A 56247-nucleotide genomic window follows, 5' to 3' on the forward strand; every position below is an offset into this window, starting at 1 on the left:
ACGCGCTCGAGGAAGCGGCGGTCGTGCGAGATGACGATCAGCGCCGACGAGGTGCGGATGAGTTCTTCTTCCAGCCATTCGATCACCGAGAGGTCGAGATGGTTGGTCGGCTCATCGAGCAGGAGGATGTCGGGTTCGGGCGCCATGACACGGGCAAGGGCCGCGCGCCTCGCCTCGCCGCCGGACAGATCGTTCGGCCGCTCCTCGCCCGAGAGGCCGAGATGCTCCATCAGATAGCTGGCGCGGTAGGGATCGTCGGCGGGGCCTAGTCCGGCCTCGACATAGGCGCGGACACTGGCAAAACCCTCCATGTCGGGCATCTGCGGCAGATAGCGGACGGTCGCCGAAGGCTGGCGGAACACCTCGCCGTCCTGCGGCTCGATCAGGCCGGCGGCGATCTTCAGCAGCGTCGACTTGCCCGACCCATTGCGGCCGACCAGCGCGATCTTGTCGCCGGCGGAAGCCGTCAAGGCGGCGCCATCGAGCAGCGGCGTGCCGCCGAAGGTCAGTTTTATCCCGTCGAGGTTGAGAAGAGGCGGCGCCATGTCAGCTTTCAGGTAAGGGATAGGGATGAGCGAGCAGCATCGCGCGGCCGTGGCCGAGCTCGATTTCGAGGCGACCCTTGACCTCGTTGGAAATGGTCAGCGACGAGCCGAACGCCACCTTGACGCGGTTCAGCGGCCATTTGGCGCCAGTTACGGTCAAGCCGGCGAGCTCGGAAAAACCGAGCACCGAAAACAGCGTGCCGTCGGCGTAGTCGAAGCCAGCCTTGCCGTGGAGCAGGGGAACGCCCTCCTGCGCGCCGCTGGTCAAAAGCACATCAGTGCCGGCCTCGGCCAGCCGCAGGGCAAGCGCCAGATGCAGGAAAGCGTGGTCGGCGCGCTTGCCGCCGAAGGCGCCGGCGAGCACCAGGCTGGTCGCGCCGAGTTCCAGTGCGGCGGCGATGGCCAGTTCGCCATCAGTCTGGTCCTTTTCCGCCGGAAAGGTCCGGCGCGGCACGGCAGCGAGATCGTCCGGCAGATTGGCCGGCACCGAATCGAAATCACCCACCCACAGTTCCGGGACAAGGCTGAGCAGCCGCGCATGGCCGATGCCGGCGTCGGCGGCGATGACGCGGGAGCCCTCGACCTGGCGGTCGAGCCGTGGCGTGCGGATGAGATCGCCGCCAAGCAGGATGGTGAATGTGCTCATATCGTGTGGCCCTTACCAGCCCGGCACGGGAAACGGAAGGCGGCAAACTCCCACTTGCGTGGGGGATCGGCCGGGCCTATGTGTCGAAACGCTCTAACGGGGTGCCGGACGCGATCTTCGCGGACGGCTGAGAGGCAGTCTCGCCAACCCGCTGAACCTGATCCGGTTTGTACCGGCGGAGGGATTAGACGTTTCGGACAGTCCGACGCCTCAATTCCTTTCAATTCGAACAAAGGAGGCGCCGATGCGCACGCTTTTATACGCTCTTGTCTCAGCCATGACCGTGGTCTTGTCCGGGCCGGTCTTGGCCAAGGACAAGCTCACCGTCTACACCTATGAAAGCTTCACCGCCGACTGGGGTCCGGGTCCCGTGGTGAAGAAGGAATTCGAGGCCGAATGCGGCTGCGATGTCGAGTTCGTCTCGGTCGCCGATGGCGTCGCGCTGCTCAACCGCGTCAAGCTGGAAGGCGCATCGACCAAGGCCGATATCGTGCTCGGCCTCGACACCAATCTCACCGCGGATGCCAAGGCGTCAGGCCTGTTCGCACCGCATGGCGCGGTGACGGATGTCACTGTGCCGGGCGGCTGGAGCGACGACACTTTCGTGCCGTTCGACTATGGTTATTTCGCTGTCGTCTACGACACCGAGAAGCTGAAGACGCCGCCGAAGAGCCTGAAAGAACTGGTCGAAGGCAGCGCCGACGACAAGATCGTCATCCAGGATCCGCGCACCTCGACGCCGGGCCTCGGCCTGCTGTTGTGGGTGAAGTCGGTCTATGGCGACAAGGCGCCGGAAGCCTGGGCCAAGCTCAAGGCCAAGGTGCTGACCGTGACGCCGGGCTGGAGTGAGGCCTACGGCCTGTTCACCAAGGGCGAGGCGCCGATGGTGCTCTCCTACACGACGTCGCCGGCCTACCACATGGTTGCGGAGAAGACAGAGCGCTATCAGGCGGCGTCCTTTGAGGAGGGCGAGTATCTGCAGATCGAGGTCGCCGGCATAACCACGACTGGGGCGAAAAACCCGCTGGCGGAGAAGTTCATGGCCTTCATGACCGGACCGAAGTTCCAGGATGCCATCCCCGAGACCAACTGGATGTTCCCAGCCGGGAAGACCGACAAGCCGCTCAACCCGGCCTTCGACAAACTGGTCAAGCCGACCAAGACCTTGCTGTTCAGCCCCGAGGAAGTCGCCGCCAACCGCAAGGCCTGGGTGGATGAATGGCTGGCGGTGATGAGCAAGTAATTTGGTCCAATGATCGAAAGATGAGTGCTCTACGGCGCCCCCCTCTGTCCTGCCGGACATCTCCCCCACAAGGAGGGGGGCGCGAAGGAACGCGGCCTTCGCTAAGAACCTCAAGTCAGGTGGTCCACCGTGCAACGCGCGTCTGACCCCCGCATCACCGCTGGCACCCTCGCGCTCGCTGCAATAGCCCTGCTGATCGGCGGCGCGTTTGCCGGCCTGCTTTTCGAAGGCGCCCACGATCTTTCGGGCGCCTGGGCAGCCTTCGATCCCTATCTGCTTCGCGTCATTCGCTTCACGCTCTGGCAGGCGGTGCTGTCGACGCTGCTTTCGGTCGGGCCGGCGCTGCTCGTGGCGCGGGCGCTGTCGCGGCATCCGCGCTTCTTCGGCCGCAGCTTCATCCTGCAGCTGTTCGCCGTCCCGCTAGCGCTGCCGGCCATCGTCGCGGCCCTCGGCATCCTGGCGCTTTATGGCCGCGCCGGCTATTTCGCCGACGTGCTCACGGTGATCGGCGGCGGAAGCTGGCCGGGCATCTATGGCCTATCCGGCATTCTCGTCGCCCATGTGTTCTTCAACCTGCCGCTGGCGACGAGGCTGTTCCTCGAGGCGCTGCAGACCATTCCATCCGACCAATGGCGTCTGGCGAGCCAACTCGGCATGGCGGCACGGCCGGCGTTCCGGCTGATCGAATGGCCAACGCTGCGTGCGGCATTGCCGGGTGTCGCCGGGCTTGTCTTCATGCTCTGCATCACATCCTTCACGATCGTGCTGACGCTCGGCGGCGGGCCGGCCGCGACGACACTGGAGGTCGGCATCTACCAGGCGCTGCGTTTCGATTTCGATCCCGCGCGGGCGGTGACGCTGACGCTGCTGCAGATCGCCTTGACCTTTATCATGGTGCTGGCACTGACGCGGCTGGGCGCCAATGTGGTCGGCGACACCAACCTGCCGATCGCGCAGCGCCGCTATCTCTCGGTCAACGGAAGCGAGACCTGGCTGAACGCCATGCTCATCGTCCTGGCGCTGCTGTTCGTCGTCGGGCCGATGGCGGCGACGGTGACGGCCGGGTTGGGTGCCGATCTCGGCCGGCTGGCCGGTGAGGCCACTGTCCGACAGGCGACGCTGACCAGTGCGGTGCTCGCCTTCCTGTCTGCACTGCTCTCGGTGGTACTGTCGCTGGCGCTGACCGTGGCGCGCCGGGCGCTGGCGCTGAACCGCCGGGCCGGGCCTCGGACAATGCTCGAACATGCCACGGATACAGGCGCCGGCTTTGTCCTCGTCGTGCCGCCGATCGTCGTCGGCGCCGGCTGGTTCCTGTTGCTGCGCCATGTCGGCGATGTCTTCGCCATCGCCCCGGTCATGGTCGTCACCGTCAATGCGGTGATGGCGATGCCGTTCGCCCTGCGCGCCGTCCGTCCCGCCTACGATGCGGCCAGCGAGCGTCACGAACGGCTCTGCGCACAGCTCGGCATTGCGGGCTGGAACCGGTTGATGCTGGTCGACTGGCCGTCGCTGCGGCGGCCGCTCGCCACGGCCTTCGCTTTCGCCATGGCGCTGTCGCTCGGCGATCTCGGTGTCATTGCCTTGTTCGGCAGTGATTCCGTGCAGACATTGCCCTACCTTCTCCTGGCGCGGATGGGCAGCTACCGCACCCAGGACGCCGCCGGCCTGGCACTACTGCTAGGCCTCGTCTGCCTCGCTCTGATCGTGACGGCGCACTGGTTGGGAAGGGAGAAGGTCCGTGATGCGTGACGGGGCGGCCAGCAAGCTTGAGAAGGGCGCGCCGGTGCGGCTGGACAAGGTGTCGTTCAGCTACGGCGAGGCGCCGCTCGTCTTCGACGTCGAGTTTGCCACGGCGAAAATCACCGCCATCATGGGCCCGAGCGGTTCGGGCAAGTCGACGCTGCTCAATCTGGTCGCCGGCTTCGAGACGCCACAGTCGGGCCGCGTGCTGATCGGCGGCGTCGACGTCAGCGCCGAGCCGGCCTCGGTGCGGCCGGTGTCGATGGTGTTCCAGGAGAACAATCTCTTCGCGCATCTCTCCGTCGAGCAGAATGTCGGGCTCGGCCGCTCGCCATCCTTGCGGCTGACCGAGGCGGACCGCGCCGCGATCGCCGAGGCGCTTGCGCGCACCGGTCTTGGGGGCAAGGAAAAGCGCCTGCCGCGAGAACTTTCCGGCGGGGAACGCCAGCGCGTCGCCCTGGCCCGCGTTCTGGTGCGCGATCGGCCAGTGCTGCTGCTCGACGAACCCTTCGCGTCGCTCGGCCCCGCTCTGCGCGACGACATGCTGGATATGGTCGCCGCCGTTCATGCCGAGCGGGGCATGACGGTGCTGTTCGTCACCCACCAGCCGGAAGACGCCCGCCGTATCGGCGAGCACATGGTGTTTCTCGACGATGGGTTGGTCGCCGCAACGGGCAAGGCGGATGATTTCTTCACCGGGACTGGTCCGGAAGCATTCCGGCGCTATATCGGCGCGAGTGCCGGGGGTGCCGTATCACGAGATGTTGCCCGGAAGCGGACATAATTTACGGTCAAACCGGCTCCAGGCGATGCGGCGTTTGCTTGCCATGGCTGGAGGAGTGTGGCTAGGTCCGCCCTACTGGTCCGGCACAGGCCGTGATTTGCCTGCAGTATCCGCCGCCTGCCCCGAGGGACATGCAACGGATACTGCAGCAGTTTGAGATATAGCGCATGACACATTTCGAAGATCGCCCCCGATTTTCGTGATCATGCGCCGGGACCCGAAAGGAAGCCGTTCTGACGATCGGCGCTAACACATTACGAATGAAACCGCTGGCGCGCTTTCTTGCGCTGGCCGGCTTTGCCGTGGCGCTGGCGAGTTGCCAGATGTTCACGCCGCCGGCGGTTCAGGAATCCGGCTTCCAGCCTTCCGACAAGCCGATCACGGTCGACAATGTCGGCGCCAACAACAAACTCGCCGAACTGGCCAAGGCGCAGCATCCGCGCATCCTGGCGACCTATGGCGGCGAATATTCCGATCCCAAGCTCGAGCGCATGGTTGCCAAGGTGGTCGGCAATCTGACGGTGGTGTCCGCCAACCCGACGCAGACCTATCGCATCACCATCCTGAATTCGCCCAACGTCAACGCCTTCGCGCTGCCGGGCGGCTATCTCTACATCACCCGCGGCCTGCTGGCGCTGGCCAATGATTCGGCAGAGCTTGCCGCTGTCATCGCCCATGAAATGGGCCACGTCACCGCCAATCACGGCCTGCAGCGCCAGCAGCTGGAGGCCGAGGAGGGTTTGGCGACGAAGGTGGTTTCCGATGTGCTGGGCGACAGCCCGACCGCCAAGGCGGCGCTGATCCGCGGCAAGCTGAGGCTGGCGCAATTCTCGCGCAACCAAGAGCTGGAAGCGGATGCCATCGGCATCAAATCGATCGGCGAAGCCGGCTACGATCCTTTCGCCGCCGGCCGTTTCCTGCAGTCGATGTCGGCCTACACGGATTTTCGCTCGATCAGCGGCGCCACCGACGCCAGTCTCGACTTCCTGGCCACGCACCCCAATACGCCGCAGCGCATCGATCTGGCGCAGCGCCATGCCCGCCAGTTCGGCGCGCCGGGCGTCGGCACGCGCGACCGCGATTCCTTCCTCGCCGGCGTAGACGGCCTGCTCTATGGCGACACGCCCGAGGAAGGCTATGTGCGCGGCGAAACCTTCCTGCATCCGGGCCTCGGCCTCTCCTTCTCGGTGCCACAGGGCTTCATCATCGACAATTCGGCGGCCGCGGTGACGGCAACCGGCCCCGGTGACATGGCGATCCGCTTCGACGGCGTCTCGATCGACAAGAACCGCGCGCTGACTGACTATATCCGTAGCGGCTGGGTGGCCGGTCTCGACGACAGCAGCGTCAAGCAGGAGACGATCAACGGCAACGAGGCGGCGACCGCGCATGCCGGCGCCGAAGGCTGGCAGTTCGACATTGCCGTGATCCGTGCCGGTGGCCAGGTCTACAGGCTGCTGACCGCGGCACCTTCGGCCAGCACTACGCTGGACGCGGTCGCGCGTTCGGTCAGCGGATCGTTCCGTATTTTGAGTGCTGCCGAAAAGGCGGCTCTGAAGCCGCTGCATATCCGCGTCGTCACCGTCCAGCCGGGGCAAACGATGGGTTCGCTTTCTGCTCAGATGGTTGGCGTCGACCGTAAGCTCGACCTGTTCCGCGTGCTCAACGCGCTGTCGCCGGGTGCCGCGGTTTCGGCCGGCGACAAGGTCAAGATCGTCACCGACAAATAAGAGCCTGCCGCGAAGTCATTCGCCGGATGTCTGTGGCGGGTCAGGCGGCGGTCGCCATGAACTCCGGGTTCTGCTTTACCAACGCGACCTTGAGCTTTTCCATGGCGCGGGCCTCGATCTGGCGGACACGTTCCTTGGAAATGCCGAGCGTCTCGCCGAGCGCTTCGAGCGTCGCGCCCTCGTCGTTTAGCCGGCGTTCCTCGATGATCCGCAGTTCCCGTGCGTTGAGCGCGCGAAGCGCCTCTCTCAGCCAGAGAGAGCGGCGGGCGACATCGATCTTGTCGCCGACGATCTCGTCGGGCAATGGATCATCCGAGACTAGGAAATCCATGCGCTCGGTCGAACCCGCATCGTCGGCTACCGGCATGTTGAGTGAGGAGTCAGGTGCCGACAGCCGCGAATCCATCATCGCCACATCGGCTTCGGAGACGCCGAGTGCCTCCGACACTTGGCGATAGAGCGTTGCGTTGGACAGCGGCTCGGCGCCATTCGCCAGCCGCGCGCGCAGGCGTCGCAGGTTGAAAAACAGAGCCTTCTGCGCCGAACTGGTGCCGCCGCGCACGATCGACCAGTTGCGCAGTATGTAGTCCTGCATCGAGGCGCGGATCCACCACGTCGCATAGGTCGAAAACCGCACCTCGCGCTCCGGCTCGAAACGAGCAGCGGCTTCAAGCAGGCCGACATGGCCCTCCTGGACCAGATCGCCGAGCGGCAGGCCGTAGTGGCGGAATTTGGAGGCCATGGAAATGACCAGCCGCATATGGGCGACGGTGATGCTGTGCAATGCGTTCTGGTCATTGTCCTCTTTCCAGAGCAATGCCAGCCGATGTTCCTCGTCACGTTCGAGGTAGGGAGCCCTCATTGCCGCGCGGACCATGACCCGTCCTGCCGTGTCTTCCATCATGAGGCGCTCCCTGGCTCAGGCGATGCGGATGACCTTGCAAACTTGGCTGGCGCCCAGGTTGAAATGGCGGCGTCGTGCCCTAGAACAGCCAGAACGTGCGGTGTGCGGGAATGGTTCCCTGGTTGCTGCCAGGCGAATCGTATGGCTTGAACGATGTCTGCACGGACCGGTAACGGCCTCGAGTGCCGCCAAGAAATGCCATTTAGAGAATCTGATTTCAGAAACGCGCTATTTTTGAAATCACGTTCCTTATTTTTTCCGGTTGTATCTGCCAGTTTCCAGCGCTCACAACACGCCGGGATATCCGGCCAAGGACGGGATCACAGAAAAATGAAATGGCTCAAGTCGCTCATTATCGCCGGAACGCTGCAGGCTCTGGCCGTCACCGCGGGCCATGCCGGTGCCAATCTCGACCAGATCAAGCATGCCGGGGTGATCAAGGTGGGTACGGAAGGCACCTATGCGCCATTCACTTATCACGACACTTCCGGCGCGCTGGTCGGCTTCGATGTCGAGATCGCCAAGGCGATCGGCGACAAGCTCGGTGTCGAGGTGGAGTTCCTCGAAGGCAAGTGGGATGGGTTGATCGCCGGTCTCGACGCCAATCGGTATGACGCCGTCATAAACGAAGTCGGTATCACCGACGCCCGCAAGGCAAAGTACGATTTCTCCGATCCCTACATCGCCTCCAAGGCGGTTCTGATCGTGCGCGGCGACAACACCGACATCAAAACCTTCGCCGATCTCAAGGGCAAGAAGGCGGCACAGTCACTGACCTCGAATTTCGGCAAGCTGGCCGAGACGAACGGCGCCGAACTTGTCGGCACCGATGGCTTCGACCAGTCGATCCAGCTGCTTTTGACCGGCCGTGCCGACGCCACCATCAATGACAGCCTGTCATTCCTTGACTTCAAGAAGCACAAGCCCGACGCCAATGTGAAGATCGCCGCGCAAGAGGAAAACGCCGACTATTCCGGCGTCATCGTGCGTAAGGGCGATCCGGAACTGGTTGCGGCCATCAACAAGGCGCTGGCCGACATCAAGGCCGACGGCACCTATCAGAAGATCGCCGACACCTATTTCGGCCAGGACGTTTCGAAGTAATCTTGTGAGGTGGGTCGATCTCCGGCCCATGAGACATATCAAGCGGCGAGCCGTCTTTGACGGCCCGCCGCTTTTGTCGTGATATGCCGACTGCGTTCGCGCCTTGATGAAGCCGCCTCGACCATTGGAGAGCTTACGTGCCGCACTGGCTGCAACTGATGCTGGAGTCACTGCCTTCGCTGTTGTGGGCGGCTCTGATCTTCACGGTGCCGCTGACGCTGTTGTCCTTCGTCCTCGGATTGACCGTCGGCCTTGGTGCAGCACTTGGCCGACTATTCGGGCCGAAACCGCTGGTCGCGCTTGTGCGCTTTTATGTCTGGATATTTCGCGGCACGCCGCTCCTGGTTCAGCTGTTCCTGATCTTTTACGGCCTGCCGTCGGTCGGCATCCTGCTCGATGCCTTCACGGCTGCGTTGATCGGCTTCACGCTCAACATCGGCGCCTACACGTCGGAAATCATCCGCGCGGCGATAGGCTCGGTGCCGAAGGGCCAGTGGGAGGCCGCCTATTCGATCGGCATGACCTGGAGCCAGGCGATGCGGCGCACGATTCTCCCACAAGCCGGCCGGGTCGCGGTGCCGCCGCTCTCCAACACCTTCATCTCGCTGGTCAAGGACACGTCGCTGGCGGCCGCGATCACCGTGCCGGAAATGTTCCAGGCGGCGCAGCGCATCGTCGCCACCACCTATGAGCCGCTGATCCTGTATGTCGAGGCGGCGATGCTCTATCTGGCGATGAGTTCGGTGCTCTCGGCCTTGCAGACCCGGCTGGAAATCCGGCTCAACCGCTATGGTGGCTTCCTGGAGGCGCGCTCATGATCGGCCTCACCAACATCGAGAAACGCTTCGGCGACAATCTTGTGCTGAAGGGCGTGACGGTCACCATCGCCGAAGGCAGCGTCACGGCGCTGGTCGGCCCTTCGGGCGGCGGAAAAAGCACTCTTCTGCGCTGTATCAACCTCTTGGAGATCCCGACCTCGGGCACGGTGCGCATCGGCGACGAGACGCTCGAATTCCACCCCGGCGGCAGGGTTCCTGCCAGGGATATCCAGCGCCTGCGGCTGCAGACCGGCATGGTGTTCCAGAACTTCCAGCTGTTTCCGCACCGCACCGCGATCGAGAATGTCATGGAAGGGCTGGTGACGGTGCTGAAATGGCCGCCGGAGAGGGCACGCGAGCGAGCGCTCGCCCTGCTGGAGAAGGTCGGCATGGTGCACAAGGCCGATGCCTGGCCGGCGACGCTGTCGGGTGGCCAGCAGCAGCGCGTGGCGATCGCCCGGGCGCTGGCGCCGTCGCCGAAAGTGCTGCTCTGCGACGAGCCGACGTCGGCGCTTGACCCCGAACTGGCGCAAGAGGTGGTCGACGTGCTCGGCAAGCTCGCCAGCGAAGGCACGACCATGGTGATGGCGACGCATGATCTGCGCCTCGCCTCCAAGATAGCTCAGGAAGTGGTGTTCCTCGATGCCGGCGTCATCGTCGAGAAGGGGCCGGCCGCAGTGCTGTTCGGCAATCCGGAGCACCAGCGGACCAGGCGGTTCATTGCGACGCTGAAGCAGGAGGCGGCGAAGGAAGCTGGCGGCGAAGGATCGCTGTAGTTTCACCATCCCAAAAGCAAAAAACCCGGCGCAAGGCCGGGTTTTTCATGAATTCAAAGGCGGAAAGCTCAGGCGGCTTCTTCCTGCTCGGCTTCCTCATTGTCGGCCTTGGCGCCACGCTTAGGGCCCTTGTTGAGGTTGACCTCGATCAGGCGCACGGCCTCGGTTTCCGACATGCGGTTGACGGCCGCGATCTCGCGAGCCATGCGGTCGAGTGCCGCCTCGTAGAGCTGGCGTTCGGAATAGGACTGCTCCGGCTGGTTGTCGGCGCGATAGAGGTCGCGCACAACTTCCGAGATCGAGATCAGGTCGCCGGAATTGATCTTCGCATCATATTCCTGGGCGCGGCGCGACCACATGGTGCGCTTGACGCGGGCGCGGCCCTGCACGACCTTCAGCGCGCGCTCGACATAATCTTCTTCCGACAGCTTGCGCATGCCGATGGAGGTCGCCTTGGCGACCGGCACCTTCAGGCGCATCTTGTCCTTCGAGAAGTCGATGACGAACAGTTCCAGCTTGTGTCCAGCGACTTCCTGCTCGTCGATCGAGACGATCTGGCCGACGCCGTGTGCCGGATAGACGATGTACTCGCCGGTCTTGAAACCGTGACGCGCAGCGGTGGACTTCTTCTGCGGGGTGATCGTAGCCATTACGCCCTGAACTCCTTGTTGTGGTGCCGGCGTCCTGCCGGTCCGAACTCGCGCGATCGGGAAAGCCGATCGTTAGCCGCACAACAGATGAACCCGTCGGAAAAGCCGGACCGGCAAACCGCAACATTGCGACCGCCTGGCCCAGATCGCTCTGGTCCGAATGGGATTTTCACCTTTCAGTGATTTGGGGCGTCTGCGCCATAAATCGACGTTGTGTCACCGGCATGTTTTGTTGATGTAACACAAAAAGTCGGAAGAATCAAGGTTTTGCTGCATAAGCGAAGGCCGCAGGCCAGCGCCGCCTGTCAAGGCGGTTAATGTGACGTGCCTCTTACCCCATGTAATACCGGCCTTTGCGGCCGTGTTGTCAATCGCCTTCGCCGGGCTCGGCCGAGAAGTATTTCTCGAACTTGCCGGCCTCGCCGTCGAAAGATTTGGCGTCTGCCGGAGGCTCCTTCTTGGCGGTGATGTTGGGCCATTTATCGGCGTATTCGGTGTTGATCTGCAGCCATTTGTCGAGGCCGGGCTCGGTGTCGGGCTTGATCGCATCGGCCGGGCATTCCGGCTCGCAGACGCCGCAGTCGATGCACTCGTCGGGATGGATGACGAGCATGTTTTCGCCTTCGTAGAAACAGTCAACCGGACAGACCTCGATGCAGTCCATGTATTTGCATTTGATGCAATTGTCGGTCACGACATAGGTCATCGGTCGGCTCCGGGACGTCCCATTTTTGTTGGGCTTTTTCCGTCAGGTAACGCCTTTATCGGCTGCTTGCAAGGGTAGCCATTGCGAGCGGTGCCGGTGTTTCCGGAATGGAATTCCAGACGGCAGGCCCGGCGGAAGTCGGTCATGCCCTGCCGAGTGTCTTGTTTGCCGGGGTCGGGTTTTGTTTTGCGTGTGTCGTTGCCTCAAAACCGCTGCGTGTTTATGGACGCCACGCATCAATCTTCGCCGAGCAAGTGGTCGGTCTGGCGGCGTTCCTTCTTGGTCGGGCGGCCGCTGCCGGCCTCGCGCAGCCCCGGAAGCGCATCGGCAGGGGCTTCGCCCTTCGGCGCGGGTGGTGGCGACATATCCTCGTACAGCGTGCGGGCCTCCTCGGCCGGGCCACGCCGCACCCCGGTGCCGAGCACCTTCCAGACGAAGATGCGCCGCTCGAGCGTGATGGTCAGCACGTCGCCGGGCTTGATCAGATCGGAGGCCTGCGCTGCTTTGTCGCGATTGATGCGAACCCGACCGGCGACCACCAGTTTCGCCGCCAGCGAGCGTGATTTCACAGCGCGCGAGAAGAACAGCCATTTGTCGATACGCTGGCGGCCCTCGACGACCATCGAAGCGAGCCGGGTCTACTTCTTCAGCTGGTCGCGCAAAGCGGCGAGCTTGGCAAAGGGCGAGTCCGGATCGAAGCGCACTGGGCGCTCCTCGCGCGGCTTCGGCTGGAAAGCCGGCTTGCCGCCTTGCGCACCACCCTTGCCATCCGGCCTGCCGCCCTTCCAGTCGGGCCGGCCTTCGCGGCGGTCGGGACGCTCGCCTTGCGGCCGGCCGTCACGCCGCTGTTCGCCTTCGGCCTGCGGCTTGGGCTTGAACTTCGAGCGGTCGAAGCGCGGTTTGCCGGCACCGTCGCGTCGGCCCTCATGGGCCGGACGTTCTCCGGGAGCAGCCGCGGCCGGTGCGCCGGCGGCATCCGCAGGCGCATCGCTTCGGCCGCGCGCTTGTCCGTTGCGTGGGCGATTGTTCCTGCGGTTGTCGTCGCGGTTGCGCGGGCGCTGTTCGAAACGACCCTGACGCCACAACAGGATGGGTTTTGGCGCTTCGGCTTCCGGGGCGGGTTCGCTGCTGGCGGCTGCTTCAGCCGCCGCTGCAGGTTCGTTCGGCGCGGCGTCCGTTGCGGGCGCGGCACCTGGCGTCAGCTCGGCCGGTGCGGTTTCAATCTCGGCAGCTTCAGCCTCCGCCTGCGGTTCAACCGGCGCAGGTTCGGCGGCCTCTGCGACAATCTCGGCTACCGGCGCTTCGTCCTGCGCGGTTTCGACCGGAGTGTCCGCCTGTTCTGCCACATCGGGTACAGCAGGTTCTGCCGCGGCGTCCGCGATGATTTCGGCAGGACTTTCGGCCGGCGTTTCCGAAACGGCCACTGCGTCCGATGCCGGCTCCGAACCTTCGACCGCTGCCTCCGCGGCTGCGTCGGTTGCCGCGGCTTCTGCCGCTTTGGCCTGTTCGGCACGTGCCGCCTCTTCCGCCGCCAGCTTGGCAGCGGCAGCTTCGCGCGCGGCATTGTCCTGTGCTTCGAGCCGCGCCTTCACTTCGGCCGGCGGCTTCGGCTCGGCGCGGTAGCCCAAGCCTTTCAGGATTTCTTCCATGTCGTCCGCGGTGGCGCCGAGGATCGACATCATCGGCGGCGTCACCATGAAGGACTGGCCGTCATAGGCGCCGTCAGGGCGCTGGCCGAGGCCGGGCTTCCAGTTGGTCGCCGGGCGGATCAGGTCGGCCAGCCGTTCCAGGATGTCGATGCGCACGGCGCGGCGGCCGAGATTGCGGTAGCCGGCGAGCTTGTAGAAGGTCTTGTCGAAGGTCGGATCGATGACCACCGAGGTGCGGCCGGAAGCGAGCGCGTGGACCACATCGCCAAAGCCGGGCTTGTCCTTGCCGTCGTTCTTCAGCGCCCACAGAAGGGTCACCAGTCCGGCGGGCGCCGGCTTGATCAGCGCCGGCACGAAGACATGGTAGGCGCCGAAGCGCACGCCAAGCCGGCGAAGGGCGGCGCGGCCTTCCTGGTCGAGCGACTTCATTTCCTCGGCGATGTCGCGGCGGTTGATGAGGCCGAAATTCTCGACCAGCTGGAAGGCGATGCCGCGGCCGATGCCGGAAATCTGATCGGCGTTCTTCAGGTCGACCAGCGGCTTCAGCAGTGATTCGATCTGGAAATTGACGAAACGCTCGGCCCGCGCGGCGACCTTGTCACGTGCCGGGCCAGTCAGCTGTTCGTCGGCCAGCAACACCAGGCGCGGCTTCAGCGCGTCTTCGCCGGAAACCAGCGTGCCGATCGGCGCGCCGATCCAGCGCAGCGTGCCGTCCGAGCCAAGCGCGATGTCGCCATTGGCCGAGGCGCCAAAGCGTTCGGCGCGCGCCTCGAACTCGGCGGCCAGCGCCTTCTGGGCGGCCGGGCGCACGGCCTTGGCGTCTTCGCCGCCGACCGTCTGGTCGGCGGTGAAGCGGAACCCTTGCAACTCGCCGACATGGTGGCCTTCGACAAGGACGGTTCCGGTAGGACTAATTTCGGCTTCAGGCATGGTATTTTCTCTAAGGCGCCGCATGAGGACGGAAGTCCTGCGGTCTACGAAGCGTTTCGTCAACCGCTCATGCAGCGCATCCGACAATCTGTCTTCGATTTCGCGCGTCTTTTCCTGCCAGTGTGCCTGATCGGCCAGCCAACCGGGCCGGTTCGACACGAATGTCCAGGTGCGGATCTGGGCAATGCGATGCGACAGCGTGTCGATGTCGCCCTCGGTGGTGTCGGCGCGGCGCACCTGCTCGGCCATGTAATTCTCGTCGACATGGCCATGCCGTGCAAGGTCCGTGTAGATCGAAGCAACGAGGTCTGCATGCTGGGCCGGCGCGATCCTGCGGTAATCGGGCAGCGCGCAGGCCTCCCACAGCAGCGCCACGCGTTTGGCATTGGTGGCAAGCGCGCGGATGTCTTCATCGCGCGACAGATATTCAAGCGCCTGCGCGTCGACCGCAGGCAGCGCACGCGTCAGCCCTTCGACCGGGGCATTGGTTTCGATCGAGCGCTTCAGCGCATCAAGGCTGGCGAAGTCGAAACGCGCGGTTCGCCATTGCAGTACCTTCACGGGATCGAAATCATGGCCTTCGATCTTCTTGACCAGTTCCTCGTCCAACGGGTCGACCTGGCCGGTGACGCCAAAGGTGCCGTCGCGCAGATGCCGACCGGCGCGGCCGGCGATCTGGCCAAGCTCGGCCGCCGTCAGGTTGCGATACTGATAACCATCGAATTTGCGGTTCTGGGCGAAAGCGACGTGATCGAGATCGAGGTTGAGGCCCATGCCGATGGCGTCGGTGGCAATGAGATAGTCAACATCGCCCGACTGGAACAGCGCCACCTGGGCGTTGCGGGTGCGCGGTGAGAGTGCGCCGAGCACGACGGCGGCGCCGCCTTGCTGGCGGCGGATCAGTTCGGCGATGGCGTAGACTTCATCGGCGGAGAAAGCGACGATCGCCGTGCGCCGCGGCAGGCGGGTCAGTTTCTTGGAGCCGGCATAGGCAAGATGCGACAGCCTCGGCCGCGTCACCACCGAGACGCCTCTCAGCAAGCGCTGGAGGATGCCGTGCATGGTGGCGGCACCGAGCAGCAGCGTTTCCTGGCGGCCGCGCAGATGCAGGATGCGGTCCGTGAAGATGTGACCGCGCTCGAGGTCGCCGGCAAGCTGCACCTCGTCGATGGCGACGAAGGCGGCATCGGTTTCGCGCGGCATGGCCTCGACCGTGCAGACCGAATATTTCGCGCCCGTCGGCTGGATCTTTTCCTCGCCGGTGATCAGCGCCACCTTGTGGGCGCCAACCTTTTCGCAGACGCGGGTGTAGACCTCACGCGCCAGCAGCCTAAGCGGCAAGCCGATGATGCCACTCTCGTGCGCCACCATGCGCTCGATGGCGAGATGGGTCTTGCCGGTGTTGGTCGGCCCAAGCACGGCGGTCACGTCGCGGCCCGACAGGATCAGCGGCTCAGTGTGTTTCGGCTGGATGTTCATTGACCTAGAATAAGGCTTCTGGGACCTGGAAATAAGGCTTTCTGGCCTCTGGCTGTCGGGAGCGTGCCTCAAGTGGCGCGTATGACAGGTGACACATAGGGATTTCGGGCGCGAAGCGAAAGCGGAATGTTCCGCCAGCGGCCCGAAGTCGTCCTTGTCAAGCTCCGGATTGGTTGCGGATTAACGGATAGAACGAGTCTGGAACGAATCGGCGACGAATCAGTGACTCCTGCAGATTCAGCTTTTGTTCACGGCTACATGTGGATTTTGCGACCGCTGAACGCACCACATGCTGAATCGCCGAACTGGCCCGTTTCATGCTTGGAGAGTGCAAGGCGGGCATCGCCATTAACCTTTGCTGATGAACGATCCTAATGGCTCTGTGTGCCCTGCCCAAGATTATGAAATTGTTTATCTTTCCTAACTTGAGGTTAAGAATTCGGCGAGCGATTCAGGCCGCCATAGTTAACGTTCCGGTCAAAGCCGGAACGAATCGGCGACGAATCAGCGATGTCAGAATATTCCTGGTTTGTTCACCCCAACATCTTGTGTTGTGAACAGCTTATCCACCGAGAATCCACAGGCTTGGGAACAGGTTTCGCACAGGGCAGCCAGCCGCTGTTAACCTCTGCGTGCCGGATTGGGTCAACACCCGACGAGGGCATTTTGAAAGGACCAGGCCGGCAACGAAAAACGGGCCGGTGTGCCGGCCCGTCGATCTATCGCCTACATCGCCGCGTCGTCAGGCGAAATACTGGCCGCCATTGGCTGTGATGGTTGATCCCGTGATGAAGCCGGCATCTTCGGATGCGAGGAAAACGACGCAGCGCGCGATTTCTTCGGGCTCGCCGAGGCGGCCGACAGGGATCTGCGGAATGATGCGATCGTTGAGCACCCTCTCGTCGATCGCCTTGACCATTTCGGTGGCAATGTAGCCGGGGCAGATGACGTTGACGGTGATGCCCGCGCGTGCCCCTTCCTGCGCAAGTGCCTTGGAAAAACCGATGTCGCCGGCCTTGGCGGCGGAATAGTTGACCTGGCCAGCCTGGCCCTTCTGGCCATTGATCGAGGAGATGGTGATGACGCGGCCGAACTTGCGGTCGCGCATGCCGCTCCATAGCGGATGCGTCATGTTGAAGACGCCGGACAGGTTGGTGTCGATGACCTCTTTCCACTGTTCGCGCGTGATCTTGTGGAACATGGCGTCACGAGTGATGCCGGCATTGTTGACCAGCACCGAGACCGGGCCGAGATCGGCCTCGACTTGGCTGATGCCGGCGACGCAGGCATCATAGTCGGCGACCGACCATTTGTAGACCGGAATGCCGGTCTCGGCCTTGAATTTCGCCGCCGCGTCGTCATTGCCGGCATAGTTCGCGGCAACCGAATAGCCGACGGTCTTCAATGCGATCGAGATCGCCGCGCCGATCCCGCGCGATCCGCCTGTGACGATTGCTACCTTGGTCATGAAGTTCCTCCTCCCTAGAGTTTTTTGTGAATGGTCAATGGTCAATAGTGAATGGTGAATGGTCGAAGACGGACGGCTACCCCGCCATTCACCATTTGCCATTCACCATTCACTCTTTTTCTCAGATTGCCTCCACGCACATGGCGACGCCCATGCCGCCGCCGATGCAGAGCGTGGCGAGGCCCTTCTTGGCGCCACGGCGACGCATCTCGAAGACCAGCGTGTTGAAGACGCGGGCACCCGAAGCGCCGATCGGATGGCCGATGGCGATAGCGCCGCCGTTGACGTTGACGATCGAGGGATCCCAACCCATGTCCTTGTTGACGGCGCAGGCTTGCGCCGCGAAGGCCTCGTTGGCCTCGATCAGGTCGAGATCGCCGACCGACCAGCCGGCCTTTTCCAATGCCTTGCGCGAGGCAGGGATCGGGCCGGTGCCCATGATCTGCGGATCAACGCCGGCGGTTGCCCACGACACGATGCGCGCCAGCGGGGTAATGCCGCGCCTCACCGCCTCCGCTTCGCTCATCAGCACAGCACCCGCGGCGCCGTCATTGATGCCGGAGGCGTTGGCGGCGGTCACCGTGCCGTCCTTGTCGAAAGCCGGCTTCAGCTTGGTCATGGCGTCGATCGTGGCGCCGTGGCGGATGTACTCGTCCTGGTCGACGATGGTGTCGCCCTTTTTGCCCTTGATGGTGACGGCGACGATCTCGTCCTTGAACTTGCCGGCCTTCTGCGCGGCCTCGGCCTTGTTCTGTGAGGCGAGCGCGAACTGGTCCTGGTCGTCGCGGGTGATCTGGAACTGACGCGCGACGTTTTCGGCGGTGTTGCCCATGTGATAGCCGTTGAAGGCATCCCACAGTCCGTCCTTGATCATGGTGTCGATCAGCTTGAAGTCGCCCATCTTGACGCCGGCGCGCAGGTGCTGGGCATGCGTCGAAAGCGACATCGATTCCTGGCCGCCGGCGATGATCACCTTGGCATCGCCGGTGGCGATCTGCTGCATGCCGAGCGCAATGGCGCGCAGACCCGAGCCGCAAACCTGATTGAGGCCCCAGGCCGTGGTTTCCTTGGGCAGGCCGGCATTGATCGATGCCTGGCGTGCCGGGTTCTGACCTTGCGCGGCGGTCAGCACCTGGCCGAGGATGACCTCATCGACCTCGCCTGGTTCGACACCGGCACGCGACAGCAATTCCCTGATGACGACGGCACCGAGCTCATGCGCCGGGGTGGCGGCGAAGGCGCCGTTGAAGGAGCCGACCGGCGTGCGCGCCGCACTGGCAATGACGATGGAAGCGGACATTTTCTTCTCCAGACTTCAAGGGTGTTGTTCTGTCGTTGAGGACTTTTCTTGCCCTTTCCCAACCCCAAGTCAAACCGGAAATGGGCATGGCGCCCATGCGCCGCAAGCAGGTCGCGCCTTGCCATGGCGGCCGTTTGTGCATTGCTGCGCAGCATATTTTGCCTGCTATGCAGCATTTAGTAATCCCGCACTGCACAAACTGCTTGGAATTGTGCGGCTTTTGCGCATATCCTCGAAAAAGGCACAATCGTTATCGGCGGCTTACTCAGAGGCGCGCCGGTGTCCCCGGGAGGATGTAGATGGCCGCTAAAGACGATCCGATCATCATCAAGAAATACGCCAATCGCCGCCTCTACAACACCGGCACCAGCACCTATGTGACGCTCGAGGACCTCGCCGAGATGGTCAAGAAGGGCGAGGAGTTCACCGTCCAGGACGCCAAGACCGGTGACGACATCACGCATCCGGTGCTGACCCAGATCATCTTCGAGCTGGAGAACAAGGACGGGCAGAACATGCTGCCGATCCCGTTCCTGCGCCAGCTGATCGCCTATTACGGCGACCAGATGCAGATGATCGTGCCGAGTTTCCTCGAACAGTCCATGCTCGCCTTCTCCAAGGAGCAGGAACGCTTTCGCGAGCAGATGAAAGGGGCGCTCGGCAAGTCGCCGCTGGACATGATGAAAATCACCACGCCGATCAAGGCGCTGGAGGAACAGACGCGCCGCAACATGGAAATGTTCCAGAATGCGATGCGGCTGTTCACGCCATTCCCACCGGCGGGCTCCGCGCCAGCCGCTGCGCCGACTCCCGAGCCGGCGGCCAAGAAGGAAACGCCTGACAAGCCCGACGATCTTCAGGAGCTGAAGGACCAGATCGCGGCCATGCAGCGCAAGCTCGACACGATGTCTTGAGACGTTCGATCGCTGCTCGTCCATCTTTTCCGAAGACGGGTACCCCTTTCGGGGTCATGCCCTACGGCAGCACTCCCACATAGCGGCCGCGCGGCCTGATGATGCTTCCGCTGTTATCTGTTCGACCGTGTGCGCGGCCCAGCCGACGCTGCGTGCGAGCGCGAACAGGCGGAACGGTGCATCGCGCGGCAAGCCAAGGCTGCGCGTCAGCGCGGCCAGGCCAAAGTCAATGTTGGGAAGCGCACCGGTCGCGGCACGGGCCGCATCGCACAGCGACGATAATGTGCCGTCGACCTCGATCACCGACAGCAGTGCCTCCGCCCGCGGATCGCCGTCGGGATAGAGCGGATGACCGAACCCCGGCAACGGCCGGTCGTGGCTGAGCCAGCGCCGGATCGCCGCATCGGCGCCGTGCCGTGCCGCATCCTCGGCCAGTTGCATCACCGCTTCGCCGGCCCCGCCATGGCGAGGGCCTGACAGCGTCGCCAGCCCCGCCAGCAGGCAAGCGGCCAGCGGCGCGCCGGTCGAGGCAGCGACACGGGCGGCGAACGTCGATGCGTTCAGTTCATGGTCGGCGAGCAGGACAAGCGCGCGGCGGATCGCTTCCGCCCCCGTTGCGTCTACCGACCAGTCCCGCGCCAGCCGTTGATGGACCGGATCCGACCCCGCCGATGCGCCCAAGGCACCGGCCAGAACGCCGACAGCGTGCGCGGCATCGGCATGCAGCGAGGCGGCGTTGCGTCCGAGTGAAGGCCGCCCCTGGCCGGCAAGCACCGCAAGCTGCGCGAAGGCCGAGGCTCGGCCGGCTTGATGGGGCGCATTCGGCGACGGTGCTCGGAAAGCCACTGGTTGAGGCCGAGCCCAGAGCAAGGCGGCTGTTTCTTCCAGTGTGGCACTCGCCGAAAGCGCGACGGCGTCCTGGCCACGATAGACAAGGCGACCGTGCAAGACGGTCGAGATCAAGGTGACGATCGACGGTTCGCCCCAGGCAATGGCGCTTTCGGCGATGGCCGACGGGCTCCGTCCGCGCGCCCGACGAATGGCCAATGCGGCAATATCGTCGGCGCGATACTGGCTGCGGCGCGGATCGGTCCGGTCGGGCCGCATGCCGATGCGCCCACGGCTGACATAGGCGTACAGCGTCTGCGCCCGCACCTTGAGGCGTTCAAGTGCTTCTTCCCGGGACAACCACTCGGACATATCGAACTCTGATATTGATTCTATTGATCAAGATTGATGGACATGTTGCCCAGCCTTATCTCCAATCCGCAAACGCTTCAAGGAGACAAGCTATGGCGAATGGGCTCGACGATGTGGTTGCGGCGGAAACTGTGCTCTCCGACGTGGATGGCTTGGGCGGCCGTCTGACGATCCGGGGCCATTCTCTGCCGGAACTAGCCGGCCGCTGGAGCTATGCCCAGGTGGTTCGGCTGCTGCTCGATGGCTTTTTCGACGACCTTCCCGATGATGCGGAACTGACGCGGGCTCTCGGCCAGGCGCGTGCTGACGTGTTCGAGCGGCTTTCGCCCTCGCTGCCCTTGCTGGTATCGCTCCATGTCTACAGCGCCATGCGCGCCGGCATGGCGCTGCTGCCGGACGACGACACGCTGGCGGGCGCCTTGCTGTTGATCGCGGCACCAGCGGTGCTGACGCCGGCCCTGCTTCGCCTGCAGCGCGGCGAGGAGCCGATCGCGCCGGACAGCCGGGCCGATCATGCCGCCGACATGTTGCGGATGCTAAGCGGCGCAACTGCGTCACCGGCGCTCGCAAAAGCGCTCGACACCTATCTGGTGACGGTCTGCGATCACGGTCTCAATGCATCGACCTTTGCGACCCGCGTGGTCGCGTCGACGCAGGCCGGCCTGACATCGTCCGTATTGGCCGGGCTCGGCGCGCTCAAGGGGCCGCTGCACGGCGGCGCCCCCGGCCCTGTCATCGAGATGCTGGATGCAATCCAAGCGCATGGCGATGCGGCCGACTGGCTGCACGACGAGGTCGCGCACGGCGAGCGCATCATGGGCTTTGGGCATCGCATTTACCGCGTGCGCGATCCGCGCGCCGATGTGCTGAAAGCGGTGGTGCGGCAACTCGGCGGCGAAGGCGAAACCGGCCGCCGGCTGGCTTTCGCGGAGACAGTGGAACAAGCGGCGCTCGATGTGCTGCGGGTCGCCAAGCCGTCGCGCTCGCTGCAGACCAATGTCGAGTTCTACACCGCGCTGCTGTTGGAAGCGGCGGGCTTTCCCAGCCACGCGTTCAGCAATGTCTTTGCCGCCGGGCGTGTCGCCGGCTGGATCGCGCATGCGCGCGAGCAGCAGACGACCGGTCGGATGATCCGGCCGCAGTCGCGCTATGTCGGGCCGGTGCCGGACCTGGTTGCCTGAAGCTTTCTTTGCTTTGCGGGGAAGGACGGGGCTTTGCGGGGAAGGACGGGGCGATCCAGTCTACGTCCTTCCTGGGAGCGGCTGCGGCCGCTCATGACGAAAATTTCATCTCACCGCACAAGTCCGGCCGCTGTTATTGCGTCGCATTGAGCATATATGCTGCACTGCAACATAGACCTGCTTTTGCCGCAACCAGAGGATTCCGCCCTTGGCCACCAGAAAAACCGCTGTCGTCACCGGCTCCACATCGGGCATTGGCCTGGCCATCGCCCAGGCGTTGGCGGCCGAAGGCCACAGCGTCGTCGTCAATTCTTTCTCCGACACGGAAGCCGACCACGCCATCGCCGATGCGATCGCCAGAGAGCACGGCGTGAAGAGTGCCTACATCAAGGCCGACATGTCGAAACCGGCTGAATGCCGGGCGCTGGTCTCTAAGGCGGCAGAAACGTTCGGATCGGTTGATATTCTGATCAACAATGCCGGCATCCAGCATGTCGCGCCGGTGGAAGACTTTCCAATCGAGAAATGGGACGCGATTGTCGCGATCAACCTGTCTTCGGCATTCCACACCATCGCAGCCGCCATTCCGCTGATGAAAAAGGCCGGCGGCGGCCGGATCGTCAACATCGCCTCGGCGCACGGCCTCGTCGCGTCGCCGTTCAAGTCGGCCTATGTCTCGGCCAAGCACGGCATCATGGGGCTGACCAAGACCGTCGCGCTCGAACTGGCGCGTGACAAGATCACCTGCAACGCCATCTGCCCGGGCTATGTGCTGACGCCGCTGGTCGAGGCGCAGATTCCCGACCAGATGAAAGCCCACGAGATGGACCGCGAGACCGTCATCCGCGAGGTCATGCTGGACAAGCAGCCGACCAAGGAATTCGTCACGGTCGAGCAGATCGCGGCAGCGGCGGTGTTCCTGTGTTCGGACGCGGCGGCGCAGGTCAACGGCACGCATCTCTCGGTCGACGGCGGCTGGACCGCCGCGTGAGGTCCAAAATTTTCTCATCTACCAAACGGGACAGATCAAGGACGACGCCATGACCAAAAACGGCAAGGCGGAGGAGACGAAGAAGATCAACATCGCACTTCAGGGCGGCGGCTCGCACGGCGCCTTTTCCTGGGGTGTGCTCGACCGGCTGCTGGAGGACGGCAGGCTGGAGATATCGGCAGTGTCCGGCACCAGTGCCGGCGCCATGAACGCGGTGGCGCTGGCCGATGGCTTCGTCCGCGGCGGCGTCGACGGCGCGCGGCAAAAACTCGACGATTTCTGGCGCGCGGTGGCGGCTAAGGGCCGGTTCAGCCCGGTGCAGCGCATGCCGTGGGATGTCGCCTGGGGCAACTGGTCGATCGAGAACACGCCCGGCTATGTCTTCTTCGACACCATGTCACGGGTATTTTCGCCCTATGTCGCCAACCCGCTCGGCCTCAACCCGCTGCGCGACGTTGTCGAGCAGGAGATCGATTTCGCCAATGTCCGTGCCTGCAAGTCGATGGAGCTGTTCATCTCGGCGACCAATGTCGAAACCGGACAGTTGCGCGTCTTTTCCGACGGCGAGATCGACCTCGACACGGTGATGGCGTCGGCCTGCTTGCCGCAACTGTTCCGCGCCGTCGAGATCAAGGGCGTGCCCTATTGGGACGGCGGCTATGGCGGCAATCCGGCGCTTTATCCGTTCTTCAAGACGGCCGCGACCGAGGACGTGCTTCTGGTGCAGATCAATCCCGTGGTTCGGGAAGGAACGCCAAGGAGCGCCAACGAGATCCAGAATCGCATCGACGAGATCACCTTCAATGCGGGGCTGCTGCGCGAATTCCGTTCGATCGCCTTCGTCAAGGAGTTGATCGCTGCCGGCCGTCTGCCGCATGGCGAATACCGCGACATCCGCATGCACCGCATCGATGCCGACGAAGCGTTCAAGGACCTGTCGGCATCATCGAAGGTCAATGCCGAATGGGCGTTTCTGACCTATCTGCGCGATCTGGGCCGCACCGCCGCGACCGACTGGCTGGAAGAGAATTACGACGCCGTCGGCAAGCACCCGACGCTCGATCTGTCGGGCGAACTCGATGACGGTTTCAAGCCGGTGCGCGGCCCCGCACCTGGCCGGCGGGTCAAGGAATTCCTCGCTGTGCGCAAGAATCCCGAGGTGGTTCGCCGTCGCGCTTAAACGCCCAATCGATGTTCATCGATTGGGCCGCGATCATGCTTTCAGGGTGAGGTCGATCACCCTGATCAGGGCGGCGGCTGCCTGTCGCTGCCCCTCCGGGTCGCTGATCCGCGCCTTCATGCCTTCCAGCCCGTCGAGCAGCATGTCGGCAAGCAGTTGTGTCGACAGGCCCCTGGCCGCCAGATCGACGCCATTCCTGGCTGCCTCGCCCTCGATCGCGGCGGCGATATGTTCGCCAAGCCCGCCGCGCCAGCATCCGACCAGATCGCCAAGGCTCGATTTCATGTCCAGCAGTTCGGCGCCGTGCGGCGAGGTAACGACCGCGCTTATCATCGAGATGAAGGCCTCGTCGATGGCTCGCATCATGCGCTCGACGAAAGCGCCGTCGCCGGCAAGAGCCACCTTGGCCGCCTCGACCGAGCGCGACAGGATCATCATGGCGATGGCGCGGAAAATGTCGGTCTTGTTCTTGAACAGGAGATAGAGCGCCGGCCGCGACATGTCGGCGGCGCGGGCGATGTCGTCCATGGTGGTGCGGGAGAAACCGTAGGCCAAAAAAACCTTCATCGCCCCATCCAGGATGCGGACGCGTTTGGGGTCGGCTGCGGCGATGTCTTCGATCTGATTCATGGAGCAATTCTATCCTGCAAAATCCTTATTGACAAAATGACGTAATTTGTCAATCTGTATCAGGGCGAAGCGACCAAGAGGGCGCTTTGCCTTCGGGCAGTGGAAAACAAAGGGTATCCCCATGCGCCTCACCGTCGACGGACAGTCATTCGATATCGACGCCGATCCGGACATGCCGCTGCTGTGGGCGCTGCGCGATCTCATTGGCAAGACCGGACCGAAGTTCGGCTGCGGCATTGCCGCCTGCGGCGCCTGCACGGTTCATGTCGACGGTCAGCCGGTGCGTTCCTGCTCGCTTCCGGTCGGCCAGGTCAGCGGCGCCGTCACCACCATCGAAGGCATCGGCACGGCGGGCAGACTGCATCCGGTGCAGCAGGCATGGTTGGAGGAACAGGTCGCGCAATGCGGCTACTGCCAGGCCGGCCAGATCATGAGCGCGGTGGCGCTGCTCGACGAGGTCGCCGACCCGAGCGACGCCGACATCGACAATGCCATGGGCGGCAATCTCTGCCGCTGCGGCACCTATCCCAGGATTCGCTCGGCCATCAAGAAGGCCGCGGCGCTCAAGACGGCGGGGCTCTGACCATGGCCAGTGTCGGAAAGATCGCCCGCCGCACGTTCCTGATTGGCGCTGCCGCTGTCGCGGGCGGCGTTGCCGTCGGCTACTACTATTATCGCAAGCCCTTTCCGAACCCGCTCGAGGCCGATCTCGGCGAGGGCGAGGCGACGTTCAACCCCTATGTGAAAATCGGCGCCGACAACACCATCACCATCGTCGCGCCGCGCGCCGAGATGGGACAAGGCATTTCGACGACGCTGGCCGTCATGGTCGCAGAAGAACTCGATGTCGGCCTCGATCGGGTCAAGGTCGAGCACGGCCCAGCCTCCTACGCCTATTACAACGCCGCGATCCTTGAAGAGGGCGGCCCGTTCGCGTTCTTCGACGAGAGCATGACCGCGCAGGCGGTGCGCTCAGGTCTCGGCGTGGTCGGCAAATTCCTTGCCCTGCAGGGCACGGGCGGTTCGGCTTCGACACGCGACGGTTTTGACAAGATGCGGCAAGCGGGTGCTGCTGCCCGGCAGATGCTGATCGCGGCGGCGGCGCAAAAACTGGGTGTCGCCGCGACCGATCTGGAAACGGCGGACGGTTCGATCCTGCACAAGGCGTCTGGCAAGTCGCTGACCTATGGCGCGGTCGCCGCGGCCGCTGCCGCGATGGTACTGCCGGCCGAAGTCAGGCTCAAGGATCGAGCCGACTGGAAACTGCTGGGAAAGCCGCAGAAGCGCATCGACATGCTGGCCAAGGTCACCGGGGCGCCGATCTTCGGCATCGATGTCCGGCTGCCGGATATGCTCTACGGCACGGTCAAGATGAGCCCACGCTTCTGGTCGAGGCCGGTCAAGGCGGACCTATCGAGGGCCGAGAAAATGCCCGGCGTGATCAAGATCGTGCCGCTCGAGACGAATTACGGCCATGGCTTCGGCATCATCGCCGAAAACACATGGGCGGCGTTCAAGGCTGCCGAGGTGATCGACGCCCAGTGGTCCGATCCCGAATATCCGCTCAGCAGCGCCGCCATATCCGATGTGCTGAAGCAGGCGCTTGGCACCAAGGGTTCGGTGATGCGCGACAATGGCGATGTCGACAGCGCCTTTGCCGATGCGCCGCGCGAAAGGATCGTCGAGGCCGATTATACCGTGCCCTATCTGGCGCACGCGACGATGGAGCCGATGAACGCGACGGCGCAGCTTAGGGATGGCGCGCTCGACATCTGGTGCGGCAACCAGGCGCCGACCCTGGTGCGGCAGCTCTGCGCCAACGCGGTCGGCATCGAGCAGGACAGGATCACCGTGCACACCACCTTCATGGGTGGTGGTTTCGGCCGGCGCGTCGAGGTGGATTACGCGCTATGCGCCGCGCTGATGGCGAAGGAGACAGGCGGGCGTCCGATCAAGGTGACCTGGACGCGCGAAGAAGATATGCGCCACGATGCCTACCGGCCGGCAGCAATCGGTAAGTTCCAGGCACGGCTCGGCGACGATGGTATGCCGGTCGCCGTCGATATGAAGATGGCCTCGCCATCGGTGATTGCCGGCATGCTGCGCCGGCTGTTTCCCTCGATATCGCCGCTCGGTCCCGACAAGACCATCGTCGATGGTGCCTATGACCAGCCCTACACCATCCCGAACTATCGGGTCAGCGGTGTCGCGGCGCCGGTCTCCATCCCTGTCGGTTCCTGGCGCTCGGTCGGCAGTTCGGTCAACGGCTTCTTCCATGAGGGGTTCATGGACGAGATCGCCGCCGCCGGGAAAGTCGACCCGGTCGAGATGCGCAAGACACTGATGGCCGCCTATCCCTCGGCGGTGAAGGTGGTGGAGAAAGTCGCCGCGATGGCGAAATGGGGTGAGGCGCTGCCCGCCGGCAAGGCCAAGGGCATGGCGTTCACGCTGTCCTTCGGCAGTTGGGTCGGCGAGATCGTCCAGGTGGCGGATACGCCGGCCGGCATCCGTATCGAGAAGGTGTGGATCGCCGCCGATGTCGGCACCGCGCTCGATCCCGGCATCATCGAGGCGCAGCTGATCTCCGCCGCCATCTATGGACTGTCGGCAGCGATGGGCCAGGAGATCACCTTCGCCGACGGCGTGGTCGAACAGTCGAACTTTCACGACTTCGATGCCATGCGGATCTTCCAGTGCCCGGTCTTCGAAGTCGCCGTCCTGGAAAACTTCCACAAGATGGGCGGCGTCGGCGAGGTCGGCACACCGCCGGCAGCACCAGCCTTGGCCAACGCCATCTTCGCGTTGACCGGCAAGCGCATCCGGACGCTCCCTTTGTCCAAGGAGGTGGCCTTCGCATGAAAAGGTTCCTCATCATGCTGACGCCTGCTGCCATGCTCGTCCTCGCGATGCCGTTCGCAATCGCGCAAGAGAGCCAGACGCCGGCGCCAGCGACGGTCGACGCAGCAAAAGGCCTGTCCGAATGGGGCAAGGTCTATGCGGTGTTCTCGCATCCACGCTGCGCCGACTGTCATGTCGCGGACGACCGGCCGCGCTGGTCCGGCGCGCATTATGGCGGCACCCGCGTTCACGCCTTCAATGTCCAGCGCGGTGCTGATGGATCGGGCTTCGGCAATCCGGGCCTGCGCTGCACGACTTGCCATTTCTCCAGCAATTCCAATGCACTGCATGGGCCGCCCGGGGCCGAGAGCTGGCATCTGGCACCAGCCGAGATGGCCTGGTTCGGCAAATCCTCGGCCGAAATCTGCGCCCAGATCAAGGATCCCCTGCGCAATGGCAACCGCAGCTTGAAGGATATAGCGCTGCATGTTCGCGACGACAAATTGGTCGCCTGGGGCTGGGCGCCGGGGTCGGATCGTGAGCCGGCTCCGGGCTCTGCCGAAGCAACCTATCAAGCTATCGAAAACTGGGCGGCGGCGGGCGCATCTTGTCCGGTGGCGCAATGATCTTGCAACTTTCGGACTATATTGCGGTGCAACTTTGATGTAGAAGCGCGCTTCGCCGATCACGGCAAATTGAACACGGCTTGGCGCGCACCCATATCGGCGACGCGCCCGCGTTATGAGGACGCTGGCCGAACCCGCAGTGGAAAAAACGACGATGCCGAGAATCAGGTTTCACAAGCTTGCAGCCATTGTTGTGCTCATTGGTTTCGCGGCCTGGATGGCGACAGGCGAGTTTTCGTCGGTCGGCAGCGTAGCCGCCAACAAAGCCAAGGCAGCCGAAGTCGAGCAGGCCAAGGCGCCGGACGCCAACAAGCCCAAGACGGCGGAAGCCGAGCCGAAGGCACCACTGCGCGCCGTCGCGGTGGTGACGCCGCCGCGCAAGACATATGCACGCGCCATCCGCATTTCCGGGCTGACCGAAGCCGACAAGCGGGCGGTGCTGGCGACTCGCGTCGCCGGTGTCATCGACAAGCTGCCGGTCAAGCAAGGCCAACACGTCAAGACCGGCGATCTGGTGATGATGCTTGCGGCGGAAGAAAAGATCTCGATGGTCGACAACGCCAGGCAATTGGTTGTGCAGCGTCAGGCCGAGTTGGAAGCATCGCTGCGGCTGATGAAGTCAGGCAATTTGCCGAAGCTGCAGCTCGACACCGCGCGCTCCAATCTGACCCTGGCGCAATCGCAGCTGGATACCGCGCAGGCCGAGCTTGACCGCAACGAGGTCAAGGCGCCGTTTGACGGCGTTATCGACAGGGTGCCGGTGGAACTTGGCAGTTCCATCATGCAGGGCGGCGAGGTGGCAACCATCCTCAAGCTTGACCCGGTGATTGCCCGCGGCGAAGTCAGTGAGCGCGACCTTGGCTACCTCAAGCTGGGCGACAAGGCCAATGTACGGCTGGTCAGCGGCCAGACGGTCGAAGGCACCGTGCGCTACATCAGCCGCGACGCATCGTCGGCGACGCGCACCTTCCGCGTCGAGGTGGCGATCCCCAATGGCGATGGATCCGTGCCAGCCGGCATGACGGCGGAAATCGCGCTCAACGCGCAACCGACCGACGCGGTTCTGCTGCCGCGCTCGGTGGTGACGCTCGGCGACAAGGGCGACCTCGGCATCCGTGCCGTCGGCAAGGATAACAAGGTGGCGTTTTTCCCGATCGACCTCGTCGACGACACGCCGACCGGCCTCGTGCTTGGCGGCATCCCGGCCGACGCGCGTATCATCGTCGCCGGCCAGGAACTGGTGAAGGAAGGCGACCTGGTCAATCCGGTCGAGGCCGACCAGGCGACCATCAAGAAGCTGCTCGGCGAAGCGACTGCAGGCACGCAGTAGCACAGATCCTACGGACCAGCCTTGGGCGGGGACAATCGGCTGCGACGCAGCTCCTGAAATTCAAGAACAGGCGTTAGCCATGGATATCGTCAGACTCGCAATCAACAATGCCCGCCTGACCATCTCGGTCCTGGTCTTCCTCATCCTTGCCGGCGCGGTCGCCTACCAGTCGACGCCAAAGGAAGCAGAGCCCGATGTTCCGATTCCGATGATGTATATCAGCCTGATCTATCAGGGCATTTCGCCTGAGGATTCGGAACGGCTGCTGTTGCGGCCGATGGAAAGCAAGCTGAAAAGCTTGAAGGGGCTCAAGGAAATGCGTTCGGCCGCCTTCCAGGGCGGCGGCTACGTGCTGGTCGAGTTCCAGCCGCAGACCAATCTCGCCACCGCGCTGCAGGATACGCGCAGCAAGGTGCAGGACGCCAAGGCTGACCTGCCGCAGGCGGCCGAGGAACCGACGGTCAACGAAGTCAATATTTCCGAGTTTCCGGTGCTCGTGGTCACGCTGTCGGGCGAATTGCCCGAACGCGTGCTTACGGCCGCAGCACGCGAACTGCGCGACCGGATCGAAGAGGTGCCCGGTGTTCTCGAAGGCTCGCTGCAAGGTGCGCGCGACGACCTTGTCGAAGTCGTCATCGATCCGATGAAACTGTCTTCCTACGGGCTGCAGCTCGATCAGATGATCGGTGCGGTCGGCAACTTCAACAGTCTGGTTGCCGCCGGCAACATCGAGGGCTCGGAAGGCAAGTACGCCGTCAAGGTGCCCTCACTGATCGAGACGCCGGAGGATGTGGCGGCGCTGCCGGTGGTCGCCGGCCCCAATGCCGTGGTGCAGGCCAAGGACATCGCGACGATCCGCTCGACCTTCAAGGATGCCGAGACGGTGACCCGTCTCAACGGCAAGCCGGCCATCGCCATCGAAGTCAAGAAGCGCATCGGCTCCAACCTGATCGACACCATCGCCAAGGTGCGGACGGTGTCCGACGATTTCGTCAAGTCCATGCCTGAGGGCATGAACGTCACCTACACACAGGACAAGTCGGTCTTTGTCAACCAGCTGCTGGGCGACCTGCAGAACCACGTCATGATCGCCGTCATCCTGGTGTTCATCGTCATTCTCTATGCACTGTCCGGTCGTGCCTCGCTGCTCATCGGCCTGGCCATCCCGTCGTCCTTCCTGATCGGTATCCTGCTGCTTGCGATGATGGGCTACACGATCAACATGATCGTGCTGTTCAGCCTCATTCTGGCCGTCGGCATGCTGGTCGACGACGCCATCATCGTCACCGAGTTCGCCGAACGACGAATGAGCGAAGGCATGCCCAAGGAGGAAGCCTTCGCGCTTGCCGCCAAGCGCATGGCCGGTCCGGTCATTGCCGCGACGATGACGCGCATCGCCGCCTTCTCGCCGTTGCTGTTCTGGCCGGGCATCATCGGCGACTTCATGAAGTATATGCCGATCACACTGATCGTCACGCTGTCGGCCTCGATGCTCTACGCGCTGGTGTTCGCACCGACGCTGGGGGCGATCTTCGCCAAGGCGCCGCCGCATCACGAGGATGACAATCGCGATGGTTGGTACATGGCGATCGTCAAGCAGGCGGTGCGTTTCCCGATCACCGTGCTGCTGCTGACCGTCGCGCTGCTGTTCGGCGTCGGTTTTGCCTATTCGAAATACGGCGCCGGCGTCGAGTTCTTCCCGAATGTCGAGCCCGATTATGGCTTGCTTTACGTGCATGCGCGCGGCAATCTCTCCCTGGCCGAAATGGATACGGCGACCAAGATTGCGGAAGACAGGCTGCTCGGCTGGCCGGGCGTGAAGTCGGTCTACACCCGCGTCGGCAAGACGCAAGGCGGCGGCCAGGACATTCCCGAAGACGTCGTCGGCGTCATCCAGTACGAATTCATCGACTGGCGCGAGCGCAAGTCGGCGAACCACATCCTGGATGATCTGCGCGGCGTCATGGCCGGCATTCCCGGCGTCGATGTCGAGGTGCGCGTGCCGGAGGCTGGTCCGCCGACTGGCAAGCCGATCCAGATCAGGCTTTCGGCCGTCGACCCCGAGGGGCTCGACGACAAGGCCCGTGCGGTCGCTGCGCGTATCGGCAAGGTGCCTGGCGTCATCGACATTTCCGATGGCCTGCCGCCGCCCGGCGTCGACTGGGCGCTCGATGTCGACCGCGCCAAGGCGGCGCAGTACGGCATCAGCCCGACCTCGGTCGGCACAGTGGTGCAACTGGTGACCAACGGGTTGAAGCTCTCGGAATACCGTCCGGCCGGCGCCGATGACGCCGTCGACATCCGGCTTCGTCTGCCGGAAGATCGCCGCACGCTGTCGACGCTCGACGAATTGCGGGTGCAGACCTCGCAAGGCTCGGTGCCGATCTCGAACTTCGTCTTACGCAAGCCCGAGCCGACGGTAGGCATCCTCAACCGCATCGACGGCGCCCGTACGGTGGTCGTCCAGGCTAACGTCGCCGCCGGCGCCCAGGTCGCGGCCGTGCAGGAGCAGGTCACCAAGGCCGTCTCCGATATGGATCTGGGCAGCGGCATCCGCTGGAAGCTGGCTGGCTCGAACGAGGACAGCGCCGAAGCCAGCGCCTTCCTCAGCAAGGCCTTCGGAGCGGCGATCTTCCTGATCTTCCTGGTGCTTTTGGCGCAGTTCAACAAGTTCACCAGCGTCTGGCTGGTGCTGTCCTGCGTGGTTATGGCGACGATCGGCGTGTTCCTCGGCCTGCTGATAACAGGCGAGACGTTCGGCATCGTCATGTCGGGCATCGGCGTCATCGCGCTGGCCGGCGTGGTGGTGAACAACAACATCGTGCTGATCGATACCTATGATCGGCTGCGCGAAGAGGGCTGGGACAAGGTCGAGGCGGTGCTGCAGACTTGCCGCGAACGCGCCCGCCCCGTGGTGCTGACGGCGGTGTCGGCCATTCTCGGCGTGCTGCCGATCGCCTTCGGCCTGGGCCTCGAAATCTTCCATCACGAGACGACGATCAACGCGCCGTCGACGCAATGGTGGATTTCGCTGTCGTCCGCGATCGTCTTCGGCCTGTCCTTCGCCACGGTGCTGACGCTGGTGGTGACGCCGTCGATGCTGATGGTGTTCACCCGCGCCAAGGTCAAGCCGGGCGCGCGGCGTGGCTGGTTCAGCCGGCTGTTCCGGCGCGGCAAGGGCGAGATCTCGTCGACCGATGCGCCGGGGCAGGATGTCGGAGCGGAGCCAGAGATCGCCTTTCCAAAAGCCGCCGAATAGACCACCTGTCTGCGTTTCTCTGACGCAAAGGCCGCTCGGAACAACCGGGCGGCCTTTGCATTGTTCTCCCAAGAGCAATGCGAAGCGTTGTCTCCAGGAGCGACGTGAAGCGTTGTCTCGGGTGCAACGCAAAGCGTTGTCACCGGAGCAATGTTGTGCAGGGAGTTTCCCATGCCGATCACCACCATTATCATCATCGTCCTGATTCTCGTGCTCATTGGCGCCGTGCCGGCCTGGCCGCATTCGCGCTCCTGGGGTTATGGACCGTCCGGCATTCTTGGCGTGGTGCTGGTGGTGCTCCTGGTGCTGGTGTTGATGGGGCGGGTCTGACGAGTTTTCAGTGTGTTGAGAGACTTCTCGGTGCAAGAGATTGGATGGGCAGGCTGTGACCCGCCGGGCCTGTCAGGCGGCTTTCGCGGTGCCATTCACGGTGGCGATGCCGATATCCTCGAGAGCCTCGGTGACCGCCTGGTCGAGCGGTGTATGGGGAATCGCACCGATGATGCCTTCCAGCCTTGCCGAAGCCAGTTGGTGCGGCTCGAAGCGCAGATAGGACATCGAAACGATCTCGCGCCACATTGCCACGAACGGGCTGCCGGCACGCAGCACCCACCAGGCCATCGAGGTCATCTTGAGCGGGCGGCCAACGGCCTTCTCGGCGGCGGCCTTGATCTCCAGTTCGGTGACCGCATGGCCCGGGAAATTCAGCGCCTCATAGAAGCCGAGCTTGTCGAGATTGCGAGCCAACGCAACGAAGCCTACGGCAAAGTCCGGCAGATAGGCCCACTCATGCACCAGATCGGCAGGGCCGGGCGCGGTATAGATGCCCTTGCTTATCTTGGCGGCGACGACCAGATCGAACCAGGAGCCGCTACCGCTGCCGCCGAAAAAATCGCCGGCGCGTAGAATGATGGTGCGGACGCGGCCCGCTTCGGCTTCACGGCGGAACAAATCCTCCATGGCGCAGCGGATGCGGCCCTTCTCTGTCGTCGGGTGGAACGGCGTGTCTTCCGTGATCACCGCCGGCATCGGCGAGCCGTAATTGTAGACGGTGCCGGGGAAGAGGTGCAGCGTGTCATTTGCATGGCAAGCGGCCATGACGTTCTCGGCCATCGGCAGGCACTTGCCCCAGTCGGTGTAAATCGGGTTGAGGCCGTTGAAGACGATATCGACACCTGCCGTAGCGCGGACCAGCGATTGACGGTCCAGCGCATCGCCGGCAACCGCCGTAGCGCCCTTGAGTTCGGCCGGCACCTTGCCGGTACGGGTGACGGTGCGGACGTCGAAGCCGGCGTCGATGAAAGCTTTGGCGACGACGCGGCCGAGCCGGCCATTGGCACCGAGAATTGCGATCTTGGTCATTTCTGGTCTCCGTGTTTGTGTTTGCAGCCTGAACATGATCGCTTCGCAAGTGAATTGAAATTGACAATGATTGGCGCTCTGATATTCATAAATGAATGGCTGAAATCGACTGGAACCTGATCAAGAGCTTCGTCACCGTGGCGGAAACCGGCAGCCTGTCGGCTGCCGCGCGAAAGCTCTCGGCCAGCCAGCCGACACTCGGCCGTCACATCGGCGAACTCGAACAGGCGCTGGGTGTCACGCTGTTCCGGCGTGGGCGGCGCGGCTATGAACTGACCGAAGCCGGCAGCACGCTGTTCGAACGCGGCAAGGCGGTCAGCGAGCAGGCAAGCGCCTTTTCACTGCTGGCGCTGGGATCGGTCGAGGCAATCGAAGGCACGGTGCGCATAGCAGCCAGCGAAGTTGTCGCCGCCTATGTGCTGCCGGAGATGACGGCGCGGCTAGGGATCGAGGAGCCGGGTATCGAGGTCGAGATCGTCGCCTCCAATCAGGTCGAGAACCTGCTGCGCCACGATGCCGACATCGCTATCCGCATGGTCAAGCCGGCGCAGAATGAACTGGTGGCACGCAAGGTCTGCGATATTCCGCTCTGCGCCTGCGCGGCAAAATCCTATCTCGACCGTCGTGGCCGCCCGTTGGAGCCATCCGGCCTTGTCGATCACGATCTGGTCGGCTTCGACCGCAGCGACGAGATCATCAGGGGCTTCACCCAGTATGGCATCCCTGTTACGCGGAGCAGTTTCCGCTTCAGGGCCGACAATCAGATCATCTTTTGGGAGGCGGTGCGAGCGGGAAACGGCATCGGTCTCGGCCAGCAGCCGCTGGTCGACCGTGATCCATCGGTGGAGAAATTGCTGCCTGGGCTGCCACTGCCTATCCTGCCGGTATGGCTGGCCATGCATCGCGACGTGCGCACCAGTGTGCGCATCCGCCGCGTGGCGGATTTCCTGTACGAGGAACTGAAGCGTTATTCGGCCGGCGCGGCAGCGAATTCGGCGCGGTGAGCAAGCCCGGCCATCGACAGCACGACGATCAGCAGCCCCGACATGGCCACGAAGATCGGGCCGAAGCTCGAATGCTCGGCAACGAAGCCAATCGCAGACGGCGCCACCAAGATACCGGAATAGCCCATTGTGGTGACGACGCTCATGCCGGTGCCCGACGACATGCCTTCCTGGTTGCCGCCGGCAGAAAAGATGATCGGCACCATGTTGGCGATGCCGAAGCCACACAAGGCAAAGGCGGCGATCGCTAGCCAGGGCGAGGGCGACAGCCCGGCGATCAGCATGCCGGCGGCCGCGACAACCGCCGAGCCGCGCAACGTCGCCACCGCGCCGAAGCGGTTGCGTACGCCGTCGCCGAAGAACCGCATGATCGCCATGACACCGGAAAAGGCGGCGTAGGCGAGACCGGCGATGGCAAGGTCGGCACCGAGTTCCTGCCTGAGATAAAGCGCCGCCCAGTCAAGCACCGCACCTTCGGAAACCATCGTCAGCAGCGCCATCAGGCCGACGAGGTAGACCAGCGGGTTGGCCGGCAGCGTGAATTTGTGATGCCCGGCCGCCTGCGGCCTGTTCTCGCCGATCAGATAGCCAACCGCCACCGCGATCACCGCGAAGGCGAGCACAGTCACCACCGCCGCGTGGGCGAGATGGCCGTAGGTCTGGATGGCGAAGCCGCCTAGACCGCCGCCGGCGAACCCGCCGAGGCTCCAAAAGCCATGCGACGACGACATGATGGCGCGGGAAAGCCGCCGTTCGACCACCACGGCATTGGCGTTCATGGCGACGTCCATGCCGCCGATCGAGCCGCCGAAGATGAACATAGCGATGGCTGCCAGCGGCACATTGGGCGCCAGCGCCACGACCAGCAGGCCGAGGCTGCCGCAAAGGCCGAACCAGCGCAGCACGGTGCGCGAACCATGTCTGGAGATCAAATGACCGCACCAGGTCATGGCGGCGACGGCGCCGGCGCCGAACAGCAGGATCAACAGCCCGAGCGTGAATTTCGAGATGTCGAGCCGGGTCAGGAACACCGGAATCTGAGGCGCCCAGCTGCCGGTCAGGAAGCCGTTGGCAAGGAAAATGGCCGCGACGGCCCATCGTCCGCGAATGGCAGTCTGCATGGCTGTTGACGCGTTCATAAGGCGAATCCGGTCAGAAAATGGCTTCGCGCCGCAAATTAGATCGATTCAATTTCTAGTCAAGCGCTCTATTTCGAAAGCGTTTGGGCCAAACGGGCTTAGTGGTCCTTGGGACGCCTTGCCTCGAATTCGGCTTTCTTGGCGTCGGAGGCCTCGATTTGGTTGAGTGCCTGCCATTGTGCGTAAGGCATGCCGTAGACGATCTCGCGCGACTGGTCCTTGCTGAGGTCGATGCCCTCGGCATTGGCCGCCTCGCGGTACCAGTTCGACAGGCAGTTGCGGCAGAAGCCGGCAAGGTTCATCAGGTCGATGTTCTGCACGTCGCTGCGTTCGCGCAGATGTTCGACCAGGCGGCGAAAGGCGGCGGCCTCAAAATCGCGTCGCTGCTCGTCGCTGAGTTCGGTCATAGTCACAGCCTCCGTCATTGCGGCCCGGTGCGGGAGCCGAATTGCTTGACCACATGTATATCGGGACGGCGGTCGATCGCGTCAACGATCGGCGCCAGCCGTTCGGCCCATGCCAGAGCGCCCTTCTGGTCTGCTATCAGATCCTGGCGGATCTCGATCAATGCATGGGCAAAACCGTTGACGATGGCGTGCTTGTACATGGTGTCGCCGCGCAGTGCGCCGTCATAGGGCTCGTTATCGCCGACGACGAGGTCTTTGTCCTCGGCCAGCATGTCTATCAGCGGCCGCGACCCGGTCATCGAGGTCCCACAGGATACCGACATGCCAGGGACGCAGGATCCCTTGCATGGCAGGCGTGAAGGAATGCACCGAGAAGATGAAGGGCGCCTGCGCAGAGGCCTGCGCGACCGAGGCAATCATGGCGCCGACGGCATCGTGATAGGGCCGGTAGAAGCCATCGAGCCGCCTTTCGCGCTCTTCGGGAGCGATGGGGTAATTTCCCGGCACGACAGTGCCGTCATAGAGCTGGCGAATAAGCGTCGGATCGTCCTCGCCGCGATTGGGATCGATCAGCAGTCGCGAAAAATTGGCAAGCACCGCCGGTACGCCAAGCAGAGCGGCCAGTTCGCGCGTCACCGCCTCGACGCCGATGTCATAGGCGATGTGGCGGTCGAACTCCGCCGCTGGCAGGCCGAGGCTGCCATAGTCGTCGGGCAGGTCGCGGCGGGCATGGTCGCACAGGAGCACGATGCCTCGCTTGCGGTCACCTTCGACAATGTCGAAAGGCGCGAAAACTGTGGATCGGGTCATTGATGGGAAATGGTCTGTTCGCTGGCTTCCGGGGAGGATGCTATCGTCATTCCACGAAGACGACGCTTGCGCAATGCCGTTGTTTGGCCAAGGTTTCCCGAGAAATCTGGCAGAGGTCGGCGAATTGTGCGCCGGAGCCTTTCTAAATCGATTGGAATTGAACAAAACGGTGCGTTGACATGCGCCCGGACTTTTCCGAAAAGGGGCGCAGAGAGATGCTGATGTGGTTCTTGAGGGGTTTTCGGATGGGTTCCGCCGGCAGGCAGCGCACGCGCTCTGCCTTTGCCATGCCGCTCCTGATCCTTGTCGTCGGCCTGTCGGCGATGGTCATGGCCTCGCCGGCGCGTGCCGATTTCCGTGTCTGCAACGCCACGCAGAACCTGGTCGGCGTCGGTATCGGCTATCGCGCCAGGGCCGGTTGGATCACCGAGGGCTGGTGGCACATCGAGGGATCGAGCTGCAAGACGCTGATCGAAGGGCCGCTGTCATCAAGGTTTTACTATCTTTATGCAGAAGACGCCGAGCGCGGTGGTCGCTGGGACGGCCCGATCAACATGTGCGTGGCTGAAAAAGAGTTCAAGATCGCCGGCGTAACCGATTGCGTCGCCCGGGGCTTTCAGCGCGCCGGATTCCAGGAATATGACACGGGCGAACAGGCAAGCTGGATGGTCCAGCTGACCGATGAGTCCACAACGGGAGGCGCTCCAGCCGCCCCGGGAACAAACAGTCAATGAGACGTAGCCGCAAGGTCAAGATCCTAGCCACCATCGGTCCGGCCTCCTCGTCGGAGGAGATGCTGAAGAAACTGTTCGAAGCTGGCGCCGATGTGTTCCGCATCAATATGAGCCATACCGATCACGAACTGATGCGCACGCTGGTCGGACGCATCCGCACTGTCGAGGAAGCGGTTGGCCGGCCGATCGGCATCCTGGCCGACTTGCAAGGGCCTAAGCTGCGCGTCGGCAAGTTCGCCAATGGCAAGGAAGTGCTGACCGTCGGCCAGACCTTCACGCTCGACGACAATCTCGAGCCCGGCACCTCGACCAGGGTCTATCTGCCGCATCCGGAAATCCTGACCTCGGTCGAAGCCGGTCATCGCCTGCTGATCGATGATGGCAAGCTCGAGCTGAAGGCGGTGAAGAGCAACGGCAAGTCGATCGTCTGCACCGTCGTCGCCGGCACCACGATCTCCGACAAGAAGGGCGTCAGCCTGCCCGACACCGACCTGCCGGTCGGTGCGCTCACCGAGAAGGACCGCAAGGATCTCGATGCCGTGCTGGCCACAGGCGTAGACTGGGTTGCGTTGTCCTTCGTGCAGCGGCCGGAGGATCTGGCCGAGGCGCGCAAGATCGCGCGCGGCCGGGCGCTGATCATGGCCAAGATCGAAAAGCCGCAGGCTGTCACCCGGTTGGCCGAGATCATCGAACTGTCCGACGCGCTGATGGTCGCCCGCGGCGATCTCGGCGTCGAGATGCCGCTCGAGGCGGTGCCCGGCATCCAGAAGCAGATCACGCGCGCGGCGCGCCGCGCCGGCAAGCCGGTGGTGGTTGCGACACAGATGCTGGAATCGATGATCACAGCACCCGTGCCGACCCGCGCCGAGGTATCGGATGTTTCGACCGCAGTCTTCGAAGGCGCCGATGCCATCATGCTGTCGGCGGAATCGGCGGCGGGCGCCTATCCCGTCGAAGCCGTGGCGATGATGAACCGTATCGCCACCAAGGTCGAAACCGATCCGACCTATGCCGGCATCATCAACGCCCAGCGTTCCGAGCCGGAAGCGACCGGTGCCGACGCCATTTCGCTGGCCGCGCGTGAGATCGCCGAAACGCTGAAGCTGTCGGCGATCATCACCTACACGGCGTCCGGCACCACGGGCCTGCGCGCCGCCCGCGAGCGTCCGCAAGTGCCGATCATCGCGCTGTCGCCGATCGTCAACACGGCGCGGCGGCTGTCGCTGCTATGGGGCACGCATTGCGTCGTCTCACCCGACGCAATCGATCTTGACGACATGGTCGACCGCGCCTGCCGCATCGCCTTCGAGGAAGGCTTCGGCAAGCCCGGCGACCGCGTCATCATCACTGCCGGCGTGCCGCTGAGGACGCCAGGCTCGACCAACATGCTGCGCATCGCCTATGTCGGATCGGACGTGCAGACGAGCCGTTAGATCGACCGTCCGAACCGGCAGGCGTGATCAGGTCGGCGCGAGTTCGGCCTGCGGCAGCTTGATATCAGCGCATCTGCCGGCGCCATAAGCATCGCCGGCAATGCGCGCTTCCACTGTCTTGGCCATTGCCTGCAGGTCGATCTTCTTGCCAGCGACCTTCTCGATGGCGCCGACGGCCAGGTCGGGCGCAATCCAGTCCGGTTTGTGGCCGAGATTGTGCACCCAGATGAGTTGGGCGCCCGGTATGTCGCGCTGGAGGCCGATCGAGTGAATCTCCGCATAGACGACCTTGTCGCGATCACCCGAAATGACCACGGTTGGGGCCTTGATCTGATTGTAGTGCGGTGCGGCGCCAAGGGCGTAGCGATAGAGCCCGGCGACATCGGTGGCGTTGGCACGAAAGGCCGATGGCCGCAGGACCAACGGGATAGAGGCCGCGTCGATATAGTTGTCCGGCACCTTGTTGGGCGAGAAGACGCAGGTCGTGGCGTCTTCCATCCGCAGCGTTGCCGTCGGATAGGTCAGCGTCTCTGAAAACAGCCAGCCGATCACCGGAATGGTCGTCAGATCGTAATACCAGGAGGTTGCGCCGCCCGGCCATGGATGGGTTGCCGGCGCCAGAAAGACCAGGCCAAGCGTCCTGTCGGGATGCCCGCGGCCGAAGGCCGATGTCACCACACCACCGAAGGAATGGCCGACGACAACAGCCTTCCTGATGCCAAGACGGTCCATCAACGCGGCGATGGTGTTGGCCTGCGCCGACGGGTCCTCGTTGTTGCCGGGACCACGACCCGACCAGCCGTGGCCTGGCCGGTCGAAGAACAGCATTTCGGCGCGGCCTTCGAGCAATGGCCGCAGCGGCAGCATCTGATCCCTGAGATTGGCGCTGGCGCCGTGGATGAAGACGATCGGCGGCAATTCGGCGTTAGCGGGGCCCGGAATATGGACATAGTGGATGCGGGCGCCATCGATGTCGGCAAACTCGCCAATCGACGGATTGCGGCGTTCGATCAGCCATGAGCCGGCGCGGGTGACGCCGACAAAGCCGAAGACAAGCGCCATCAGAAAGGCAAGGGCGGCGTAGATCAGGTTCATGGGGAGAGATACGGGGGTGGACGGGGATAAGTTGTGCAGTAGCGAATAGGGAATAGGCACTAGGCAGTAGGAATGTGCGTAACGCGATCTGCGCCTACTGCCTAATCCCTACTGCCTATTCCCTTAAATGCCTTCTCCAGCAAGCTCTTCCGAAAGCGTGCCGACCTGGTCCTGGGCGCTGCGCATCATTGGATAGATCGCCAGAACCTTCTGCCAGGCCTCGAGTGCCGATTGCTTGTGGCCGGTCAGCGCCATGATCTGCGCCAGGCCGGAGAGCGCGCCGAAATGGCGCGGCTCGAGCTGCAGCGTATGATCGATGTCGGACATCGACTTGCCGTAGTTTTTCATCATGAAATGCACGGTGGCGCGCCGATTCCAGCCTTCGGCATAGGTCGGCTGCAAGGTCACGACCTGGTCGAGGAAATCGAGCGCAACGTCGAATTTCTGGCCTTCGACGGCCTTCTGCGACCATTGCATCATCAGGTCGATCGAGGCGCTGCCGGACTGGGACCACTCATTCCAGATGTTGCCGGCAATGCGCTCGGCTGCCTTTTCGTTGCGCTCACGCTTCAGGTCACCGAACAGCTGGTCGAGACGGGCCTGTTTCGTCATTGCCACCGGTGGCGCGTTCTGGGTGGCCGGCGGAGCGACAGCATCATCCGCCCGCGCCGGGCCACAAACGGCACCGGAAACAAGCAGAGATGTCAAAAATGCAAAAAGAATCCGCATCGCCGGACTCTAATCCCGGGCGGCGGAACGTCAAACTGAATTTGGCGTGAAGGGGCCGGCAGGCGGGCAACAAGCATCAACAGGCGGAGGCAACAGCCTCCAGCCCTAAACTCAGCCCTGGCGTGCCTTGTAGCGCGGGGCGGTCTTGTTGATGATGTAGATGCGGCCCTTGCGGCGAACCAGCTGGTTGTCGCGGTGACGCGCCTTCAGCGCCTTGAGCGAATTCTTGATCTTCATGGTCTTGCCTGTCGGTGTGGACCCGGTCCGGGTCGAAATTTTAAGGCGCGCCAGAAGACGCGCCTTTGAACTGTGGGTGGCTCATAAACGAGGAGCCTTGTCCGTGTCAACCGCAAGCGTCCATAGCGGATGTGATTCATCCCTATCATCAAATATCCGCCATCTCCATCTGGCGGCATTGCGCGGCCCCGGACCGGCTGGGATGATGCTGCCGCCATGAAATGATTTGGGGATGACTATGCGCCGATTTTTCCTGTCCGCCTGCCTTGTCCTACTGGCGGGAGCCTCGGCTGCCCGAGCGCAGGAGTGCGACCGCAGCGACGACGGTCAGCAGATGATGAACATCTGTGCCGGCGAGGATTATCAAGCGGCCGACGCCAGGCTCAACACGGCCTACCAGGACCTCATCAGCGCGGGTGACGCCGACAGCAAGAGATTGCTGCAGGTGGCGCAACGCGCCTGGATCACGTTTCGCGACGCCGAGTGCGCGCATTCCACCGCAGCCAGTGAGGGCGGCTCGATCCATCCGATGGAGGTTTCGCAATGCCTGACCAGATTGACGAATGATCGCGTCAAGCAGCTTGCCGCCTTGGCCAATTGCGAGGAAGGCGATGTGGATTGCGCCAGTCCCGACGAGGACGAGAGCGACGAGGTGCAATAGACGGCGTTATCAGGCGCGACGGCTGATCCGGGTGAAATGGCCCATCTTGCGGCCGGGCCGCGCCTCGGCCTTGCCATAGAGATGCAGCATCAGATCCGGTTCGGCAAGCAGGGCCGGAACACGCAGCACATCGTCGCCGATCAGGTTCTCCATCACGCAGTCGGAATGGCGGTCCGGACTTCCCAGCGGCAGGCCGGCAACCGCGCGGATATGCTGCTCGAACTGCGAAACGATGCAGGCTGCCTCCGTCCAATGACCGGAATTGTGCACGCGCGGCGCGATCTCGTTGGCCAGCAACGAGCCGTCGGCGAGCACGAAGAACTCGACGCCGATGACGCCGACATAGTTCAGCGCCGACAGGATCTTCGATGCCGCTGCTCGCGCCGCTTCCGCCGTTTTGGGCATAATGGCGGCCGGCAAGGTCGATGTGTGGAGAATGCCGTTGCGGTGGATATTCTCGGCCGGATCGTAGGCGGCGACCGCGCCGTCCAGCCCACGCGCCGCGATCACCGAGATCTCGCGCTCGAATGGCACGAAGGACTCCAGGATCAGCGGCACATTGCCCATCGCCTCGCAGGTGCCGGCGAAACCGCCCGTTTCCATGTTGCGGAAGACGCGCTGGCCCTTGCCGTCATAGCCCATGCGGCGCGTCTTCAGGATGCCGCTGCCGTCGAATGCTTTCAGTGCTGCCGTCAGTTCGTCATCATTGTCGACGGCGTGGAAATCCGCGGTGGCAATGCCGATGGCATTGAGGAATGTCTTCTCGCTCATCCGATCCTGCGCCACATCAAGCGCCCGCGCCGGCGGATAAACCGGAACCTGGATGGCAAGCGCGCTGGCGGCCGCAACCGGCACGTTCTCGAACTCGTAGGTAACGACGGAACTCGACGCTGCCAGTTCGGCAAGGGCTGCTGGGTCGTTATAGGCAGCCGTTATCTGCCGGTTGGCGACCTGCGCCGCCGGGCAATCCGCTTGCGGCTCCAGCACCACCGTGCGGTAGCCGAGGCGGGCGGCGGCAACAGCCAGCATGCGGCCGAGTTGGCCGCCGCCAATGATGCCGATGGTCGATCCAGCAGGCAGGCTCACGGCGTGTCCGTCGGTTCGGTCGCGACCTTGGCGGTCTGCGCGGCGCGCCAGGCATCCAGACGGACGGCGAGCTTGTGATCGTTCAGCGCCAGCACGGCGGCGGCCAGAAGGGCTGCGTTGGTGGCACCGGCCTTGCCGATGGCCAGCGTCCCCACGGGAATGCCAGCGGGCATCTGGACGATGGACAGCAGCGAATCCTGGCCGGAAAGCGCCTTCGATTCCACCGGCACGCCGAATACCGGCAGCGGCGTCATCGCGGCCGTCATGCCGGGCAGGTGCGCGGCACCGCCGGCGCCGGCGATGATCACCTTGTAGCCGGCCGCCTTGGCGCCTTTGGCGAAATCGTAGAGCCGGTCCGGCGTGCGATGCGCGGAGACGATCAGCCGCTTGTGCGGAATGCCGAGTGCTTCCAGCGTTTCGGCCGCATGGCGCATCGTCGCCCAGTCGGACTGGCTGCCCATGATGATGGCGACGTCGGCGCGTTGATCGTCCAAGTCCGTGTTTCCCGGCGACAAAGGCGCGCCTTAGCGGAATTCGCGCCAAGCCGCAAGGATAGGCGGCCGCCGCAGCGGTTTGGCAAGGTGGAAACCAGCCTGTCAGATGCCGTCGCGCTCGGCCTCGGGTGTCGAGACCAGCAAGGCCGAAGCCGCATTGGCGGCGGTGACGGCCGCTTGCATGGTCTCCCCACGGGCAAGCCCCGCGGCCAGCGCACCGACGAATTCATCGCCGGCGCCATGCGTGCTGACGACCTCGACCGGAATGGCCGGCAGCGCGAAGGCCTCGCCGGTCCGCTCGCGGCAGGCGACACCTTCGCCGCCCGCCGTGACAATCGCGACAGGCCAAAGATCGGCCAGCAGCCGCGCGGCTTGCGCGGCACCGTCCAGCGTCTCGACCACCGCCATGCCGGCAAGGAACTCCGCCTCGATGGCGTTGACCACCAATATGTCGACCAGCGCGGTCAACTCGCCGGAGAGTTTGCGCGCCGGCGCCGCGTTGAGCACGATGCGGCCGCCCTGCGCCTTGACCGCGCGTGCGGCGGCAACGTTGGCGGCTTCCGGCACTTCGTTCTGCAACAGGAGCACCGCCGTTTGGGACACTATTTCGGAAGCGGCGGCAATATCGGCATCGCCCAGCGTGAGATTGCTGCCCGAGACGATCACCGCGCCATAATCGCCGCCTTGGTCGAAGATCGCCACGCTCATTCCGGAGCCGGCACCTGCGGCCACCCGTACGAAACGACGATCGACCCTGGCGCGATCGAGATTGGCCAGCAGCGCCTGCCCGAAATCGTCGTCGCCGACCGCGCCGATCATCGCCGCGCGCACCCCGGCCCTTGCCGCCGAGACAGCCTGATTGCCGCCCTTGCCGCCACATTTCGGGTGCCAGGCATGGCCGGTCACCGTCTCGCCCTTGCGTGGGCGGTCGGGCGCGTCGACCATGATGTCGTAGTGCAGGCTGCCGAACACGGTGACCAGCGGCGGTGTCCTCATGAGCCCCGGTCTTTTCGTTTCGATGCCACCGCCGACATGGTGCGGCCGAGGTTGCGCTCCGCCGCCTGGTAGTCGCGCTGCGCCACCGCGACGAACAGCGCGTCGAGGATGTTGAGCTGGGCAATGCGCGCCGCCGCGTTCTCGCCCATCAGCGGCGAGCCCTGCGCGGTCGAGCACAGCACGATGTCGGCGACTGAGGCCAGCGGCGAGTTGTCGTAATTGGTGATGGCCAGCGTCCTTGCGCCGTTCTTGCGGGCCAGCTGGATGGCGTCGATGACGGCAGAGGTGTTACCCGAATGCGAGAAGCCGACGGCGATGTCGTCGCCGCCGAGCAGCGAGGCCGACATCAACATCATGTGCGAATCGTCGTAGACGGATGCGCGAATGCCGATGCGCAGGAACTTGTGCGAGACGTCGCGCGCAATCTGCGCCGAACCGCCGACGCCATAGAAATCCCGGTTCTTCGCACGGTAGAGAAGATCGGCGGCGCGATCGAAATCCTCGATGTCGAGGATCGCCAGCGTCTCCTCTAGGGCCTGGATGGAGGTGCGAAACACCTTCTGCACGATCTCGGCCGAACTGTCGTCGGACGACAGCTCCTGATGCATCTCGGCGGTCGGCAGGCGGCTGTACTCATAGACGGCGGTTCGAAAGTCACGATAGCCGGAAAAGCCGAGCTTCTTGGCGATCTTGACCACCATTGCTTCTGACACGCCGGCTTCCTCGGCGATCTGCTTCAGCGGAATGCTCTCGTCAAAGCCGCGCCGGCCAAAGACGGTTTCCACCACCTTCGCCTCCAGCGGGGTGAGATGCGGCATCATCATGCGGATGCGCGGTCCTACCGCTTTCAGGTCCAGCCCGCTCAAGGTCATCCACGCCCCCTCGTCACGCGATCGATAAGCATCGCGGCGAGGATTATAAGACCAGTTGCCAGAAGCTGATAGAAGGACTGCACGTTCATCAGCGTCAAACCGTTGCGCATGGCGCCGAGGATGACGGCGCCCAGGATCGTGCCGACGACACTGCCCTTGCCGCCCATCAGCGAGGCGCCGCCGATGGCGGCAGCCGCGATAGCATCGAGTTCCCAGAGATTGCCGAGGATGGGCTCGGCGGCACCGAGGCGGCCTATTAGGATTTGTGCGGCAAGGGCCGCCAGCAGCCCGGAGATCATGTAGGCGGCGATCTTGGTGCGGGCGATCGGCACGCCGGCGATATAGGCAGCCTCCTCATTGCCGCCGACGGCGAGCAGATATTCGCCGAAGGGTGTCTTCTTCAAAACCACCCAGGCGACGATCGCCACACCGGCCACGATGACGACAGCCAGCGGCAGCCCGAACAGCGAGCCGTTGAAGACGGCGCGAAAGCCTGCCGGCAGGCCGAGCACCGGATTGCCGCCGGTGTAGATCAGCGCCAGTGCCCGATAGGTGCTGAGTGTACCCAATGTGACGATGAAAGGCTGCAGCCCAACATGGGCGACGAGCACGCCGTTGACGAGGCCGCAGGCAAGGCCAATGGCGAAGCCGGCGGCGATGGCGAGCGGAAACGGCACACCGGCGACCATCATCGAGGCCGAGATGACGGCCGAAAGGGCTGCCGTCGGTCCGACCGACAGGTCGATGCCGCCAGAGATGATGACCAGCGTCATGCCCAGCGCCAGGCAGGCATTGATGCTCGACTGTTGCAGGATGTTGATCAGGTTGCGCTCGGCAAAGAAGCCGGGCACCAGCGCGCCGAAGACGGCGAGGATCACGACAAGGCCGATCAGCGTGCCGGCGTCGCGCATGGAAACCCCGCGCAGGAATTCGGCCCGTGGCCGTACCAGAGTGGTATCCGACATATCCTTCACCTACTGCCTTGCCGGCTGTGCGGCCGGCGTTTGCGTCTGCGGAATGGCGTGCGCCGCGATCGCCTGTTCGCTGATATCGCCCCTGTGGAGTTCGGCCGCGATCGTGCCGTCGCGCATGACCAGCACGCGGTCGGCGAGCCGGATCACCTCGGGGAGTTCGGAGGAGACGACGACCACCGCATGGCCTTCGGCGGCGAGTTCCTCGATCAGGTGATAGATCTCCGCCTTGGCGCCGACATCGATGCCGCGCGTCGGTTCGTCGAACAAAAGGATGCGTGTTCCGGCCGCCAGCCAGCGGCCGATGATCGCTTTCTGCTGGTTGCCACCGCTGAACAGGCGGATCGGCCGGTCGAGCAGGAATGGGCGCAGATTGACGCGGCCCATCTTGTCGACTGCCACCTGTTTCAATCTGGTGTGATCGATGAGGCCGCGCGACGCGAACACACCCATCGAAGCCAGCGCCATGTTGCTGGTGATCGAGCGCAGCGGCACGATGCCTTCGCGCTTGCGCTCCTCCGGGACCAGGCCTATGCCGGCGGCAATCGCGTCGCGCGGACTGGCGAAGCGCGTCGCTTTGCCGTCAATGGCGATCGTCCCGGCCGTGGCGCGATCCGCGCCCGCCAGCAGCCGCAAAAGTTCAGTGCGGCCAGAGCCGACCAGGCCGGCAATGCCCAGCACCTCGCCGCGATGCAGATCGAACGATACGTTCCGCACCCTCGTTGCGGAGGAGAGGTCGCGCATGCTCAGCATCACCTCGTTCGAGGCATGGGAGCTATGGTGTTCTTGTGCCAGTTCGCGGCCGACCATCATCGCCACGACCGCTTTCTCCGACAGCTCTTTCAGATCGACGGAATCGACCACGGCGCCGTCACGCATGATGGTGGCGCGCCGGCAGATGCCGAACACCTCATCCAGCTTGTGCGAGACATAGACGACGGCGACGCCGTCGCGGGCGAGGCCGGTGATGACATGCGCCAGCCGTTCGAATTCGCTCGGCGTCAGGCTCGATGTCGGCTCGTCCATGGCGACGATGCGGGCGCGGTCGAGCAGCGCGCGGGCGATCTCGACGATCTGCCGCTGCGCCACCTTCAGCGTGCCGAGTGGAGCGGCTGGGTCGATGGAAGGGTCTATTGCCGCCAGAGCCTCGGCCGCGCGACGCTCCTGCTCGCGCCGGGCGACAAAGATGCCGCGCGTCAGCGGATGGCCAAGGAACATGTTCTGGGCAACGCTGAGGCGCGGCACCTGCTGCAGTTCCTGATGGATCATGGCGACGCCCGCCGCGCGCGCCGCGACCGGATTGGCGAGCGTCACCGGCTTGCCGTCGATAAGGACGCTTCCGGCCGTCGGCCTGTAGACGCCCGACAGGATGCGCAGCAGCGTCGACTTGCCGGCTCCGTTCTCGCCGAGCAGACCGTGGATTTCACCGGCACTGACCGAGAACGACACGTCGTTGAGCGCCCGGACGGCCGGAAACAGCTTGGAAATGCCCTGGAATTGCAGCCGGGGTGACATTGGGTTCTATCTCCGGGCAAGGGTGCCGACCGGGAGCGAATTGCTCTGGCCGGCACCCGCCGATTGGCCTTACTGGCCCGCAGCGGCATCCTCGAGCAGTGCCTTGCGCGCGCCGGTGCCGGAATAGCGGTCGGCATTGTCCTTGGTGATCAGTGCCTGCGGCGTGGCAACGACGCGCGGCAGCTTTTGTCCGGCCACCAGCCGCAGCGCCGTTTCCAGTGCCACTTCGCCGGTCAGCACCGGGAAGCTATCGACCGTGCCGGTCAGTTCGCCGGCGCGAATCGAGGCATAGGCATCGGAAATGCCGTCGGTGCCGAAAACGGCAACCTTGTCCTGCAGGCCGGCAGCTTTGACCGCCTCGACAATGCCCAGCGCCATACCGTCATTATTGGCATAGAAGCCGATCAGGTCGGGGTGCTGCTGCAGGATGTTGGTGGCCGCGTCATAGGAGGTCTGGCGGTCCCAGTTGCCGGGAACACTGGCGACGACCTCGAACTTGCCCCCTTCGGTGATGGTGGACCTGAAGCCATCGGTGCGCTGGACGGCTGCATAGACGCCGGCCTGGCCTTCGACGATGGCGACCTTGCCGCCATCCGGACGATTCTTGATGAACCATTTGGCGACGCGCACGCCATTGTCGCGCTGGACATTGCCCACATAGTACTCGGCCTGCGGGATGACCGCGTCATTGACGTTGACCACCGGCACATTGGCGGCCTTGGCCTGCTCCATGATCGGCTGCAGATTGGCATCGGTCTGCGGCGAGACCAGCAGCACGTTGTAGCCCTGAGTCACCAGGCCTTCCGCGATAGTGAGCTGGCCGAGCTGGTCGCCTTCGCTCTGCGCCGCCTGGTAGACGACGGGAATGCCGACTTTGTCGCCGAACGCTTTGTAGCCCTCTCCCAGCGAGCGCCAGTATTCATTGGTCAGCGTCTTGGAAACCGCGCCCGCCTTGGTTCCTTCGGGCAGTTTGGGGAACGTGCCGAATTTGGCCTCGACCTGCGACCAGTCGATGCGGTCCTTTTCCGTATCGGAATTGAGCGGCGCGAGATCGGCGGAAAAGGCCGAGCCGATGGATAATGCCATCAGTGCGGCGGTAGCGGCGGCAAGCAGAAGTTTCATTGTATTCCTCCCTTGTTGAAAACGGCGATGGCTCGGATGCCTCAGCTGTCCGGCCCGAGCATGATTTCCTGGATGATGGCCTGCGACGTCACCGCGTCCTGGCTGTCCATGGCGGCGGACAGGCGATTGTCCTGCTCCAGCCGGTCGACGACGCGCAGCATGCGCTTAACGGTGGCGATGTTGACTTCGCATTCGCGCACCGGGTCGAGCCCTGTCATGTCGGGGAATGTGTCGAAATAGATGGCGCCGGCATAGCCGTCCCTGCGGATCTGCCTGAGCAGTTCGATGGTCTGCAGCGTGTGCACCGCGCCGACCATCAGGCCGTCGTCGCGCTTGGCGTAACCGTCGTTGAGATGCACGCCGAGCAGCTTGCTGTGACGCGCCACCAGGGCTGCTGCAAAGGCCGGCTGCTCGTCGGCATAGAGCACATGGGCGAAATCGAGCGTGACGCCGAGATTGGGCAGGCCAACGTCACGGATCGCCAGCAAGGTCGTCGCTGCGTCCGGCATCAGGCTATAGGAGCGCGGCTCGTTGGGCTTGTATTCAAGGCTGATCTGGCAGTCAGGATCATGCGCGGTTACTTCACGAATCCCATCGACTTCGTGTTGCCAGAGCGTCGCATAGTCGGCCTGGAAGGCGTAATCGAAGCCGTCCTGGCCGAGCCACAGGGTCATCAGGCTGGCACCGGCTTCACGCACGGCGTCGATGCCGGCCTTGGTCAGGTCGATGGCCTCGCGGCGTACCGCCGGGTCCGGATTGGTGAAAGCGCCGAGCTTGAAGGCCGGGTTGGAGTAGTAGCGCATGGCGAAGCCATTGATGGAAAGGCCGAGGTCGCCGAGTTTGCGGGCGATTTCAGCAGGCTTTTCGCTGACATGGTCGGGGTAGTTCAGATCGAGGTCGGTCAGCCCGGCAACCTTGGCAGCGCGCGCCGCCATCTGCAGTAGCGAGGGCTTGCCGGAGAGGTCGGGCCATTCGGCCTGTGGTCGCGAGGCAAAGGAATTCAGGCGCGTGGCGAAGCGATTGGCTGTCATGTTCGACCCTTCAATAGTCATAACTTCACACATACTAAAATATTTGTAAAGTTATTCTTTTGAAGGTCGGCGACTGTCTGGCCTCGTCGGCGGCCGGGCTGAGCCGCGCAAAGGCGGAGCCGGCAGTCTCCTGGCCGACGTCCTGGCCATAGAACCCGTCAGGGGAGCGTTCACGTGATGGCGCGCGCCGATCGCGGCCGGCGCATTTTCAGGTGATGGTCTACCTGGCGTTTCAATCCGGCCAGCGCAGGACGCCGGATGAATCCTTGCGGGCAGGTCTCATGGCATTGGCGGGTCGCTCGGCCGCGGTCAGTATGGCGCGCAGACGTTCGGCGACGATCTCGGCCTCGCCGGGATGAAGATTGCAGGGGTCGAGGAAGAAATGGCCGCGCTCCACTTCATGGTTGCGCACGATGATCGGCGGCGAGCCCGTCGCCAATGCCGAGGTGAGACCGGCCGCCGAGAACCGGCTTTCGGGCAATACAAAAATCTGCAGCCGATCCAGAGGGTTGGCGGTCGGGTCGGGGATGATCTTCGCGACGATGCCCGGCAACCCCTGCAACGCGTCTTTCCACAGGTTCAGCGCGGCCTCTTCGCGCCGGCGGATGCCTGCGTGGTCGCGCTTTTCCCAGGCTTCCAGTGCGGCCATGGTGCCGGCGATGCTTTCCTTGCCGACCTTCATGGCGCGCGCGACGCCGCGATTCTGCAGATAGGCGGCTCGAACCAGATCCTTGCGCCCGGTGACGATGCCGCTGGTCGGCCCGCTCAGGAATTTGTGCCCGCTGTAGATGACAATGTCGGCGCCGCGCGCAAGGAAGCCGCGCAGATCATATTCGGAAGCCGCGTCGACGATGACCGGGACACTCCTGGCGTGGCAGATCTCGCAGAATTCCTCCAGGGATAGCATGCCGTACTGCACGGTGTGATGGGCGACGACATAGAGGCCCGCCGCCGTGCGATCGTTGATCGCCTCACGCACATGGTAATCCTGCGTAACGCTGACGGTGCCGGCCGGCACGACCTTTGCGCCGGCCACCCGGACCGACTGGTCGATCGGCGCGCCGTAATTGACGATGTGGCCAAGCTGGACGATGACCTCCGATTTCAGCCCTTCGGTGTCGTCCGGCAGGCGTTCGATGGCGAGCAAATTGGTTCCCGTCATCGCACCGGCGATCGCCATGGTGATGCCGCTGGCGCAACAAGCGGTGATGAAACCGGCCTCGCCGCCGGTGAGACGCGCGACGATCGTGCTTGCGGCACGCTGCAGATCGTCCATCTCAACCCATTGCGAGGCTATTTCGGACATGGCGCGGATTGCTTCCGGGACGATGATCGACGCGCCGAGCGCCGTCATCGTGCCGGAGACGTTGATGATCGGGCGAAGGCCGAGCCGTTCGCGGATCGTGGTGTTGGAGCCGTCGGTGGACGTGGTTTTCATCTCTCGGATTCCATTTCTAACGGGTCAGGCGGCGATCTCGACGACCGCCTCGATTTCGACGGTAATGTTTCCGGGCAAGGAACCTACGCCGATCGCCGAGCGGGCATGGCCGCCGATGGTGTCGAATACATCGGCGAACAGGTCTGAGCAGCCATTGACCACTTTCGGGTGGTCGCTGAAGGTCGGTATCGCGTTGACGAAGCCGAGCAGCTTGACGATGCGCACGATCCGGCCAAGGTCGCCGGTGGCTGCGTGCATGACGGCGAGCAGATTGAGGCCGGTGAGGCGGGCATGGCCATAGGCTTGCTCGACGGTGACATCATCTCCCACCTTGCCGGTGAACAACGTGCCGTCGGTCCGCAGCGGCCCCTGACCGGACAGGAAGATCAGCCGGCCGCTTTCGGCATGGGTGACGAAATTGGCGATGGGGGTCGGCGGCTCCGGCAGCGTCAGGCCCAACGCGGCGAGCCGGATATAAGGCGTCATGAAAGAAGGCTCCTTGCGACAGCGCTCGCTGTCTCGTTCTAGAAATGCGAGGCGCGGAAGCGTGCCAGGAAGGTGCGCAGGCGCTCGTTGTCGGTATCCGCCGCCAGGATTTCGGCGGGCGGGCCCGCCGCGCTGACGCCTCCATCGGCCATGAAGACGATGCGGCTCGATGCGTCGCGGGCAAAGGCCATTTCGTGCGTGACCATCACCATCGTCATGCCGTCCTCGGCCAGGCTTCGCACGACCTCGAGCACCTCGCCGACCAGTTCGGGGTCGAGCGCGGAGGTAATCTCGTCGAGAAGCAGGATCTTCGGCCCCATGGCCACGGCGCGCGCAATGCCGACGCGCTGCTGCTGGCCACCGGACAGTTCGGCGGGCAGACTGTCGGCCTTGTGGGAGAGGCCGACCCGGCCGAGCCAGTGTTCGGCGATGGTGCGGGCCTCCGCACTGCTCTTGCCGCGCACCTTGGTGAGGCCAAGCATGATGTTGCCGGCGGCAGTCAGGTGCGGAAAGAGGTTGAAGCTCTGGAACACCATGCCGGTTTCGGCGCGCATCGCGGCGAGATCGCGTTCGCTGCGGCGCTGGCGGGCTCCGGTTTCGCGAAAACCGACCTCCTTGCCGTCGATGCGGATCGAGCCGCTGTCGTAGCTTTCGAGGAAGTTGACGCAACGCAGCAGCGTGGTCTTGCCGCTGCCGGAGGGGCCGATGACGGTCACCACCTCGCCGCGCGCCACTTGCAGGCTGACCGAACGCAGGACCTGGACGGTTCCAAAGGCTTTGGAAACGTCGCGGACGTCGAGAAGGGCCTGGGTGTCGTTCGAACCTGTGGACATTGCTAATCCCGGATGAAGGAGAAACGCCGCTCGAGCCGCCGGCTGGCGAACGAGAGGGCATAGTTGACCGCGAAGTAGATGAGCGCGCCGAGGATGTAGAGCGGCATGGCTTCATAGGTGCGGCCGATGACCTGGTTGATGGCCTGCATCAGATCGGTGATGCCGAGCAGCGACACCAGGGCGCTGCCCTTGACCGCGTCGGTGACACCATTGATCCAGGGCGGCAGGAAGCGCCTGAACGCCTGCGGGAAGATGACGTAGGCCAGGCGCTGGCGAAAGGTCAGTCCGATCGCCATTGCCGCCTCGGACTGACCCTTCGGAATGGAGCCGACCGCACCCCTGAGATATTCGACGACCTGCGCCGTCTTGAACAGGGTCAGCGCCAGCACGGCAGCCCAGAAGGATGGCAGATGAAGCCCGACGGCCGGCAGGCCGTAATAGACAAAGAAGATGAGCACCAGGATCGGTATCCCGCGGATGGTATCGCTGAAGATGCGCACTGCCCATTGCAACGGCACGGGGCCATAAACGAGACCGACGCCCATGATCACGCCGGCGATCAGAGAAAACACCACGACCAGCAGGGATACCCACAGTGTCAGGGCAAAGCCCTGGGCGAGGAAAGGCAAGGCATAGGCGATCTGGATCAGCATGTCAGCGCGCCGCCCTGAACCGGCGCTCGACAAGCCGAAGCGCAAAAAGCAGTGCGTAGCCGGTCACCAGATACATCGCCGTCACCACGAGATAGACCTCGACGATGCGGAAGGTGTTGAAGTTGATCCACTGGGCGCCGTAAGTCAGTTCCGGCACCGAGATGACCGACGCGACGGACGTATCCTTGAACAGCGATATGAAGGTGTTGGACAATGCCGGTAGCGTGATGCGCAGCATCGTCGGCAGGCGCACGTTGAGCAGCCTTTGCCAGGGCGTCAGGCCGATCGCCTTGCCGGCGTCCAGCTGTCCGCGCGGAACAGCCTCGAGCCCGGAGCGGAACACCTCGACCAGATACGCGCCGCTGTAGAGCGAGAGCGTGACGACAAACGAGGTCGGCGCGCTGTAGGCGATATCGACCACCGTCGGCAGGCCGTAGAAGACGAGATAGACGAGCAGGATCAACGGCACGTTGCGGATGAATTCGACATAGGCGGCGATGAAGGTGCGCACCACGCGCCCGGCCGAAACATACCAGACCGCCAGTATGAGCCCGATGACGATGCCGATGGCGATCGAGATGACGGCGAGTTCGAGACTGAGCAGCAGGCCGCCCCACAGCTTGTCGAAATGCCGCCAGATCAGGTTGAAGTTGAGGGCATAGCCCATGCGTTCGCCTCGGTGCCGCAGGCCTTAGAGCAGTTCACCGTTTCACGGAAACGGCAAACCGCTCTAACTCTGTTTTGACGCAATTCCGGACGGAAAACCGTTTCACACTTTTCCTGGAATTGCTCTAGGGAGGCGGAAGGGCGCTGTATGCGTCCTCCCGCCCGATGCAGGTCAAATGGCTGGGAAGCCCGGATGTCGAGCTGGCGGCTCCTGTCCAAAATAGTCCTTGAACGCGGCGTCGTAGAGGGCGTTTTCGTGGCCGAACATGGCGATGGTGAAAGTTGAGTTGACGAAGGTCAGCCAGTCAAGGTCGCCTTGCCGCAGTGCGGCGCCATAAAGCATGCTCAGCCAACTCTTGCCCGCATCGAAGTATTTGTCCGGATTGCGCGAGGCGAGCCAGCGCACCGTGGAAAGATCGACAGCGGCGGCGTCGACGCGTTTCGATTCCAGTGCCTGCAGCACGTTGGCCTGGGTATCGATCTGCATGACCTGGCACTCGGGCAGCACCGAATGCACCTGCGCCTCGGCATCGACGTTCTGCAGGATGGAGATGCGCGTTGCAGCGCCACCGGCAAGCAGCTTGTCGAAAGTCTTGTTCTCGGCGGTCGGCAGGCTCAGCAGGGCAACGCCCTCGACATAGTAAGGCCGGGAAAAATTGACCAGCTGCGAGCGTTGGGCGCTCATCGTCATGAACTGGATGGTGATGTCGACCTTGTTGGTGGTCACGTTGGGGATGCGCTGTGCCGGATCCTGCATGACGAACTCGACCTTGGTCGGATCGTCGAAAAGGCCCTTGGCGAGAATGCGCCCCATGGTGATGTCCATGCCGACCAGTTCGCCGGCATCGTTCTCGAAGTGCCACGGTGCGTTGGTGCTGCCGGTGCCGACGATCAGCTTGCCGCGATCGAGCACGGTGCGCAGCAGGCTGTCGGATGCTGCCTGGGCCGCGGCCTTCTGGGCATCGACGGTTGCCAGCACGCCAGCCGTGGCCAGCCCTGCCATTCCCATTTTCAGAAAATCACGTCTTCCGGATGTGTCGTTCACGGCGACCTCCTTTCGTGTTGTGTTCCCCTTGTGTACAGGCAAGACACGCGTCGGTGATTTTGTCTCTTACAAGAGACGAGTGTATCCTGTACAAGACAGATATTAACACCGGGAATCGACAATGCAAGATGGCAATGCCTCCGTGATTTCAGCCGACGAGAAAATCTCGGGCTCCCGTGAAAAGGGACTTAACCGGGTGCTCGAGATTCTGGAGTTTCTTCACACGACCCAGCGGGCGATCGGCATTGGCGACCTTGCCAAAGGGGTGAATGCACCCCGCTCGACGACCTACACGCTGGTGCGGTCGCTGGTCGATGCGGGCCTGCTGGAGATGGCCGGCGACGGCAATCGCGTCTATTTCGGCAAGAAGCTCTATCTCTATGGAATGGATTATGTGCGGGGCAACGACCTCCTCAGACGAGGGCGTCAGGAGGTCGACAACCTGTCGCGCGAGACCGGCGAGACTTCCGAACTGTGCATGCTGCAAAGCGGTCGCTACACGATCGTCCACGCGAGCCCTGGCACCAGGCCTTTCCGGATCAGCTCCGCCACGGGCTTGCAGATACCGCTGCCCTGGACCGCTTCGGGGCGGCTGCTTCTGGCGGGACTGGAGAGGGCTGAGATCGAAGGCATGGTGTCCGACGACGACCTCGTGCTGCCCGATGGCCGCAAACTGCGGCTCGACGACTTCGTCACCGACATCGCAAAGGCGCGAGTCGCCGGCTATTGCGTCACCTCGGGTCTTGTCGATGCCTATACGAAATGTCTTGCCGTGCCGGTCTTTTCAGCGCCCGGCAAGGTCGAGGC

Annotated in this window: 52 protein-coding genes, 2 pseudogenes and 1 riboswitch (2 of these 55 only partly in view); of the genes and pseudogenes, 22 read left to right on the forward strand and 32 right to left on the reverse strand. The window is 63.6% G+C overall.

The annotated features are described in order from the left end of the window. Positions 1 to 545, reverse strand: the start of a protein-coding gene (locus NKI38_RS00605; RefSeq protein ID WP_352653935.1) for an ABC-F family ATP-binding cassette domain-containing protein. 1276 nt of this gene lie to the left of the window's left edge; the window shows 545 of its 1821 coding nt (coding positions 1-545); it begins with the start codon at positions 543 to 545; the stop codon falls past the left edge of the window. A gap of 1 nt (position 546) precedes the next feature. Next, positions 547 to 1191 (reverse strand): thiamine diphosphokinase, encoded by a 645-nt coding sequence (locus NKI38_RS00610; RefSeq protein WP_352653937.1) that lies wholly within the window; start codon positions 1189 to 1191, stop codon positions 547 to 549. Between the two features lie 87 nt (positions 1192 to 1278). After that, positions 1279 to 1392, forward strand: a riboswitch (TPP riboswitch). A gap of 43 nt (positions 1393 to 1435) precedes the next feature. Here NKI38_RS00610 and thiB point away from each other — a divergent pair. From thiB to NKI38_RS00630, 4 genes are all read left to right on the forward strand, one after another. After that, on the forward strand, positions 1436 to 2434 hold the full coding sequence (thiB, locus tag NKI38_RS00615) for a thiamine ABC transporter substrate binding subunit (protein WP_352653939.1): 999 nt from the start codon (positions 1436 to 1438) through the stop codon (positions 2432 to 2434). Positions 2435 to 2563: 129 nt separating this feature from the next. Continuing rightward, positions 2564 to 4183 carry a thiamine/thiamine pyrophosphate ABC transporter permease gene (gene thiP, locus NKI38_RS00620; protein WP_352653941.1) on the forward strand — a complete coding sequence of 540 codons (1620 nt, stop codon included), beginning with the start codon at positions 2564 to 2566 and terminating at the stop codon, positions 4181 to 4183. Further along, the gene (thiQ, locus tag NKI38_RS00625) at positions 4176 to 4958 is read left to right on the forward strand and encodes a thiamine ABC transporter ATP-binding protein (protein ID WP_352653943.1); all 783 of its coding nucleotides are present in this window, start codon (positions 4176 to 4178) and stop codon (positions 4956 to 4958) included. The genes thiP and thiQ overlap by 8 nt, the downstream gene beginning before the upstream one ends. Before the next feature lie 260 nt (positions 4959 to 5218). After that, complete coding sequence (locus NKI38_RS00630; RefSeq protein WP_352653945.1) at positions 5219 to 6688, forward strand: M48 family metalloprotease; 1470 nt, start codon at positions 5219 to 5221, stop codon at positions 6686 to 6688. Positions 6689 to 6728: 40 nt separating this feature from the next. Here NKI38_RS00630 and NKI38_RS00635 read toward each other — a convergent pair whose 3' ends face one another. Next, positions 6729 to 7592: an RNA polymerase factor sigma-32 gene (locus NKI38_RS00635; protein WP_352632846.1), complete on the reverse strand. Its 864-nt coding sequence runs from the start codon at positions 7590 to 7592 to the stop codon at positions 6729 to 6731. 330 nt (positions 7593 to 7922) lie between these two features. On the opposite strand from NKI38_RS00635, the gene NKI38_RS00640 reads away from it, so the two are divergent. From NKI38_RS00640 to NKI38_RS00650, 3 genes are all read left to right on the forward strand, one after another. After that, positions 7923 to 8696 (forward strand): amino acid ABC transporter substrate-binding protein, encoded by a 774-nt coding sequence (locus NKI38_RS00640; RefSeq protein ID WP_352653947.1) that lies wholly within the window; start codon positions 7923 to 7925, stop codon positions 8694 to 8696. A gap of 137 nt (positions 8697 to 8833) precedes the next feature. Next, the gene (locus NKI38_RS00645) at positions 8834 to 9514 is read left to right on the forward strand and encodes an amino acid ABC transporter permease (protein WP_352653949.1); all 681 of its coding nucleotides are present in this window, start codon (positions 8834 to 8836) and stop codon (positions 9512 to 9514) included. Then, positions 9511 to 10290, forward strand: a complete 780-nt coding sequence (locus NKI38_RS00650; protein WP_352653951.1) for an amino acid ABC transporter ATP-binding protein — start codon at positions 9511 to 9513, stop codon at positions 10288 to 10290. Before NKI38_RS00645 ends, NKI38_RS00650 begins: the two co-directional genes overlap by 4 nt. 68 nt (positions 10291 to 10358) lie before the next feature. Here NKI38_RS00650 and NKI38_RS00655 read toward each other — a convergent pair whose 3' ends face one another. The 6 genes from NKI38_RS00655 to NKI38_RS00680 form a co-directional block, all read right to left on the reverse strand. Then, a complete protein-coding gene (locus NKI38_RS00655; RefSeq protein ID WP_013529179.1) occupies positions 10359 to 10940 on the reverse strand; it encodes a CarD family transcriptional regulator in 582 nt (193 codons plus the stop codon). 367 nt (positions 10941 to 11307) lie between these two features. Beyond that, a complete protein-coding gene (gene fdxA / locus NKI38_RS00660; protein ID WP_095487362.1) occupies positions 11308 to 11646 on the reverse strand; it encodes a ferredoxin FdxA in 339 nt (112 codons plus the stop codon). A 236-nt stretch (positions 11647 to 11882) separates the two neighbouring features. Further along, positions 11883 to 12269, reverse strand: a complete 387-nt coding sequence (locus NKI38_RS00665) for an RNA-binding S4 domain-containing protein (RefSeq protein ID WP_352653953.1) — start codon at positions 12267 to 12269, stop codon at positions 11883 to 11885. 15 nt (positions 12270 to 12284) lie between these two features. Next, positions 12285 to 15704: a helicase-related protein gene (locus NKI38_RS00670; RefSeq protein WP_352653955.1), complete on the reverse strand. Its 3420-nt coding sequence runs from the start codon at positions 15702 to 15704 to the stop codon at positions 12285 to 12287. A gap of 742 nt (positions 15705 to 16446) precedes the next feature. Next, positions 16447 to 17172, reverse strand: coding sequence for an acetoacetyl-CoA reductase (gene phbB, locus NKI38_RS00675; protein ID WP_352632840.1), 726 nt, complete (start codon positions 17170 to 17172; stop codon positions 16447 to 16449). Between the two features lie 121 nt (positions 17173 to 17293). Continuing rightward, positions 17294 to 18472: an acetyl-CoA C-acetyltransferase gene (locus NKI38_RS00680; protein WP_352632839.1), complete on the reverse strand. Its 1179-nt coding sequence runs from the start codon at positions 18470 to 18472 to the stop codon at positions 17294 to 17296. A 299-nt stretch (positions 18473 to 18771) separates the two neighbouring features. Between NKI38_RS00680 and phaR the strand changes: the two genes are divergently transcribed. Further along, positions 18772 to 19386, forward strand: a complete 615-nt coding sequence (phaR, locus tag NKI38_RS00685; protein WP_352632838.1) for a polyhydroxyalkanoate synthesis repressor PhaR — start codon at positions 18772 to 18774, stop codon at positions 19384 to 19386. Positions 19387 to 19447: 61 nt separating this feature from the next. On the opposite strand, the pseudogene NKI38_RS00690 reads toward phaR, so the two are convergent. Next, positions 19448 to 20586 (reverse strand): annotated as a pseudogene (locus tag NKI38_RS00690) (citrate/2-methylcitrate synthase). A gap of 92 nt (positions 20587 to 20678) precedes the next feature. Between NKI38_RS00690 and NKI38_RS00695 the strand changes: the two are divergent. From NKI38_RS00695 to NKI38_RS00705, 3 genes are all read left to right on the forward strand, one after another. After that, positions 20679 to 21767: a citrate synthase/methylcitrate synthase gene (locus NKI38_RS00695; protein ID WP_352653957.1), complete on the forward strand. Its 1089-nt coding sequence runs from the start codon at positions 20679 to 20681 to the stop codon at positions 21765 to 21767. Positions 21768 to 21975: 208 nt separating this feature from the next. Next, the gene (locus NKI38_RS00700; protein ID WP_502899224.1) at positions 21976 to 22758 is read left to right on the forward strand and encodes a 3-hydroxybutyrate dehydrogenase; all 783 of its coding nucleotides are present in this window, start codon (positions 21976 to 21978) and stop codon (positions 22756 to 22758) included. Positions 22759 to 22807: 49 nt separating this feature from the next. Beyond that, positions 22808 to 23938, forward strand: a complete 1131-nt coding sequence (locus NKI38_RS00705) for a patatin-like phospholipase family protein (protein ID WP_352653958.1) — start codon at positions 22808 to 22810, stop codon at positions 23936 to 23938. Between the two features lie 33 nt (positions 23939 to 23971). On the opposite strand, the gene NKI38_RS00710 is transcribed toward NKI38_RS00705, so the two are convergent. Then, on the reverse strand, positions 23972 to 24568 hold the full coding sequence (locus NKI38_RS00710) for a helix-turn-helix domain-containing protein (protein WP_352653960.1): 597 nt from the start codon (positions 24566 to 24568) through the stop codon (positions 23972 to 23974). A 121-nt stretch (positions 24569 to 24689) separates the two neighbouring features. Between NKI38_RS00710 and NKI38_RS00715 the strand changes: the two genes are divergently transcribed. The 6 genes from NKI38_RS00715 (at position 24690) to NKI38_RS00740 (ending at position 32951) form a co-directional block, all read left to right on the forward strand. Then, complete coding sequence (locus tag NKI38_RS00715; RefSeq protein ID WP_136618385.1) at positions 24690 to 25151, forward strand: (2Fe-2S)-binding protein; 462 nt, start codon at positions 24690 to 24692, stop codon at positions 25149 to 25151. A 2-nt stretch (positions 25152 to 25153) separates the two neighbouring features. Continuing rightward, a complete protein-coding gene (locus NKI38_RS00720; protein ID WP_352653962.1) occupies positions 25154 to 27427 on the forward strand; it encodes a xanthine dehydrogenase family protein molybdopterin-binding subunit in 2274 nt (757 codons plus the stop codon). Continuing rightward, positions 27424 to 28032, forward strand: coding sequence for a hypothetical protein (locus tag NKI38_RS00725; RefSeq protein ID WP_352653964.1), 609 nt, complete (start codon positions 27424 to 27426; stop codon positions 28030 to 28032). The genes NKI38_RS00720 and NKI38_RS00725 overlap by 4 nt, the downstream gene beginning before the upstream one ends. Before the next feature lie 154 nt (positions 28033 to 28186). Further along, the gene (locus NKI38_RS00730) at positions 28187 to 29362 is read left to right on the forward strand and encodes an efflux RND transporter periplasmic adaptor subunit (RefSeq protein WP_352653965.1); all 1176 of its coding nucleotides are present in this window, start codon (positions 28187 to 28189) and stop codon (positions 29360 to 29362) included. A gap of 79 nt (positions 29363 to 29441) precedes the next feature. After that, positions 29442 to 32621 carry an efflux RND transporter permease subunit gene (locus tag NKI38_RS00735; protein ID WP_352653967.1) on the forward strand — a complete coding sequence of 1060 codons (3180 nt, stop codon included), beginning with the start codon at positions 29442 to 29444 and terminating at the stop codon, positions 32619 to 32621. 171 nt (positions 32622 to 32792) lie between these two features. Next, complete coding sequence (locus NKI38_RS00740; protein ID WP_352653969.1) at positions 32793 to 32951, forward strand: DUF3309 family protein; 159 nt, start codon at positions 32793 to 32795, stop codon at positions 32949 to 32951. 72 nt (positions 32952 to 33023) lie between these two features. Here NKI38_RS00740 and NKI38_RS00745 read toward each other — a convergent pair whose 3' ends face one another. Beyond that, on the reverse strand, positions 33024 to 33983 hold the full coding sequence (locus NKI38_RS00745) for an NAD-dependent epimerase/dehydratase family protein (RefSeq protein WP_352653971.1): 960 nt from the start codon (positions 33981 to 33983) through the stop codon (positions 33024 to 33026). A gap of 95 nt (positions 33984 to 34078) precedes the next feature. Here NKI38_RS00745 and NKI38_RS00750 point away from each other — a divergent pair, with 95 nt between their 5' ends. Next, positions 34079 to 34987: a LysR family transcriptional regulator gene (locus NKI38_RS00750; RefSeq protein WP_352653973.1), complete on the forward strand. Its 909-nt coding sequence runs from the start codon at positions 34079 to 34081 to the stop codon at positions 34985 to 34987. Here NKI38_RS00750 and NKI38_RS00755 read toward each other — a convergent pair. The 3 genes and pseudogenes from NKI38_RS00755 to NKI38_RS00765 all read right to left on the reverse strand — a co-directional run bounded on the left by NKI38_RS00755 (position 34951) and on the right by NKI38_RS00765 (position 37343). After that, the gene (locus tag NKI38_RS00755) at positions 34951 to 36126 is read right to left on the reverse strand and encodes an MFS transporter (protein WP_352653975.1); all 1176 of its coding nucleotides are present in this window, start codon (positions 36124 to 36126) and stop codon (positions 34951 to 34953) included. The two genes, NKI38_RS00750 and NKI38_RS00755, sit on opposite strands and share 37 nt — an antisense overlap. Positions 36127 to 36224: 98 nt before the next feature. Further along, positions 36225 to 36533 (reverse strand): DUF1244 domain-containing protein, encoded by a 309-nt coding sequence (locus tag NKI38_RS00760; RefSeq protein ID WP_352653977.1) that lies wholly within the window; start codon positions 36531 to 36533, stop codon positions 36225 to 36227. 14 nt (positions 36534 to 36547) lie between these two features. Next, positions 36548 to 37343: pseudogene (locus tag NKI38_RS00765) on the reverse strand (N-formylglutamate amidohydrolase). A 287-nt stretch (positions 37344 to 37630) separates the two neighbouring features. Between NKI38_RS00765 and NKI38_RS00770 the strand changes: the two are divergent. After that, positions 37631 to 38077, forward strand: a complete 447-nt coding sequence (locus NKI38_RS00770; protein ID WP_352654218.1) for a DUF1036 domain-containing protein — start codon at positions 37631 to 37633, stop codon at positions 38075 to 38077. Beyond that, positions 38074 to 39510, forward strand: a complete 1437-nt coding sequence (gene pyk, locus NKI38_RS00775; protein WP_352653978.1) for a pyruvate kinase — start codon at positions 38074 to 38076, stop codon at positions 39508 to 39510. Before NKI38_RS00770 ends, pyk begins: the two co-directional genes overlap by 4 nt. Positions 39511 to 39537: 27 nt before the next feature. On the opposite strand, the gene NKI38_RS00780 is transcribed toward pyk, so the two are convergent. The 3 genes from NKI38_RS00780 to ykgO all read right to left on the reverse strand — a co-directional run bounded on the left by NKI38_RS00780 (position 39538) and on the right by ykgO (position 41571). Next, positions 39538 to 40605, reverse strand: a complete 1068-nt coding sequence (locus NKI38_RS00780; protein ID WP_352653980.1) for an alpha/beta fold hydrolase — start codon at positions 40603 to 40605, stop codon at positions 39538 to 39540. Positions 40606 to 40728: 123 nt separating this feature from the next. After that, complete coding sequence (locus NKI38_RS00785; RefSeq protein ID WP_352653982.1) at positions 40729 to 41334, reverse strand: tetratricopeptide repeat protein; 606 nt, start codon at positions 41332 to 41334, stop codon at positions 40729 to 40731. 111 nt (positions 41335 to 41445) lie between these two features. Further along, positions 41446 to 41571, reverse strand: a complete 126-nt coding sequence (ykgO, locus tag NKI38_RS00790) for a type B 50S ribosomal protein L36 (protein ID WP_006203764.1) — start codon at positions 41569 to 41571, stop codon at positions 41446 to 41448. A 238-nt stretch (positions 41572 to 41809) separates the two neighbouring features. On the opposite strand from ykgO, the gene NKI38_RS00795 reads away from it, so the two are divergent. Next, entirely contained in the window at positions 41810 to 42232 is a 423-nt protein-coding gene (locus tag NKI38_RS00795) for a lysozyme inhibitor LprI family protein (RefSeq protein WP_352653984.1), read from the forward strand. Between the two features lie 9 nt (positions 42233 to 42241). On the opposite strand, the gene NKI38_RS00800 is transcribed toward NKI38_RS00795, so the two are convergent. The 14 genes from NKI38_RS00800 to NKI38_RS00865 all read right to left on the reverse strand — a co-directional run bounded on the left by NKI38_RS00800 (position 42242) and on the right by NKI38_RS00865 (position 55440). Then, positions 42242 to 43318: a 5-(carboxyamino)imidazole ribonucleotide synthase gene (locus NKI38_RS00800; RefSeq protein WP_352653985.1), complete on the reverse strand. Its 1077-nt coding sequence runs from the start codon at positions 43316 to 43318 to the stop codon at positions 42242 to 42244. Further along, positions 43315 to 43812, reverse strand: a complete 498-nt coding sequence (gene purE, locus NKI38_RS00805; RefSeq protein WP_352653987.1) for a 5-(carboxyamino)imidazole ribonucleotide mutase — start codon at positions 43810 to 43812, stop codon at positions 43315 to 43317. The genes NKI38_RS00800 and purE overlap by 4 nt, the downstream gene beginning before the upstream one ends. 102 nt (positions 43813 to 43914) lie before the next feature. Further along, a complete protein-coding gene (locus tag NKI38_RS00810; RefSeq protein ID WP_352653989.1) occupies positions 43915 to 44808 on the reverse strand; it encodes a ribokinase in 894 nt (297 codons plus the stop codon). Next, positions 44805 to 45680: a MurR/RpiR family transcriptional regulator gene (locus NKI38_RS00815; protein ID WP_352632815.1), complete on the reverse strand. Its 876-nt coding sequence runs from the start codon at positions 45678 to 45680 to the stop codon at positions 44805 to 44807. Before NKI38_RS00815 ends, NKI38_RS00810 begins: the two co-directional genes overlap by 4 nt. Then, on the reverse strand, positions 45677 to 46645 hold the full coding sequence (locus NKI38_RS00820; RefSeq protein ID WP_352653991.1) for an ABC transporter permease: 969 nt from the start codon (positions 46643 to 46645) through the stop codon (positions 45677 to 45679). The genes NKI38_RS00815 and NKI38_RS00820 overlap by 4 nt, the downstream gene beginning before the upstream one ends. A gap of 9 nt (positions 46646 to 46654) precedes the next feature. Then, positions 46655 to 48166, reverse strand: coding sequence for a sugar ABC transporter ATP-binding protein (locus NKI38_RS00825; protein ID WP_352653993.1), 1512 nt, complete (start codon positions 48164 to 48166; stop codon positions 46655 to 46657). 69 nt (positions 48167 to 48235) lie between these two features. After that, entirely contained in the window at positions 48236 to 49288 is a 1053-nt protein-coding gene (locus tag NKI38_RS00830) for a sugar ABC transporter substrate-binding protein (RefSeq protein WP_352653995.1), read from the reverse strand. A 41-nt stretch (positions 49289 to 49329) separates the two neighbouring features. After that, on the reverse strand, positions 49330 to 50319 hold the full coding sequence (locus NKI38_RS00835) for a sugar phosphate isomerase/epimerase family protein (protein WP_352653996.1): 990 nt from the start codon (positions 50317 to 50319) through the stop codon (positions 49330 to 49332). Positions 50320 to 50551: 232 nt separating this feature from the next. After that, positions 50552 to 51757, reverse strand: coding sequence for an aminotransferase class V-fold PLP-dependent enzyme (locus tag NKI38_RS00840; RefSeq protein ID WP_352653998.1), 1206 nt, complete (start codon positions 51755 to 51757; stop codon positions 50552 to 50554). A 24-nt stretch (positions 51758 to 51781) separates the two neighbouring features. Continuing rightward, positions 51782 to 52243 (reverse strand): RidA family protein, encoded by a 462-nt coding sequence (locus tag NKI38_RS00845; protein ID WP_352654000.1) that lies wholly within the window; start codon positions 52241 to 52243, stop codon positions 51782 to 51784. A gap of 38 nt (positions 52244 to 52281) precedes the next feature. Beyond that, positions 52282 to 53076, reverse strand: a complete 795-nt coding sequence (locus NKI38_RS00850) for an amino acid ABC transporter ATP-binding protein (protein WP_352654002.1) — start codon at positions 53074 to 53076, stop codon at positions 52282 to 52284. Between the two features lie 2 nt (positions 53077 to 53078). Beyond that, positions 53079 to 53729, reverse strand: a complete 651-nt coding sequence (locus NKI38_RS00855; RefSeq protein ID WP_352654004.1) for an amino acid ABC transporter permease — start codon at positions 53727 to 53729, stop codon at positions 53079 to 53081. A 1-nt stretch (position 53730) separates the two neighbouring features. After that, positions 53731 to 54396, reverse strand: coding sequence for an amino acid ABC transporter permease (locus NKI38_RS00860; protein ID WP_352654006.1), 666 nt, complete (start codon positions 54394 to 54396; stop codon positions 53731 to 53733). A 171-nt stretch (positions 54397 to 54567) separates the two neighbouring features. Then, on the reverse strand, positions 54568 to 55440 hold the full coding sequence (locus NKI38_RS00865) for a transporter substrate-binding protein (protein WP_502899226.1): 873 nt from the start codon (positions 55438 to 55440) through the stop codon (positions 54568 to 54570). 121 nt (positions 55441 to 55561) lie between these two features. On the opposite strand from NKI38_RS00865, the gene NKI38_RS00870 reads away from it, so the two are divergent. After that, positions 55562 to 56247, forward strand: the 5' portion of a protein-coding gene (locus NKI38_RS00870; protein WP_352654008.1) for an IclR family transcriptional regulator. It continues 106 nt past the right edge of the window; 686 of the gene's 792 nt are visible here — the first part of the coding sequence; the start codon lies at positions 55562 to 55564; its stop codon lies beyond the right edge, outside the window.

This window comes from Mesorhizobium sp. M0621, from assembly GCF_040320745.1.
Taxonomy (GTDB): domain Bacteria; phylum Pseudomonadota; class Alphaproteobacteria; order Rhizobiales; family Rhizobiaceae; genus Mesorhizobium.

Coding starts and splice junctions, on each gene's coding strand:
- NKI38_RS00610 (WP_352653937.1), bottom strand. CDS start 1,191: ATGAGCACATTCACCATCCTGCTTGGCGGCGATCTCATCCGCACGCCA.
- thiB (WP_352653939.1), top strand. CDS start 1,436: ATGCGCACGCTTTTATACGCTCTTGTCTCAGCCATGACCGTGGTCTTG.
- thiQ (WP_352653943.1), top strand. CDS start 4,176: ATGCGTGACGGGGCGGCCAGCAAGCTTGAGAAGGGCGCGCCGGTGCGG.
- NKI38_RS00630 (WP_352653945.1), top strand. CDS start 5,219: ATGAAACCGCTGGCGCGCTTTCTTGCGCTGGCCGGCTTTGCCGTGGCG.
- NKI38_RS00635 (WP_352632846.1), bottom strand. CDS start 7,592: ATGATGGAAGACACGGCAGGACGGGTCATGGTCCGCGCGGCAATGAGG.
- NKI38_RS00640 (WP_352653947.1), top strand. CDS start 7,923: ATGAAATGGCTCAAGTCGCTCATTATCGCCGGAACGCTGCAGGCTCTG.
- NKI38_RS00650 (WP_352653951.1), top strand. CDS start 9,511: ATGATCGGCCTCACCAACATCGAGAAACGCTTCGGCGACAATCTTGTG.
- NKI38_RS00655 (WP_013529179.1), bottom strand. CDS start 10,940: ATGGCTACGATCACCCCGCAGAAGAAGTCCACCGCTGCGCGTCACGGT.
- fdxA (WP_095487362.1), bottom strand. CDS start 11,646: ATGACCTATGTCGTGACCGACAATTGCATCAAATGCAAATACATGGAC.
- NKI38_RS00665 (WP_352653953.1), bottom strand. CDS start 12,269: ATGGTCGTCGAGGGCCGCCAGCGTATCGACAAATGGCTGTTCTTCTCG.
- NKI38_RS00670 (WP_352653955.1), bottom strand. CDS start 15,704: ATGAACATCCAGCCGAAACACACTGAGCCGCTGATCCTGTCGGGCCGC.
- phbB (WP_352632840.1), bottom strand. CDS start 17,172: ATGACCAAGGTAGCAATCGTCACAGGCGGATCGCGCGGGATCGGCGCG.
- NKI38_RS00680 (WP_352632839.1), bottom strand. CDS start 18,472: ATGTCCGCTTCCATCGTCATTGCCAGTGCGGCGCGCACGCCGGTCGGC.
- phaR (WP_352632838.1), top strand. CDS start 18,772: ATGGCCGCTAAAGACGATCCGATCATCATCAAGAAATACGCCAATCGC.
- NKI38_RS00695 (WP_352653957.1), top strand. CDS start 20,679: ATGGCGAATGGGCTCGACGATGTGGTTGCGGCGGAAACTGTGCTCTCC.
- NKI38_RS00705 (WP_352653958.1), top strand. CDS start 22,808: ATGACCAAAAACGGCAAGGCGGAGGAGACGAAGAAGATCAACATCGCA.
- NKI38_RS00710 (WP_352653960.1), bottom strand. CDS start 24,568: ATGAATCAGATCGAAGACATCGCCGCAGCCGACCCCAAACGCGTCCGC.
- NKI38_RS00715 (WP_136618385.1), top strand. CDS start 24,690: ATGCGCCTCACCGTCGACGGACAGTCATTCGATATCGACGCCGATCCG.
- NKI38_RS00720 (WP_352653962.1), top strand. CDS start 25,154: ATGGCCAGTGTCGGAAAGATCGCCCGCCGCACGTTCCTGATTGGCGCT.
- NKI38_RS00725 (WP_352653964.1), top strand. CDS start 27,424: ATGAAAAGGTTCCTCATCATGCTGACGCCTGCTGCCATGCTCGTCCTC.
- NKI38_RS00730 (WP_352653965.1), top strand. CDS start 28,187: ATGCCGAGAATCAGGTTTCACAAGCTTGCAGCCATTGTTGTGCTCATT.
- NKI38_RS00735 (WP_352653967.1), top strand. CDS start 29,442: ATGGATATCGTCAGACTCGCAATCAACAATGCCCGCCTGACCATCTCG.
- NKI38_RS00740 (WP_352653969.1), top strand. CDS start 32,793: ATGCCGATCACCACCATTATCATCATCGTCCTGATTCTCGTGCTCATT.
- NKI38_RS00745 (WP_352653971.1), bottom strand. CDS start 33,983: ATGACCAAGATCGCAATTCTCGGTGCCAATGGCCGGCTCGGCCGCGTC.
- NKI38_RS00750 (WP_352653973.1), top strand. CDS start 34,079: ATGGCTGAAATCGACTGGAACCTGATCAAGAGCTTCGTCACCGTGGCG.
- NKI38_RS00755 (WP_352653975.1), bottom strand. CDS start 36,126: ATGAACGCGTCAACAGCCATGCAGACTGCCATTCGCGGACGATGGGCC.
- NKI38_RS00760 (WP_352653977.1), bottom strand. CDS start 36,533: ATGACCGAACTCAGCGACGAGCAGCGACGCGATTTTGAGGCCGCCGCC.
- NKI38_RS00770 (WP_352654218.1), top strand. CDS start 37,631: ATGCCGCTCCTGATCCTTGTCGTCGGCCTGTCGGCGATGGTCATGGCC.
- pyk (WP_352653978.1), top strand. CDS start 38,074: ATGAGACGTAGCCGCAAGGTCAAGATCCTAGCCACCATCGGTCCGGCC.
- NKI38_RS00780 (WP_352653980.1), bottom strand. CDS start 40,605: ATGAACCTGATCTACGCCGCCCTTGCCTTTCTGATGGCGCTTGTCTTC.
- NKI38_RS00785 (WP_352653982.1), bottom strand. CDS start 41,334: ATGCGGATTCTTTTTGCATTTTTGACATCTCTGCTTGTTTCCGGTGCC.
- ykgO (WP_006203764.1), bottom strand. CDS start 41,571: ATGAAGATCAAGAATTCGCTCAAGGCGCTGAAGGCGCGTCACCGCGAC.
- NKI38_RS00795 (WP_352653984.1), top strand. CDS start 41,810: ATGCGCCGATTTTTCCTGTCCGCCTGCCTTGTCCTACTGGCGGGAGCC.
- NKI38_RS00810 (WP_352653989.1), bottom strand. CDS start 44,808: ATGAGGACACCGCCGCTGGTCACCGTGTTCGGCAGCCTGCACTACGAC.
- NKI38_RS00815 (WP_352632815.1), bottom strand. CDS start 45,680: ATGACCTTGAGCGGGCTGGACCTGAAAGCGGTAGGACCGCGCATCCGC.
- NKI38_RS00820 (WP_352653991.1), bottom strand. CDS start 46,645: ATGTCGGATACCACTCTGGTACGGCCACGGGCCGAATTCCTGCGCGGG.
- NKI38_RS00825 (WP_352653993.1), bottom strand. CDS start 48,166: ATGTCACCCCGGCTGCAATTCCAGGGCATTTCCAAGCTGTTTCCGGCC.
- NKI38_RS00830 (WP_352653995.1), bottom strand. CDS start 49,288: ATGAAACTTCTGCTTGCCGCCGCTACCGCCGCACTGATGGCATTATCC.
- NKI38_RS00835 (WP_352653996.1), bottom strand. CDS start 50,319: ATGACAGCCAATCGCTTCGCCACGCGCCTGAATTCCTTTGCCTCGCGA.
- NKI38_RS00840 (WP_352653998.1), bottom strand. CDS start 51,757: ATGAAAACCACGTCCACCGACGGCTCCAACACCACGATCCGCGAACGG.
- NKI38_RS00845 (WP_352654000.1), bottom strand. CDS start 52,243: ATGACGCCTTATATCCGGCTCGCCGCGTTGGGCCTGACGCTGCCGGAG.
- NKI38_RS00850 (WP_352654002.1), bottom strand. CDS start 53,076: ATGTCCACAGGTTCGAACGACACCCAGGCCCTTCTCGACGTCCGCGAC.
- NKI38_RS00855 (WP_352654004.1), bottom strand. CDS start 53,729: ATGCTGATCCAGATCGCCTATGCCTTGCCTTTCCTCGCCCAGGGCTTT.
- NKI38_RS00860 (WP_352654006.1), bottom strand. CDS start 54,396: ATGGGCTATGCCCTCAACTTCAACCTGATCTGGCGGCATTTCGACAAG.